The sequence below is a fragment of the Roseovarius sp. 217 genome, from assembly GCF_000152845.1.
Lineage (GTDB): Bacteria > Pseudomonadota > Alphaproteobacteria > Rhodobacterales > Rhodobacteraceae > Roseovarius.
The window spans coordinates 2,369,680-2,425,527 of record NZ_CH902584.1 but is presented as its reverse complement, the minus strand read 5'-3'; the positions used below and the strand labels follow the sequence as shown (position 1 = coordinate 2,425,527).

Below are 55,848 nucleotides of genomic sequence, written 5' to 3'. Positions count from 1 at the left end.
TCCCCGCACCCGGCCCGAAAACCTGATCGAACAGCAAGAGCGCGGCGCGCTGTCGGGCCTCACGCGCTCTGAATTGGCGGCGCTGCGCCCGCGCAATCGTCCGCAATCGGTGATCGAGGCCGCAGCCGCAGCCGCCGCACCACCGCCCGCCCCCGAGGTGCAACCCGCCACCGTCAGTTCTGCCTCGCTCGCGGCTGCGCTGATCGAGGCCAATCGCGGGGCTGTGGCCGGGACCGAGAGCCTGCCGCAGGCCGTTGGCGTTTCGATCAAACCCAAACTGCGGCCGCAGGATCTGGAACGGGCCGCTCGCGCGCCTGCGCAGGGTCAGGCGACGCCGGGCGAGGATGAGGAACCCGAGGTGCAGACCGCCGCCGCCGCGCGGGTGGCACCCAATATTCCCACATCCGCCTCTGTGGCACGCTCTGCCACCGAGACCAACGCCATCAACCTGCGTAACGTCAACCTGATCGGCGTCTACGGGAGCCCGCAGAGCCGCCGCGCGCTGGTGCGACTCTCGAACGGGCGCTACCAAAAGGTTCAGGTCGGCGACCGGCTCGATGGCGGGCAGGTGTCAGCGATCGGGGATACCGAATTGCGCTACAACAAACGCGGGCGCGATGTTGTGCTACGCATGCCCAAGGGGTAACGCCATGTTCCCGCGCCACGCGACTCACCGCTGATGGAAGGGTTCCTCTTCCAAGCGACGATCTATCTCGGGGCGACCGTGATTGCCGTCCCGCTGGCCGCACGTCTGGGGTTCGGCTCGGTGCTGGGCTATCTGGCGGCGGGAATCCTGATTGGGCCGGTTCTTGGTCTGGTCGGGGGCCATGAGACCGCCGAATTGCAGCATGTCGCCGAATTCGGCGTGGTGATGATGCTCTTTCTCATCGGGCTGGAGTTGGAGCCACGCGCGCTCTGGGACATGCGCCACCGGCTCTTGGGTCTGGGCGGGCTGCAAATCACCCTGACGACACTGGCGGTGATGCTGGCCTGCATGCATCTCTTGGGTCTGGGGTGGAGTATTGCGCTGGCGATTGGCCTTGTCTTTGCGCTGTCGTCAACGGCCATCGTACTGCAAACCCTGTCGGAAAAGGGATTGATGCAGACGGGCGGTGGGCGCTCGGCCTTTTCGGTGCTGCTGACGCAGGATATCGCCGTCATCCCGATGCTGGCCTTCTTGCCGCTTCTGGCCTTGCCCAAATCGCCGAATGTGGTGATGGGCGAACTGCTGTCGCGCAGCACCGCGGAGGCTGGTCATGGTGACACGAGCGCACCGCATCAGGCCGCCCAGAGCTTTATCGCCTCGCTGCCGGGTTGGGGGGCGACTTTGGTCACTATTGCGGCAGTGGCAGCGATCATCCTGACGGGCATTTATCTCACTCGGCCTGTGTTTCGCTTTATCCATGCCGCGCGCCTGCGCGAGATGTATACTGCCATCGCCCTGCTGATTGTGGTGGGCATTTCATTCCTGATGATGCTGGTCGGCCTATCGCCCGCGTTGGGGGCGTTCCTCGCAGGGGTCGTTCTGGCCAATAGCGAATTCCGGCATGAGTTGGAAAGCGATTTGGCCCCGTTCAAGGGACTTTTGCTCGGGTTGTTTTTCATCACCGTGGGGGCGGGGATCAATTTTACCGTGCTCTTTGGCGCGCCGCTGGTGATCCCCGGCCTTGCCCTTGCTTTGATCCTGACCAAGGGGGCGATCCTCTACATCCTCGGGCGCGTCTTTGCGCTGCGCGGGCGCGATTTGTGGCTCTTTACCCTGTCTCTGGCGCAGGCGGGCGAGTTTGGCTTTGTCCTCGTGGCATTTTCGGTGCAGCAGCATGTGCTGCCCACTGGGCTGAGCGAGGTGATCTTGCTTGTGATCGCCCTGACCATGCTGATCACACCGCTCTTGTTCATTCTCTACGATGTCTTGTCACGGCGCATGCAGGACAGCACCGAGACCCCGGAGGCCGATACCATTGACACCACAGGGCCGGTGATCATCGCGGGCATCGGGCGGTTCGGACAGGTGGTCAACCGGTTGGTGCGGTCGAGCGGGTTTGAAACCGTCGTTCTGGACCATGACCTGCTTGCGATCCAGCGGATGCGCCGGTTTGGCGTCAAAGGCTTTTTTGGCGACCCGACCCGGCCAGACCTTTTGCATGCGGCGGGGCTGGCACGGGCGCGGGTGCTGGTCGCCGCGTTGGATGATCCGGAGGCCACGGTGCGGCTGGTGAGCTTTGCCCGGCGCGAATGCCCGGACCTGCATATCATCGCCCGCGCCTATGACCGCACGCATGTGTTCCGGCTCTATCAGGCGGGGGCCGATGACATCGTGCGCGAGATGTTCGACAGCTCCTTGCGCGCGGGGCGGTATGTGTTGGAAAACATGGGGCTGACGGAATTCGAGGCGGCGGAGTTGGAAAAGACCTTTTACCACCATGACCGCCAATCCGTGCGCGAATTGGCAACGCTCTGGGACCCGGCGCGCCCGACGGTCGAGAACGACGCCTATATCAGCCGCGCCCGTGAGCTTGAGGCGGAATTGCAGACCATGCTCTTGTCGCAACTGGAAGAAACCGCCGCACCGAAGGAGTGAGGCGGAGCGCGCTCAGGTGCCGCCCTGCTGCTTGAACACGCCGGTCAGACGCGGGCCGCCCCAGCGACGGCGGGCAAGACCCCCCACGCTCTCATGCAGGCGCTCAGAGCGGTCGCGCCCCACCACGCGGGGGCGGCGCAGCACGAGGATCTTGCCCCAGCCCGCCCATGTGCCCACCGAGGGCGCATGGATATCCTGCGGAAAGCGCGCGCGCCAATCGGCGGGCAGCGGCAACGCGCAGCCCTCAAGCCGCTCAAGCATCCAGACCAGTGGGATATTGGCGAGGGGACGCGCGGCATGGATGCCGCAGAGTTGCCCGCCCACATCCGAGTGACAGCCCCGGAACCAGACCTGTTCGACATGGCCGTCGAATTCGGGCGGGCAATCCCAGAGCACAGGCGTATAGGCATTGCGGGTCTCATCGAGGGCCAGCGCATGATAGCCGTGCCGCGTGGTGCGCCCCAGTTGGTGATTGTGAAAACCATGCGCATCGGCGCGAAAGCGCCAGAGAATCGGGACGCGCAGGCCCAGCGCCTTGACCGTATCCCAGACACCGATCATCTCGACATGGGTATTCTCATGGCAATGGGCGCGGGCAAAGGCCTGAGCGGCGCGGCCCGAGGGCGTGCAGCGGTAATGGCGAAAGGCCTGATGCACATTGCGCTCTGTCGCCTCTTCGGCGCGCAAGAGGCCGATGCGGTCGATCACGCCTGCCAGCGAGCGCACCGCATAAGCGCCACGTGAGTAGCCCAAGAGGAAAATCCGGTCACCGGGGCGGTAGCGATTGGCCAGATAGCCATAGGCGCGGCGAATCTGGCGGTTGATGCCACGCCCCATCACGATGTCGCCGGTGGCGCGCCAGTCGCGCCATTGAATCCCCGCCTCGTAATAGAGCGAGAGATTGGCCCCCGACACCTCACGCAGCAATTTGTAGGTGAGGCCGGCGTTGGTTTCAAACCCCGGTGACAGGCTCGACATCGTACCGTCGAGGATGAGCACATGGTTGACCGGCCCGCGCCGGTGGCCAAAGGCCGGGTGCGCCTCACTCGGCCCCGGCCGCAGCCAGTCCAGAACGCTCTTGGTCCAACTCCGCCATGACATGACGCACCGCCTTTGCCGCCCGAGAGCGCGCCCAAGGGGTCAAGGGCGCGACCGGGACTTGTCCTCAGCTTGCGCAGAAATCCGTTGCGATTCCATGAAAATCACTGTGAGCGCCGCGTTACAGTTGCGCAACGGTCACAATCTCGCGCAGGCCATAGCCGTTGAAATCGGTGCTGAGGCAGCGGGTATAGGCCCCCATGCCCGCAATCAGCAAGTAATCGCCCTCGGCCAGATCCGACGGCAGAGGCAGAGGATCAGGCAGCCGGTCGATGCTGTCGCAGGTCGGACCAAAGACCACGCGCGGCAGCGGCGCGCCGGTGCGGGGCGTGCCGTCCGGGGCCAGCACGGTGAGGCGGTCCGGCGCGCCGATATCGCGGATTTCGGTGAGACCGCCGTAGACCCCGTCATTGACAAAGATGGCGCCACTGTCGCGCAGCGCCTTGACGCGCACGGCCATACTAAAGGCCTCGGCCACCATGGCGCGGCCCGGCTCGCACACGAGCGCCGGAGCATTGGGCCCAAAGACCCGCGCCACCTCGGCCCCGATGTGATCAAAAACCGCGGTCAGATCCGGCGTGGTCCCGGTCCGATGCGACGCAAAGCCGCCGCCCACGTTGAGCCGTGCCAGACGCACGCCCGCCGCATGCGCCACCTCGGCGACGACACTGATATAGGCACCCCATGCCGCCGGGTCGGCGCATTGGGTGCCGGGATGAAAGGTCATCGAGGGGGTAAAGCCACGCTCTGCGACGACGCGCAGCAAGTCCGCAGCGCGCTCTGGCCCGACGCCGAACTTGGCCCCGAAATCATAGGCAGCACCGCGCACCGGCAGGGCAAGGCGCACGGTGATTTCGGCATCGGGTGCAATCCGCCCCGTCAGCTTGTCCAATTCGCGCAGGCAGTCGATGGAATAGGACCGCACGCCCATTTGCGACGCAACCTCGATCTCGGGGATGGACCGCACGGGGTTGTTGTAATGCAGCACGGCATCGGGGCAGACGTCGCGCACGGCGCGCATTTCCTCGGGGCTGGCCACGTCAAAGGCAGTGATCCCCGCCGCCACCAGATTGGCCAGCACCTCGGCCCCCGGATTGGCCTTGACCGCATAGGTCACAAGCCCCGGAAACCCGGACTGAAAGGCTCGGGCGGTGGCTTGCAATTGGTCGGGTGAAAAATAGAGCAGCGCCGCATCGGGGGTCTGGCGCATCAGATGGGCGCGCGGATCGGACCAGGGGGCGGCGTTTTTCATCGGACATACCTCAATCTGCTGCGTCTTTTCTTTGAGTGTGCCGCGAATTCTCGTCGATTCATGGTGTCATTTCGTATATATTGGCAGATATAGTCGTCATATTGACGAGGTGATCATGCAAATAGACGAAACTGATCATGCCTTGATCGCACTCTTGCAGGAAAACGCCCGCCTGCCGGTGGCGACACTGGCGCGCAAATTGGGGTTGGCGCGCACCACCGTGCAGGCGCGGCTTGACCGGCTGGAAACCTCTGGGGTCATCACGGGCTATAGCCTGAGGCTGAGCGCCGAGACACGCCCTGCCCTGCGCGCAACGGCGCTGGTCAGCATCGAGCCGCGCTCTGGCCCAACGGTGCTGGCACGGCTGAAATCGCTGCCACAGGTGCGCCGGGTGCATACCACTTCGGGGCGGTTCGACCTGATCGTGATGATTGAGGCGGAGACCACCGAAGCGCTGGATGAGACCCTGGACCGCATCGGCGAGGCCAAGGGCGTGCGCAGTTCCGAGAGCCTGATTCACCTCTCGACCAAACTTGACCGGGGTCACTGAGTGCAGCAGTCTGGCCGCACCAACACAAGCGGAGGCGCAGGCATGGACACGGTCAGTTTCAGACAAATGAAGGACGGCACCAAAGAGGACTACGAATTCCTCACCGCCCATGAGATCGACCATACCCGACACACGGCCAAGCGCCTGTTGAGCGCGCTGGTCGATCTGGATCAGAGCCTGTCAGGCTATCAGATCACCCGGCTTGGGCACTCTGTCCAGTCGGCCACACGGGCGTGGCGCGGGGGCGCGGATACCGATTGGGTGGTCGCCGCACTCTTGCACGACATTGGCGATATCTATGCGCCCTACAATCACGACGAATACGCCGCGACGATCCTCAAGCCGTTTTTGCGCGAACAATGCACCTGGTGCGTGGCGACCCATGGCGATTTCCAGATGCTTTATTATGGCCAGCACCTTGACGGGTTTGATCAGCACAAGCGCGACCGTCACCGGGGCAATGCCTATTTTGACGATTGCGCCGAGTTTTGCGAACGCTGGGATCAGGCCAGCTTTGATCCCGAGTACGACAACCTGCCGCTGGAATTTTTTGCCCCGCTGGTCGAAGAGGTGTTTGCGCGCAAACCCTACGACCCGGCGGTGATCCGCGCGGGCCTGCGCGTACCGCTGACTGATGTATCCCTCGCGTCGGCGCGCCAGAACCGAGGTTAGCGCCGCCCCAAGAGCCCCATGCGCCAGAAAATCGCCATCAACGCCACCCCCAGCACCACCAGCCCGGCGCAGACCAGCCAGAATGCGCGCACGTCATCCGCGCCGGGCATGCCGCCCACATTGATCCCCAAGAGCCCGGTGATCAACCCCAGCGGCAGAAAGATCGCCGCCACCACGGACAAGAGCAGCATCTGGCGGTTCATCGATTCCGCGCGGGCATCCATGATCTGATCATGCACCACCTGTGCGCGGTCGCGGATCGCGTCCAACTCCTCGGCCAGCCGCGTCACCCGCTCTGTGGCTTCGCGCAACCGGCTGCGGTCGTGGCTGCGAATCCACGGCATATCCTCAATCTCAAAGGTGCTGAGCGCATCGCGTTGCGGTGCCATGTGCCGTCGCAGCATGATCGCCACCCGCCGCACATCCGCCAGATCGCGCCGGTCGAGCACCGCCAGAGTGTCGATCACATGATCTTCAAGCAGATCCAGCTTTTCGTTCAACCCGGCGACCACCGGCTCTGCCCGGTCTGCCAGACGCAGCGCCAGGCGCGCCACCAGTTCCGCCGCACCATCCGGCCCCTGATCGCGCGTGATGCCTTCCATGACATCGCTCACCGCCATCAGACGACGCAGTTGCACGCTGACCACCAGCCCCTCGGTGACCCACATCCGCAGGGACACCATATCCTCGACCTCGTCACCGGGGTTGAGATTGACACCGCGCAGGTTGGTGAGCACGCCAGACCCATGCACGGTTGCGCGCGGCCGGGTTTCAGGCGCGAGCAGCGCGCGCAGCACCAGCGGGTCCAGCCCCGAGGCCTCCAGCCACTCACGCGCACCGGGATGGGCGCAATTGACATGCACCCATGTCAGCGATTGCCTGTCCTGCCAGTCCGCCAGCGTCTCGCCTGTCGCATCGACCGGCGTGCCCTTGCCATCCCGGCTCAACCGCCATTGCCGGACCCCGTCCATCTGCCTGTTCTCCCTCATCGTGTTTTGCCGGACACTCTGCGCCACATTGCCCCCGCTTGTCACGCAGGCGGGCCAAGAAAATGCGCGCTTTGGCTTTTCCTCTGAGCCCACATTAGATAGAGCAGGGCGAAACCCGGTTTTTGCAGGATCAAGACGTCATGGCGATGGAAAAGACATTCGACGCGGCCGAGGCCGAGACGCGGCTCTATCAGGCGTGGGAGGACGCAGGCGCGTTCCGGGCCGGGGCAAATGCCGCGCCGGGGGCCGAGACCTTCAGCATCATGATCCCGCCGCCCAATGTGACCGGCAGCCTGCATATGGGGCATGCCTTCAATAATACGCTTCAGGATATTCTGATCCGCTGGCACCGGATGCGCGGGCATGACACGCTCTGGCAGCCGGGGCAGGATCACGCGGGCATCGCCACGCAGATGGTGGTCGAGCGCAAGCTGGCCGCCGAGGGCGCGCCTTCACGCCGCGAGATGGGGCGTGAGGCGTTTCTCGAAAAGGTCTGGGAGTGGAAGACGCAATCCGGCGATACGATCATCAATCAGTTGAAACGCTTGGGCGCCTCCTGCGACTGGTCGCGCAACGCCTTTACCATGTCAGGCGCACCGGGGGCACCGGCGGGCGAAGAGGGCAATTTCCATGATGCCGTCATCAAGGTCTTTGTCGATATGCACGCCAAGGGTCTGATCTATCGCGGCAAGCGATTGGTCAATTGGGATCCGCATTTCGAGACGGCGATTTCCGATCTTGAGGTCGAGAATATCGAGGTCGCGGGCCATATGTGGCATTTCAAATACCCGCTGGCCGGGGGCGAGACCTATGACTATGTCGAGAAAGACGCAGACGGCAACGTGACCCTGCGGGAAACGCGAGATTACATTTCCATCGCCACCACCCGGCCGGAAACCATGTTGGGTGATGGCGCCGTCGCTGTTCATCCATCAGATGAACGTTACGCGCCAATTATCGGAAAACTCTGCGAAATCCCGGTGGGACCAAAGGAGCATCGCCGCCTGATCCCGATCATCACCGATGACTACCCCGATCCCGATTTCGGTTCGGGCGCGGTCAAGATCACCGGCGCGCATGATTTCAACGATTATGGCGTGGCGAGCCGAAATGGCATCCCGATGTACCGCCTGATGGATACCCGCGCGCAGATGCGGGCCGATGGCGCGCCCTACGCCGAATGTGCCACCCGCGCGCAGGAGATCGCCGAAGGGGCGGCGTTCACCATCGAAGAGGTGGACACGTTGAACCTCGTGCCCGACCACCTGCGCGGTCTGGATCGGTTCGAGTCGCGGGAACAGGTCGTGGCCGAGATCACAGAGGAAGGGCTGGCGGTGATGGTGACGACGGAGGACGGAGAGGACGTGCCCTTCGTCGAGGCCAAACCGATCATGCAGCCCTTCGGCGACCGCTCCAAAGTCGTCATCGAGCCGATGCTGACCGATCAATGGTTCGTCGACACCGCCAAGATCGTTGGCCCCGCCCTCGACGCCGTGCGCTCGGGCGAGGTGACGATCCTGCCGGAAAGCGACCGCAAGGTCTATTTCCACTGGCTGGAGAATATCGAGCCATGGTGCATCTCTCGGCAACTCTGGTGGGGGCATCAGATTCCGGTGTGGTACGGCTTTGACCTCAGCGCGCCGGATTTCCACGATGACGAGGGCGATGGCACGCTCGATCTGGTGGAAATGCTGCGCCTCTTGAACGAAGGGCATCTCAGCCCCTTGATGGAATGCGGTGCGGATTTTGGCACCGTCTCGGACGCCTATCACGACAGGCTCGCCAGCCTGCCGGTGCCTCTGGCCGCGATGCGGGTGGTTGAAGTCGCGAGCCGGGATGAGGCGCTGCATCAACTGGCCAGTGCACTGGCAGAGTATACCGCCACGCAAGACCCCACCCATCTGGTCTATCCGGTCTGGCGCGACCCCGACGTGCTCGACACATGGTTCTCGTCGGGTCTCTGGCCCATCGGCACGCTGGGCTGGCCCGAGGACACGGCGGAACTCAAGCGCTATTTCCCGACCTCTGTTCTCATCACCGGCTTTGACATCATCTTTTTCTGGGTCGCACGGATGATGATGATGCAATATGCCGTGGTCGGGCAAAAGCCGTTCAGCCATGTCTATGTCCACGCTCTCGTGCGCGACGAGAAGGGCAAGAAGATGTCCAAGAGCCTAGGCAATGTGCTCGACCCGCTGGATCTGATTGCGGATTATGGCACCGATGCGGTGCGGTTCACATTGACCTCTATGGCCGCCATGGGGCGCGACCTGAAGCTCTCGAAAGAGCGCATCGCGGGCTATCGCAATTTCACCACCAAACTGTGGAATGCCGCCCGCTTTGCCGAGATGAACGGCGCGGTCGGCTCGACCGGCATGGTTCCCACGCCCACCGCCACGGTCAACAAATGGATCATCGGCGAGACCGCCAAGACCCGCGCAACCGTCGATGAAGCGCTAGAAAACTTCCGCTTCAACGATGCGGCGGGCGCGCTCTATGCCTTTGTCTGGGGCACGGTCTGCGACTGGTATGTGGAGTTTTCCAAGCCGCTGCTGCTGGATGGGGATGCAGCCACCAAGGCGGAAACGCAGGCCACCATGGCCTGGGTCATCGACCAGGGCCTGATCCTCTTGCATCCGATCACGCCCTTCATCACCGAGGAACTCTGGGGCACGCTGGGTGCGCGCGCCAAGATGCTCGTGCATGGTGATTGGCCGACCTACGGCAGCGAACTGATCGACCCCGCTGCGGACCGCGAAATGAACTGGGTGATCGCCCTCATCGAGCAAATCCGCTCGGCCCGCGCGCAGATGCATGTGCCGGCCGGTCTCTATGTGCCGCTTCTGGTCACAGAGTTGAACGAGGCCGGGCGTGCAGCCTGGGCGCGCAACGAGGTGATGATCAAGCGGCTGGCCCGCATCGAGAGCCTGACGGATGTGGACCGTTTCCCCAAAGGCTGCGTCACAGTGGCGGTCGAGGGCGGCAGCTTTGGCCTGCCACTGGCCGATATCATCGACGTGGCCGAGGAAAAGGCGCGGTTGGAAAAGACGCTGACCAAGCTGGAAAAGGAATTGGGCGGATTGCGCGGTCGCTTGAACAACCCCAATTTCGTGGCCTCGGCCCCCGAGGAAGTGGTGGTTGAGGCGCGCGAGAACCTCGCCCTGCGCGAGGACGAGGACAGCAAATTGCGCGCGGCCTTGGCGCGGCTGGCAGAACTGGGTTGAACCATGGCCCTGTGCGGGCCTGTATGACCCAAGACGAAGCAGGACCTCTGCTTTTTCTTGGGTCAAATACTCAAAAATCCGCCTGCGATCAGGCGCGCGTCCAGCGGTGCATCACATCACCGCCCAAACTGCGTGTCTCGACCAAACGAAAGCGCGCCGCCTCTTCCAGGCGTGCCAGACCCAGCGCGCCGATCCCCGGCAGCCCTTCTGCCCCAATGGCAAAGCCTGCGGTGAAACCGATCAGCTCATCCACCAGCCCCGCCGACAATAGCGAGGCTGCCAGCGCCCCACCGCCTTCGCAGAACACCCGTGTCAGCCCCTCGGCCCCGAGCGCCTTGAGAACAGACGCCGGATCAACCTGCCCCAGCCTGACCTCGCAGGACACGAGCCGCGCGCCGATGCCGCGCCACGCGGCAACCAGTGCCGGGTCCACATTCGGCCCATGGCAGAGCCAGAGCGGCACATCCTTGGCTGTGCGCGCGAGATTGGACAGGAGCGGCAAGTCGAGTCTGCGCGAGACCACAACACGCACCGGCTGACGCCGCGCGCCCATGTCGCGCACTGTGAGCATGGGATCATCGGCCCGCGCGGTCCCTGCCCCCACCATCACCGCGTCATGGCGCGCGCGCAAGGTATGCACCACGCGCCGCGCCTCTGGCCCGGTGATCCACTGGCTGTGGCCGGTGGCGGTGGCAATACGCCCGTCGAAGCTCGATGCCAGCTTGAGCGTGACCAAAGGTCGTCCGATCTCGTTACGCATGAGGAACCCGGCCAGATCGCGCCCCGCCACATCGGCAAGAACGCCGGTCCGGACCTCGATCCCCGCCGCGCGCAGCCGCGCAAAGCCGCGCCCCGCAACGCGCGGATCATTGTCGTCAAACGGGGCCACCACCCGCGTGATACCCGCCGCAATCAGGGCGTCGGCGCAGGGCGGGGTCTTGCCGTGATGGGCGCAGGGCTCCAACGAGACATAGGCCGTGGCCCCGCGCGCCAGATCTCCCGCCTGCGCCAAAGCCTGCGTTTCGGCATGGGGACGCCCTCCGGGCGCGGTCCAGCCGCGCCCGACGATATGCCTACCCTGCACGATGACACAGCCCACGGCCGGGTTAGGCGCACATTGCCCCATGCCCCGCCGCCCCAGCGACAGGGCCAGCGCCATAAAGCGGGCGTCGGCGCCGCTCACGCGTCCGGTTTGGGATTGAGGGCCGCGTCCTCGGGCCGCAATTCGCTGACAAAGCGGTCGAAATCATCCGCTTCCTGGAAATTCTTGTAGACGCTGGCAAAGCGCACATAGGCGACTGTGTCGATCCGTGCCAAGCTCTCCATCACGATCTCACCCACGGTTTTCGAGGGAATATCGGTCTCGCCCATGCTCTCCAGTCGCCGCACGATACCGGAAATCATCTGTTCAATGCGTTCAGGGTCAATGGGACGTTTCTGAAGCGCGATCCGGATCGAGCGTTCCAGTTTATCACGGTCGAAATCCTCGCGGCGGCCATTGGATTTCACCACCACCAGATCGCGCAGTTGCACGCGTTCATAGGTGGTGAATCGCCCGCCGCAACCGGGGCAGAACCTGCGCCTGCGGATCGAGACATGCTCTTCTGCGGGGCGCGAATCTTTGACCTGTGTATCTATATTTCCGCAAAACGGGCAGCGCATTGGCCGTCCCCCTTTTCTGTCCTTGCCTCTTGGGTCATGGGTCTGATGCCCAGTTATCCACAGCCACTATAGGACAGCCGCAAGGTTTTGGGTAGGGGGGATTTTAGCGTCCCAGATCATGGGGGCAAATCGGATCAAAAGCTATACTCGACGGTGCCCGCACGGCATTTGAGATGGGCAATCTCGCCCTTGCCGTCCTGCAACACGACAACGCCACCAAAGCGGCTGTCGGGTTTGGTATCGTCCACCGCATCGAATTTATCGAAACCTACATAAACCTCGTAGATCACCGCGTTATTGCGCAGGCGCACCGCCTCCCAGATGGTGCGGCCGATGCCGGGCCAAGGCACGATTTCCGCGCCATCACCGATAGGGCGTGTCAGCGCCAGGTCCGGCGCGCCACCCTTGGGGCCAAAACTGTAGCTCACGTCCTTTTCGCTGCTGCAGACGTGCAGCACCTTGCCGCCCCGCTCCATAGCGCAGCTGAGAAACAGCGTCTGGTCCTCAGGACAGGCCGTGGCGGGCAGGGCGATGACGCTCAGGAGTGCCGTGATCCATCCGCGCATCTACCGCCCTCCCACTTTGCGCGCTCAGGTTTCCGAGAGCGCGACTTTCATATCCGTCACCTGATAGATCACCTCGCCATCCGCCTCGACCCGTCCATTGGCCACGCCCATGGTCAGGCGGCGGGTCTGCACCGCCTTGGTGAAATCCACATAATAGGTCAGCATCTTGCGGTCGGGTCGCACCATGCCTGTCAGCTTGACCTCGCCCACGCCCAGCGCATAGCCGCGCCCCTGCCAGCCGCGCCAGCCGAGGTTGAAGCCGGTCAGTTGCCACAGACCATCCAGCCCGAGACAGCCGGGCATGATCGGGTTGCCCGGAAAATGACATTTGAAAAACCACAGGTCCGGTGTGATGTCGAACTCCGCCACCACATGTCCCTTGCCATGCGCGCCGCCATCTCCGGAAATCTCGGTGATCCGATCCATCATCAGCATCGGCGGTTCGGGCAATTGGGCGTTACCCGGGCCGAACAATTCGCCACGGGCGCATTTAAGCAGATCGTCACGATCGAAGCTGCTTGGATAATCGGCCATTCAGGCGGCCCCTTTCATTGCAAATACCGGTCGTCGCCCCCCTCTAGCATCCAGCAAAAGGCGCATGCAAGCCTGCGACATCACCGCACCCCCTTTTGCTGGTAAATGGATTTTATTTGAAACTGCCCCCCCCGAGGCCCTATATTGCTAGAAACATGGGATGAACGAGACAATGACAGCATATGCGACGATGACCACACCGGCAGGATCGGTTGCCGCCAAATGGCTCTCAGATGCAGGGCTGCGCCCCACCCGGCAACGCGTGACCTTGGCCACGCTGCTGATCGGTGACGGCCAGCATCGTCATGTCACCGCCGAGAGCCTCTATGCCGATGCCCAAAACGGCGAGGACGCAGTGTCCTTGGCGACCGTCTACAACACTCTGCGCGCCTTTTGCGACGCCGGATTGCTGCAAGAGGTGACGGTAGACGGCTCCAAGAGCTATTTTGACACCAATACTGTCGATCACCCGCATTTTTACTGGGAAGACGAGAACCGTCTGAGCGATGCCCCGGCAAGCGAGTTGGAAATCACCCGCCTGCCCAAAGCCCCGGACGGGGCAGAGATCACCGCCGTCGATGTTGTGATCCGTCTGCGCCGGACCAAGTGATCCCGCGCAGCATGCGTGCTGTCAGCTACGCGGCCTTTGGTGCGCCGCACGACGTTCTGAGCCTTGGCGATGTGCCGACGCCTGTGCCAAGCGCGGGCGAGGTTCTGGTGCGGCTGCGCCTGTCCGGGGTCAATCCATCGGATGCCAAGGCGCGGGCCGGCACGCGTCCGGGCGTGATCAAACCCGCCTTTCCGCGAATCATACCCCATTCCGACGGGGCTGGCGTGATTGAGGCTGTGGGCCAAGGCGTGAACCCCGGTCGCATCGGTCAACGGGTGTGGATCTGGAATGGCCAGTGGCAGCGCAGCCATGGCACCGCCGCCGAATTCATCGCCCTGCCCGCCGCCCAAGCTGTGCCGCTGCCCGACGGTGTCTCGTTTGAGGTTGGCGCGACCTTGGGGATTCCCGGGCTGACCGCTGCGCAGACCGTGTTTGGCGACGGCGATGTTGCGGGGCAAACGATCCTGATTTCAGGTGGTGCTGGCGCGGTGGGACATACCGCCGTTCAATTGGCGCGGGCCGCCGGAGCACAGGTGATCGCCACCTGTTCCGCCCCCGCGATGGAGCGGGTGCGCGCCGCCGGGGCCGCGCATGTGTTCGACTATGCCAGCCTTGATCTGGCGGCCCAGATTCTCGCAGCCACAGACGGGCGCGGTGTGACCCGCGCCATAGAGGTCGAGTTTGGCCAGAACGCCAGCCTTTTGGCCGAGGTCATGGCCCCCAATGGGACCATCGCCGCCTATGGCTCGGGCAAGGAGATGACCCCGACCCTGCCCTTTGGGCCGTTTCTCTTCAAGGCGCTCAAGATCGACATCACATTGATCTACATTCTACCCGACGCCGCGCGCGAGGCCGCCATCGCACGCCTTCATGCAGCACTGGAGGCCGGCACGTTGCGCCCCGAGATCGCGGCGCATTACCCGCTGTCAGACTGCGCCGCAGCCCATGAGGCGGTGATGACGCCCGGGCGCGCGGGTGCCGTTTTGCTCGATATCGGGTGAGACGGGGCCGGGTTTGGCCTGAAGCGGACTTTGGTCCCAAGCGCTTACGCGCGGAACCAAGCCCGAAGGGCGCCGCGCGATCGCTGGGCCGTCCGTCGCACCGAAGATGCGCCGCTTTTTCTCGGCACGCCTTCGGCGTGACGGCCTAGCGATTTTGAGATGGAGTGCATCTCTTTAAAGTCATACGGACTTTGCTTGCATTAAGTGGCAGTTGCCGCCGTTGCATCGCTAGTCCCCGGCCCAGCGACCGCGCGGCTCATCAATTGGGACCAATGTCAGCAACAGACCAACACCCCCGCACTCTTTCTGAACCGCACGCGCTGGGCACAGCGCATTCGCACTCAGGCGATTTCGACCAGTTCGATGGCAAAGGTCAAATCCTTGCCTGCCAGGGGGTGGTTGGCATCAAGCACGACCTCTTGATCTGTCACGTCGACCACAGTCACCGGCAACACCTGACCCTGCGGTGTCTGCATCTGCAACTGAGTGCCCAAATCGAGCGGGATATCCGCTGGAATCTCGGCGCGCGGCACCGCCTGTTGGGCGCTTGGATCGGGCTGGCCATAGGCCATGTCGGCGGGCACTTCGACGGTTTTCTTGTCGCCCACAGTCATGCCGGTAATCGCGGCATCAAGGCCGGGAATGATCTGGCCAGAGCCTACGGTGAATTCGAGCGGATCACGTCCGGCGCTCGAATCAAACGTTGCGCCATCGGCCAGCGTGCCGGTGTAGTGAATGCGGACAGTATCGCCCGGTTTGACCTGCGTCATTGGATCTCCAATCTGTTTGGAAGGGGGATGAGTTTGCAAGGCCACGCAAGATCTGCGCGGGTGCTTGGTGCGACTGCCCTCTAATTTAGCGACGCCGGTCCCGATTTGCAAACCGACTCCTGAAATTGCGGCCCGGTCCCTCACAGCCTCGTGCGCGCGTGGGGTCTTTTCGCCCCTGCCGTTCCATGACAGTCTGCGCGCGATCACCAAGGGGGATACGAGACCATGCCGATCACCACCTGCATTTTTGATGCCTATGGCACGCTGTTTGATGTGGCAGCCGCCGCGCGCAATGCCGCAACCGAGCCGGGGCGCGAGCGATTTGCCAAACACTGGCCCGCAATTGCCGAAAAATGGCGGCTGAAGCAGTTGCAGTACACTTGGCTGCGTGCGGTCATGGGGCAACACACAGGGTTCTGGCAGGTCACTCAGGACGGGCTCGATTGGGCGCTGGAATCGGAGGGATTGCACGGCGATACCGCGCTGCGCGACCGGCTCTTGCAGCTCTATTGGGAGTTGGAAGCCTATGCAGAAGTGCCCGCCATGCTGGGCGCGCTGAAAGCGGCGGGGATGAACACCGCCATCCTCTCGAACGGCGCGCCGGATATGTTGCAGGGGGCGGTAAAATCCGCCGGGATTGGCGATGTGCTCGACGATGTGCTCTCGGTCGAGAGCGTGGGCATCTTCAAACCCGCGCGCGTGGTCTATGATCTGGTGGGGCAGCGGTTTGGCTGCGCGCCCGACGAGGTGCTCTTCGTGTCTTCGAATGGCTGGGATGCCTGTGCCGCCGCGGGCTATGGGTTCGCGACCGCATGGGTCAACCGCGCGGGCGATCCGGTGGACCGCCTGCCCGCCACGCCGCGCCACCAGTTGCGCGACCTGACCGGCATTCCCGATCTGGCGCGCGGCTGATGGGGCGGTTTACCACCTCTGACGGCGTCTCGCTTTATTATACCGATGAGGGGACCGGCGCGCCGATCCTCTGCCTTGCGGGGCTCACGCGCAACAGCGCCGATTTCAGCTTTGTCGCGCCGCATCTCGCAGGCAATCGTTTGATCTGCATGGATTATCGCGGGCGCGGGCAATCCGAGTATGCGCCCGATTTCATGTCCTACAACATCCTGCGCGAAGGGCAGGACGCTATTGAATTGATGGATCATCTGGGGCTGGAGCGTGTCACGCTGATCGGCACCTCGCGCGGCGGGCTGATTGCCATGGCGCTGGCCTATGGGCATCCCGCACGCCTGCGCGGTGTCGTGCTCAATGACATCGGGCCAGAGGTGGCGCCCATCGGGATCGAGCGGATCATGGATTACGTGGGGCGCGAGCCGGCGCAACCCGATCTGGACAGTTGCGCCGCCGCTCTCGCCCATGTCCATGCCAAAGGTTTTCCCGGCGTGCCACTGGAACGCTGGCGTCAACAGGCGGGCTTCATGTTCTATGAAAAACCGGGGGGCGGTCTTGGCCTGCGCTATGACGCACGGCTCCGTGATGCGCTGGTGGGCCAAGCGGGGGCTGGCGAGGCGGTGGACCTCTGGCAATTGTTCGATGCGCTGCGGGATATTCCCACCGCCGCGATCCGGGGGGCGAATTCCGATCTTTTAAGCCTTGAGACCTTTGCGAAAATGCAAGAGCGTCACCCGGACCTCATCACCGCCACCGTGCCCGACCGAGGCCATGTGCCCTTTCTCGATGAACCGCAATCCCTCGGCGCCATTCGCGCCCTCTTGGACCAGATGAAATGACCGACATTACGATGATCCGCGCCGCCGCCAGCCGCCTTGCTGGCCATGCAAGGCGCACGCCGCTCTTGTCTTCGCCCTTTCTCGACGAGATCGCCGGACGGCGCGTCTTTGTCAAACCCGAGTGCCTGCAACATACCGGCAGCTTCAAGTATCGCGGGGCGCGCTCGGCTGTTTCGGCGCTGGATGCAGCGACCCGCGCACGGGGCGTGATCGCCTTTTCCTCTGGTAACCATGCGCAGGGCGTGGCGCTCGCGGCGCGGCAATTTGGTGTGCCAAGCGTGATCATCATGCCGTCGGACGCGCCGCGCATGAAGATCGACAACACCCGTGCGCTGGGGGCCGAAGTGGTGCTCTATGAGCGCGCAACCGAGGATCGCGATGCCATCGGGGCGGCGCTGAGTGCTGAGCGCGGTCTGACGCTGATCAAGCCCTATGACGAGCCACAGGTGATCGCAGGCCAAGGCACCATCGGGCTTGAGATTGCCGAGGATGCAGCGGCCATGGGCATCACCCGCGCCGATGTGCTGGTCTGTTGCGGCGGGGGCGGTCTGACCTCGGGCATCGCTCTGGCGCTTGAGGCGGACGCGCCGGGCCTGCGCGCACGGCCCTGTGAGCCGGAGGGGTTCGACGACGCCGCCCGATCGCTGGCATCGGGGCAGATCGAACGCAACGCCCGGACCTCGGGCAGTCTCTGCGATGCCATCGTCACACCGCAGCCGGGGAACCTCACCTTTCCGATCATGCGGCGGCTCTGCGGTCCGGGGCTGGTCGTGACCGAAGATGAGGCGCTGCACGCCATGGCGCTGGCCTTTTCCCGGCTCAAGCTGGTGGCGGAACCGGGGGGTGCCGTGGCGCTGGCCGCCGCCCTCTTTCGTGCCGATCAGATCGCGGGCGACGCGGTGTTTCTCACCATTTCGGGCGGCAATGTCGATGCGGATGTGTTCCAAGACGCGCTTGCGCGCTTTGCCTGAGAGGGGATCATGGCCTTTCTCGATCTGGATGATGTGACCCTGCATTACCTCGACGAGGGCGACCCCGAGGGCGCGCCCATCGTCTTTGCCCATGCGCTGGGCACCGGCACGTTTCTCTGGGATGCGGTGGTGCCGCTCTTGCCGCCCGGCCTGCGGATCATCCGCTATGATGCGCGCGGGCATGGGCAATCCTCCTGCCCGCCTGCCCCCTATACGATGGGCGCACTGATCCGCGATGCCGAGCGGCTGATGGATCATCTGGGCATCAATGACGCCATGTTCGTGGGCCTTTCCATCGGCGGGATGGTGGCGCAGGGGCTGGCGGTGAAACGCCCCGACCTGATCCGCGCGATGGTGCTGTCCAATACCGGGGCCAAGATCGGCACGCCCAAGCTCTGGGCCGAGCGCATCGCCACGGCGCGTAATCCGGGCGGTATGGCGGACCTCGCACGCGGATCATGCGAGCGCTGGTTCACGCGCGCCTATCTCAAGGAGAATAAGCATCTGCCTTGGTTCGAGCGCCTATGCCAGCATGACCCCGAAGGCTATGCCGGCTGCGCCGCCGCTATATCGGGCACAGATTTCTACACGCCCACCTCTGGCCTGCGCCTGCCCACGCTGGGCATTGCCGGGGCCGAGGATGGCTCGACCCCGCCCGACCTCGTGCGTGAAACCGTGGACCTGATCCCCGGCTCACGGTTCGAGCTGATGCGCCGCACCGGGCATGTGCCGCCGGTGGACCAACCGGGCGACTATGCGCGTCTGCTGACCACGTTCCTGCAGGCCACCGGGCATATCGACCCCGCCTGACTGAAACCCGCTTGCGGTGGCGCGCGAATCCGGGTCACCTGCACCAAGGATCAACGCCCGCCGCCCTCTCATCGAATGCGACAGTCTGCCAGTCATCTGGCCTCAAATACCGCGGGGACCGAGGGGCTGGCCCCCGGTCCGACCTTGCAAACCCACGCTCTTGACACCTTACAGGATGCACCCATGAAGCTCAGAGACCTTGACATCATCGTGACCGCGCCCCCAGCACCCGGCTGGGGCGGGCGCTACTGGATACTGGTCAAAGTAACCACCGATACCGGCCTCACGGGATGGGGGGAATGCTATGCTGCCAGCGTCGGGCCCGAGGCCATGCGCGCGGTAGTCGAGGATGTGTTCGCCCGCCACATGGCCGGGGAAAACCCTGAGAATATCGAACTCATGTTCCGCCGCGTCTATTCTTCCGGCTTTACGCAGCGTCCGGACCCCACCACCATCGGTGCGTTCTCGGGGCTGGAAATCGCCTGTTGGGACATCCTGGGCAAGGCGCGCGGACGCCCCGTCTGGGCGCTCTTGGGGGGCAAGATGAACCCCCGCATCCGCGCCTACACCTATCTCTACCCCCTGCCCCTTCACCCCGTTGCAGAATTTTGGACCTCGCCCGACATGGCCGCCGAAAGCGCCAAAGACTGCGTCGCGCGTGGGTACACGGCGATCAAGTTTGATCCCGCTGGCCCCTACACCCTGCGCGGTGGCCATATGCCCGCAATGACGGATATTTCGCTCTCGGTGGAATTTTGCCGGGCGATCCGCGCCGCCGTCGGCAACAAGGCGGACCTGCTCTTTGGCACGCATGGGCAGTTCACCACCGCGGGCGCAATCCGTTTGGGTCAGGCGCTCGAGCCCTATTCACCGCTCTGGTACGAAGAGCCGGTGCCGCCAGACAATGTCGCTGCGATGGCACAGGTGGCGCGCGCTGTGCGTATCCCCGTGGCCACTGGCGAGCGGCTGACCACCAAGGCAGAGTTTGCCCCCATCCTGCGCGATGGGGCGGCCGCGATCCTGCAACCGGCGCTGGGCCGCGCGGGCGGCATCTGGGAGATGAAAAAGGTCGCCGCGATGGCCGAGGTCTACAATGCGCAAATGGCACCGCATCTCTATGCCGGGCCGGTGGAATGGGCCGCCAATGTGAGTTTTGCCGCTTCCATCCCCAATCTCTTGATGTGCGAATGCATCGAGACACCGTTTCATGACGCGCTGATCAAGGGGAGCATCCGGGTCGAGGGCGGGTTCATCACCCCGCCGGAAAACCCCGGTTTGGGTATCGAGGTGGATGAGGATCTGGCGCGGGCAAATCCCTATCGTGGCACCGGATTGCATTTGGAGATGCAGGAAGCGCCTTGTGATTACGTCAATGGTAACAGCTTTGTCGGGGGTGCGCCGCCTGAGGATGAGTGAGGGCAGGTTTTGGTCTAGAGATGACGTTGGCCCCAAGCGCTTACGCGCGGAATCAAGCCCGAAGGGCGCCGCGCGATCGCTGGGCCGTCCCGCGGCCTAGCGATTTTGAGACGGAGTGCATCTCTTTGACGTCATACGGACTTTGCTTGCATTAAGTGGCAGTTGCCGCCGTTGCATCGCCAGTCCCCGGCCCAGCGACCGCGCGGCTCATCGCTTGGGGCCAAGGTCAGCAGCAGGCCATTACCTCAGGGCAAAACCTGCAACCAAACCCAGGCCGTGACAATCGTCAGTCCGGTGGACAAGAGCACGCTCGACGCCGCCACCCGCTTGGCATGGCCATAGATATTGGCAAAGATATAGGCGTTGACCCCCGGTGCCATCGCCGCCGTCACCACCGCCGAACGCACGCCCTCAACCGGCAAACCGAGCCCCAGGCCAAGACCAAAGGTGATCGCCGGATGCGCCACCAGCGAAATCAGGCACACGTAGAGGATGACGCGCAGATCGCCCTCGGGTCGATATTGCACCAACACACCGCCCAAGCCGAATAGAGCGGCCGGAAGTGCCGCGCGTGCGATGAGGTCTAGCCCCTGCTGCACCGGCGAAGGCAGCACCAGCCCCGACAGGTTGACCACAAACCCGGCTGCCACGCCCATGATCAGCGTGTTGGAAAACATCGCCTTGAGCACCTTGACCGCCACCTGCGGCCCCGCCGTGCCACGCGCTTTGACGATTTCCATGACGGTGATGCCGAGGCCGTAGCAAAAGGGCGAATGCACCGCGATGATGGCGAAATTCGCGGCCAGAGCATCCGCCCCATAGGCGCGCTCCATGATCGGCAGGCCCAACAAGAGCGAGTTGGAAAAGAGGCAGCAAAAGCCGATGGCAACCGAATCCTCCCAGGTTCGACCAAAGATCAGCCGCGCGCCAAAGAGGCCCAGCGCAAAGCCGGAACTCGCCCCCACGTAGAAACTGAGCAACAGCCGCCAATCGAAACTTTGCGCCAGATCGAGCCGCGATATGGCGGTGAAGAGCAGACAGGGAATGGCGAATTTCTGGGTGAAACTCATCAAACCATCCACACCCGCCTGACTGAACCAGCGCCGCCAGACCGCGAGATAGCCAAAGCCGATCACCAAAAAGACCGGCAGGATGATTTCAAACAGCGCCTGCATCGCGCTCAGACCGTGTAACGCAGGATCATCCCGTCATAGGCGGGGGTCACATGCGCAGGCGTTTCCTCGTCCACGGTCTGATAATCGAGGTCGATATGCATATTGGTCAGCACGGCACGACGCGGGGCTGCGCGCATAATCCAGTCCAGCGAGCGGGCCAGATGCGCATGGGTCGGATGCGGCGTGCGGCGCAGCGCATCCAGAATCCAGCAATCCAGACCACTCAGAACCGGCCAGACATCCTCGGGAATAGCTGCCACATCTGGCAGATAGGCCAGATCAGCCACCCGAAACCCGAGCGCGTCGATCGAGCCATGATTGACCTGAAACGGGTTCAGGCGGATCGCACCGCCCGCGCCCTCGATCTCGAACGGGCCGTCAATCGTGTGCATGTCGAGAATGGGGGGATAGGGGCTGTCCTCGGGCTGAACAAAGGCATAGCCAAACCGCGCATAGAGCGCGTTTTGCGTGTCGCCATCGGCCCAGACCGGCAAACGCCGGCGCATGTTAAAGACGATCATCCGCAAGTCGTCGATGCCATGCACATGATCGGCATGGGAATGGGTATAGACCACCGCATCAAGCGCGCCGATACCCGCATCCAGCAGTTGCGCGCGCAGGTCGGGCGAGCTGTCGATCAGCACGCGGGTGATGCCATCCTCGGTCTCACGCTCGATCAGCATAGAGCAGCGGCGGCGCGTGTTGCGCGGATTGGCGGGATCACACTCGCCCCAATGCCCGCCCAAGCGCGGCACACCGCCGGACGATCCACAGCCCAGAATGGTAAAGCGCAACTCGGCCATCACAGCACCGCCTTGGTAAACAGCCGCTCGAAATTCGCCTCGGTTTGTGCCGCAAACTCTGGCCAGTCCATGCCAAAGACTTCGGCCGCCTTTTGGCCCGTGTGCAGCGTGTAGGCAGGCTCGTTGCGACGACCCCGGTAGGGGGGCGGTGCCAGATAGGGCGCGTCGGTTTCCAAGAGAATACGGTCCACCGGCGCGGTGGCAAAGATATCGCGCAGCCCTTGGCTCTTGGGAAAGGCCGCAATGCCCGACATCGACAGGTAAAACCCGAGATCGAGCGCGGCGCGGGCCAGTGCGGCACTGGAGGAAAAGCAATGCATGACACAGGTATAAGCGCCGTTGCGATATTCCTCGGCCAGAATGCGCGCCATATCGTCATCGGCGCTGCGCGCATGGATGATGAGCGGCAATCCGGTGCATCGCGCCGCCTCGATATGCACGCGCAGGCTGGTTTTCTGCACCTCGGCGGTCTCGGCGGTGTAGTGATAATCAAGGCCGGTTTCACCGATGCCGACGAACTTGGGATGCTCCGCCAATTTCACCAGACCATCGACCGTCACCAGCGGGCTCTCTGCCGCGCGCATCGGGTGGATGCCCGCCGCATAGAAAACCGCCGCATGGGCCTCGGCAATCGCCCGCACGCGCGGCTCCTGATCCAGACGGGTGCAGATTGTCACCATGCGGTGCACGCCCGCCGCAACGGCGCGGGTGATCACCTCATCCCGCTCGTCGTCGAAATCGGGAAAGTCGAGGTGGCAATGGCTGTCGGTGATACGAATGTCGGTGCTCATGCCTGTCCTTGGTGGGGGCTCAGGCCCCGGCGGTTTGCTGAATCCTGAACACCGTATCTAGGACCAGGCTGGCAGGGTCAAGGTTGACCGCCCGCCCATGGCGTGCGCGCGCTCCAATTGCCTCGGCACAGTCGGCCCAGTCGCGCCCCTTGCGGGCATCGGGCGCCAGCCGCGCCAGCAAAGCCGCCTCGCCCGGTGCTGCCTCGGCGCGTGGCGCATGGCCGGTGGCCCCGGCCCGCGCCAACCGCGCCAGCATGAGGTCAGTCAGGGAAAAGAGCAGGTCAAGCCGCTCTTCCGCGCCCCGCGTCGCCGCCGCCTCGGCCAGTCGCAGGGCGCGGGGGCGGTCCAGGCGCGGCAGGCTTTCCATCAGGCCGACGAGGTCCGAATAGAGCTTGAGCCCTCCGAGATTGAGCAGCCGCACCGCAGCCCCGACCGACCCACCCGACAGTTCCGCCAGTGCCGCCGGATCGCCTTCGGGCGCAATTCCCGCCTGGTCCAGCGCCTGCGCAATGTCTTGCGGTCCCAGAGGCGCAAGCCGCAGCGTGCGACAGCGCGAGCGGATCGTGGGCAAAAGACCAGAGGGCTGATGCGATATGAGCAACAGCACCGTGCGCGCGGGCGGCTCTTCCAGCATCTTGAGGATGGCATTGGCCGCTTGGGTATTGAGTTCATCCGCCGCATCGACGATCACCACCCGCCGCCCGCCATCGGCGGCCGAAAGGGCAAAGAAATTACCCAGACGCCGCACTTCGGAGACGCGGATTTCGGCGGCCAGCCGGTCGCCCTTATCGGTGGGGCCGCGTCGGAGCAGGAACAATCCCGGATCAGACAGCGCCAGCAAGCGCCGCGACACCGGATGATCCGGGCCTATATCAAGCGTTGCGGGCGACGGCGGCGCACCAAAGAGCCCCTCTTCCTGCACCAACGGTGTGGCCAGCAAAAACCGCGCGATGCGCCATGCCAGCGTCGCCTTGCCCACGCCGCGCGGCCCGGTGATCAGCCAGCCGTGATGCAGCCGTCCGGTGTTGAACGCATCGAGAAATTCCGCCTCCGCCGCGTCCTGTCCGAAAAGCCGCGCGGTTTCGCGCGGGTGTGGCGCGCCTTCGACACAGTCCGGTTCCGGCAGCAGCCCATCATCGCTCATGGCAGGTGCGCCTGCACCACGCGGGCCACATCCTCTGCCACCGCGTCCAAGTCGCCCGCGCCGTCGATCACCGCGAAACGGGGGGCGAATTCCTGCGCCAAGGCCAGAAACCCGGCACGCATCCGCGCCTGCATCCCCTCGCCAAACGACTCGAACCGCGCCTCGGCCCCGCCACGCGACAGTGCCCGGCCCAGACCCACGCCGGGGTCGATATCAATCAATACCGTCAAATCCGGCTCGCGTCCGATCATCAGCCCGTGCAACTGATCCACAAGCCCGCGCAAATCGCTCCGGCCAAGGCCCTGATACATCCGCGTGCTATCGGCAAAGCGGTCGCAGATCACCACCGCGCCACGGTCCAGCGCGGGGGCAATCACCCGCTCCAGATGGTCGCGGCGCGCGGCGGTAAAGAGCAGGATTTCGGTCTCGGCAGACCAGCGGTCCTTGTCGCCTTCGAGCACCAGACGCCGGATTTCCTCGGCCCCCGGACTGCCCCCCGGTTCACGCGTCAGCACCACATCGCGGCCCACCCCGCGCAGCGCCTCTGCCAGACGTCGCGCTTGTGTGGATTTGCCCGACCCGTCGATCCCTTCAAAGCTGAGGAACAGCCCCTGCCCGCTCAAAGCGCCCCCTCGGGGCCCTGTTGCAACCGAGTCAGAAGCACGCCCGAGACGGTGCGAATCCGGGTCATGAACCCGCCCTGCGGCACATCTTCGGCGGCCACGAGCGGCACCCGTGTCTTGGGCAGCCCTTCTGGCGCAAAGACCAGTTCGGCCAACACATCGCCCTTGGCCACCGGCGCACGCACCGGCCCGGTATAAACCACCTCGCCCTTCAACTCGCCGCCATCAAGCACCGGCAGAAGGGTCGAGACATCCTCGGCCACGGTCAGGCCCACGCTCGTCGTCTCTCCCATCCAGACATCGGCACGCGCCACTTCATCGCCAGCCGTGAGCACGGATTTCTGCGCAAACTGGCGAAACGCCCAATTCACGATCGCCTCGGATTCCCGCGCGCGGTCCTGTGTTGTCGCCAGTCCCGAGATCACGAAAATCACCCGACGGTCGCCCTGAATGGCCGATCCGGTCAGGCCAAAGCCAGCTTGTTCTGTGTGTCCGGTCTTGAGACCATCCGCCCCGATGCCCAATCCCAGCAAGGGATTGCGGTTGTTGATATTGCTGGGGGCGCGCCCGTCAAAGCGAAACTCGGTTTCGGCAAACATTTTGTAGAAATCGGGGAAATCTTCGATGATGTGCCGCGCCAAAAGCGCCAGATCGCGCACGCTCATCACATGTCCCTCAGCCGGCCATCCGCTGGCATTGCGGAACATGGAATTGGTCATCCCCATCTGTTGCGCGCGCTGCGTCATAAAGCGGGCAAACCCCGCCTCGGTGCCGTCCGGACTCAGCGCCTCGGCAATCACCGCGCAGGCGTCATTGCCGGACAGAACGATGATCCCGCGCAACAGATCCTCGACCCTCACCCGGTCGGTGGTATCGAGAAACATGGTCGAGCCACCATAGCTCATGGCGTGCTCCGACACGGGCAGGCGTTCATCGAGCGTCAGTCGCCCGCTGCGCACCGCCTCGAAGGCCACATAGAGCGTCATCAATTTGGACATGGACGCGGGCGGCAGGGCAGTATCAGCGTTCTTGTCCAACAACACGGTGCCGGTGGTCACGTCCATGACAAACGCCGCCTTGGCGCTGGTTTCAAAGGCCTGCACAGGCAGTGCCACCCCGAGGCACAGCAGCGCTGCGGCGATATGGCGACTAAGGATCATTTGCTCCTATTCCTCTCAGTTGGTGACGGCATAGGCATCGTCAAAGCCAATCCCCTTGATCTTGTTGAGCAGTGTGGTCCGCTCCGACGCACTGGTCGCGGGGCCGACGATCACCCGCCAAAAGGCCTTGCCTTGGGTGTTCTGTTCCAGAACCGTTGGAACCATCCCAGCCTGCCGCATCGCGGTCGCGGTATTGCGGGCGTTCTCTTCCACACTGAAAATCCCGATCTGGATGTAGGGTTTGTCAAGACTGGAGGTGCGTGCCGGAACGGGCGCAGCCGCAGGGCGCGCCACCGGCGCGGGAGAGGCCACAGGGGACACCTCGCCAGCCGCAGCCTGTTCCACGTCAGCCGCGTCAATCGCAGCGGCGGCCCCCGCCACCGGATCAAGCGCCGTAGCCTCGATGTCCGCCGGGGCGGCAAGGGTCATGGCCTCATCCGGGACCGCGTCGGCTTCGGGGGCCGCTTCTTGCGCCTCTTCCCGGCGCAGAGCGGTCACGTTGAGCTGAACCGGTGCGCCGGCCAGCATGCCAAGCGCAGCAGCGGCATCCGAGGACACCTGCAACGCTGGTCCGGGGACATCCCGCTCACGCCGGAAAAGCGCCCCGATCACGAATTTCGAATCCGATGTGCTGCGGATGATGACCCGCTCAGGTTCCTTGACATCCGGATGCGCCACCCAGACCCCGCCCAGCGATGGCCGCCCATCCCAGAGCCCCATATCGGTGACTTGAAACACGTCAGGGGCCTCGACATCGCGCTCCACCAGCTTGACCGACGCGCGCGACGCCGTGGCACCCTGCGCAGAGGCCTGCCCGGCGCTGTCGGGCTTCAAAGAAAACTTGCCGCTCTCATCGCATCCTGCCAGCACCGCAATCGCCGCACCGACAAGGACCAGCCGAGACAGCCCTGCCTGCGTGCCCTGTTTCAGAAATGTCATCTCTTGCCCCTTGCCCCTTGCCTTCTCGTGCATCCATCCGGCCTGAGCCGCCGGTTTTCCGGTCGGGCCTGTTCTCGCCCCGGCATGATCCTGCGCGCGTACTCTAACCGCTTGCCCATCGCGTGAAAAGTGCGCAGGCGGCATATGCGCGATTTTCCCCACGAAACACCTCTTTTAGAATCGCCAAGACCTCTGTAGGCACCGGCGAACCACACATATGCCAGAGCGGTCGATTGCACCGGTTTTGGAATTTGGTGTAGGGAGAGTTACGGAAGCTTGGCAGAGTGGTCGATTGCACTGGTCTTGAAAACCAGCGTACCGAGAGGTACCCAGGGTTCGAATCCCTGAGCTTCCGCCATATTTTCCTTTAAGATTATGTTTTTATGGCGATTTAAGTGTGGGTCGCAAATTGTGCCACCATAAATGCCACCAACATTAACGCCATTGCATGCCATTCGGTGCAACCGCCTGCATCTGCTGCTGGTGCTTCGATCAATTAATGCATGACGATTTTCAAGCGAGAGTCGACGTGATTCATGCTCATGCGGACACACCGACATAGGAAAATTCGCGCTCGACGCAGAATCCTACGGCAATCCGCGAAAAACTATGCTAAACGCCTACTTACATCAACCTGCACACGTCCTATCCCCGTCGGAGGCTACAAAACAGCCGACGGGGTAAAAAGTCGTGTGCTCAACTCAAGGAGACGTCGAGTGTCATTAATCTCTACTACCTACTATTTGTCCGTCGAGCAAGTCGCAAAGCGCTTCAGCGTCTCGAAGGACACGATTTGGCGCTGGAAACGGAACGGCGAATTCCCGGCGCCGGTAAAGCTGGGTGGAACAACCACCCGCTGGCGTCTTTCCGATATCGAAGAGTATGAGAGCCAGCTCATCTGCGGCTTGATCACCTACTTCGACATCGAGCCCGCCAGCGTGACCCTGCACTGACGCCTCTCCAGGTATCCCGACATCCGTAAGGTCTGCGTCACGGCGTAGACTCAGCTCCACCCCCTGCGCGTCCTGTGTCGCGCCGGTCTCTCCAGTCCTGTCCAAATCGGAATTTCCCCAATGAGCAACATCCCTACCTCCTCTTCGTCCCCGAACGTTCTGACGTTTCCGGCCGGTGCAACTGCCGCGTCCTCGAAAGCCCAGTTCCGTGATGACACCCTTCCCTCTGTCGGCATGCCGGCGGGCTACGCTGCCGATGAGAACGGCATCTATGAACTGCGTGAGACCAAGGAGGGTGATGCGATTTCTGTGCGCATCTGCTCTCCAGTGGTTATAAAGGGGCGGTGCAAGACTGCTGGGGCTAAAGGATGGGGACGTGTCCTTGAGGTGCAGGACCCCGATGGCGGTTGGCATCAGGTGGTGCTCTCCAACCAGCAGGTTTCCGGGTCGCCCAACGTGGCCCTCCCTCCTCTCTTCGACCTTGGCTTCGAACTGGAACCGGTCGCCAAAGCGGCGGAAAGCGTGATGCGCCTGCTGTCCTCATGGCGGCCCGGCCCGGTGTATCTGCGCTTCGACCGGCTCGGCTGGACCGACACCAAGCATGACGCCTTCGTGCTCGGCGGTGGCCATGTCATTGGCAATGCCCTTGTGGCGACAGACAGCGTCTCCGAGGATCTGATGGCAGGGCTCCACAGCAGGGGCACGTTGGCGGCATGGAAGGAGGAGGTCGCAGCCCCCTGCGTCGGTAATCCGCTGATGATGCTGGCCGTCGCTCATGCCTTAACCGGACCGCTGCTGTCGGTCCTTGGGCTGACCGGCGGTGGCTTTCATTTGCGCGGTCTTTCATCGAAAGGCAAGTCGACGATCCAGTATGCCGCCTCATCCGTCTGGGGGGAGCGGTCACTGCTGCAGAGCTGGGACGGCACGCCGAGCGGTTTTCAGGCAACTGCCGCAGTGTTCAACGACACGTTCTTGAACATTGAGGAGCTGCACAAAGCCGATCCCAGGACTGTCGGAGACACGATTTACACGCTGGCCGATGGTCGGGGCAGACTCAGGGCAAGATCGAATGGGAAGCTTCAGGCACCGCAGCGGTGGCGCATTCCTATCCTGTCGAGCGGCGAGGTCTCGCTCGAAGAGCATATGGCCAGCGCCGGTTGCAAGATGTTCGCAGGACAGGACGTGCGTCTGATCAATCTCGAAGCGGACTCTCGTGCGGAAGGTGCATTCGATGTGCTGCACGGATCGGAGAACAGCAAGGCCTTTGCCGAACGTGTCGACCGCGCATGCCTTGAGAATTACGGGCACGCCGGTCCTATCTTCGTCGAAGAAGTGATGAGGAAGATCGATAAGGTGGAGAACTGGCGTGGGTTGATTGATAACTTCTGCCGCGTCGTCGGAAAGGCGGCGGATGTGTCGCCCAGAGACGGTCAAGTCCAGCGTGTCCTGAAGCGTTTCGCGCTGGCGGCACTTGCTGGAGAACTGGCCACGCAGGTGGGACTGACCGGCTGGTCTGTAAACGCGGCTCGGACGGCGGCAGAGGAGATGTTTCTGACTTGGTTCGAGCACCGGGACGGCACCACGAACGAGGAGATCGCTAAAGCGGTGCAGCGCACGAAGGATTATATCTCGAAGCACCTCGATCGTTTCCAGACCATCGGCACCACCGACCATGATCCGGTTGATGGCTGGCGGGATCAACACTGGTTTTACATTCTGCCCGAGCGCTGGCAGGCGATCCACGCAGGTCATGACCTGAAAGAGATGACGCAGCTGCACGCAAACGGGGGACTGCTGAAGACCCAGAAGGGCGTCGGCTATCAGGTGCGGATGGGCCGCAACATCCCGAGCCGCCCCAGAGCATACGCGGTTCACGCGGCAAAGCTCTTGGGCACGACCGAGGCCTGAGTGACGATCTGGCCGGGTCCTGTGAATGCGAGAGAGGTGGTTTGCCTCTCTCCACCATTGGACCACGTGGACCACTTGGACCGGGAAAGCTGTTTAAATTCAACGCGGTCCAAGTGGTCCCATCGGCCCAATGCGGAAACAACAACATTTGGTATCGTGTAGCAAAACGCATGACTGATCATTTCCACAACACCGGAGCAGTGCCATTGTTCTACCCAAAGGTTTCTGGCAGCCAGAGCGCGATCTGGGGGAAGGCGAGCAACAGGGCAATCATTATCATAAGGGCGGCGAGAAACGGCAAAGAGCCGATGATGACATCGTTGATCGAGCCTTTGCCACGCACACCCTGGATGACGTAGAGATTGACCCCGATCGGTGGTGTGATTAGGGCCGTTTCCAGCATCAGCATCATCAGAATACCAAACCAGACCAGATCAAATCCAAGGCCTGCGACGATCGGGGCCAAGAGCGGAGTGGCGATCAAGAGAAGCGAGAAGGCTTCCATGAAGCAGCCAAGGATCATGAAAGCGATAACAATCACGATCATGGTTTGCATCGGGCTAAGGCCTAAACCATTGATGAACCCGGCCAAGAGGTCCGTCAGGCCGACCACCGCAAGCACGAAGTTCAGGAATACGGCCGCAAATACAATGAGCATCACCATCGCTGTCGTGCGCATCGTGCTTTCGATCGCAAGGCGCAGCATCTCGATCCGCAAGCTGCCATTCCAAGCAGCTAGTGCCAGTGAGGCGATCACGCCAAGGGAGGCGGCTTCAGTCGGGGTCGCAAGCCCGGCATAGATCGAGCCGACAACCACAACAAAAATCCCGATTGGCGGCACAAGGTCCGGCAAAGAATGTAGACGCGTGGCCCAGGTGCTATGCTCAGGTTTTCCTCCCCAAGAGGGGCGGATCAGACAAGCAATCAGCACAGTGAGCATGAAGAGCCCCGCTAGAATGGCTCCGGGCAGAAAGCCAGCGAGATAGAGTTTTGGAACAGAAGTATCCGTCAAGAGCGCGTAGACGATCATGTTGATCGAAGGCGGGATGAGAATGCCAAGGGTGCCACCCGCCGCCAGCGTGCCCATGAAGAGGCTTGGGTTGTAGCCTTTCTTGGCGATCTGCGGCATGGCCACCGTGCCAACTGTAGCGGCCGTGGCAATGGAAGAGCCAGAGGTTGCCGCAAACAGCGTTGAGGCTCCGATGTTAGAATGCATCAAGCCACCCGGCAGCCAAGAAATCCAATGCGAGAGGGCGCCATACATCCGCTCCGCGATACCAGCGCGTAGCAGGATCTCGCCCATCAGGATAAAGAGCGGCACCGCAATTAGGATGAAATCAATGCTGTTGGTCCAGAAGATGTCACCAATCGCTAGGTAAAGTGGCATGGGCGAATACAGCGAGGCAAGCGCCAGTGCGAGGATGCCCACTACAGCGGCGATGGGCACGCTTAGGGAAATCAAGCCAAACAGCAAACTTGTTGCAGATCCCAACATCTCTCATTCTCCTGCGGGCACGGCTTGGGCCGTTGAGTTTGCACCATGAGGGTTTGGCCGCACGCCTTGTAACTCTTCTTCGATTTCCTCATCCATCGAGGGCGCCCCTCCAAGAGCTTGCAACCGGTCGAACTGTCCTCGCATCAGCGCAGTGATCATACCGCCCAGCAGACACAGAAGCGTGAGGCAAAAGAGCACCCAGCCAGTCACCCACAGTCCTTGCGGCAAGATCAATGGCGTGTGCAGAGGCGTGATCGAATGCGCGTCAGTCGACCATGTGAGGGCCACCGTCGCCAGTGCGCGCCATGTGACGATTCCGGCAAAGAGGGCCATCAGGGCCATTCCGAGAATGTCGAGCCAAGCCTGTGCAATGCGCGGGAGCCGCATGTAGAGCACATCAATACGGACATTGGCGCGGTGCAGCGCGGCGTAGGGCAAGGCAAAAGCGGTCGCAATTGCGAAAAGATATCCGGACAGTTCATCCGCGCCACCGATGCTGGCACCGAAGAATTTACGCGCGATGACATCCACAGTGACCATGACGGCCGAGATCAGCATCATGCTGCCTCCGATCCACACGGCGAATTGCGACAGTCGAAAGAGATAAGAGACGAGTGTGGAATACATGGTGGTCCCAATCTGTGAAGGCAGATACCGCAGGGTGCGCATGCGCCCTGCGGTGTAAGTGCGTTCAACTTTCAGGTTGCGGTGCCGCGAGTCCAGCAGCTTTGCCTGCGCTCTCGTTCCAGGCGTCGATGCAGTCACCGCCACAGCGTGCCGCCCAACGCTTGAGCACGAACTCGTCCAAGATTTTCTGTCGTGCGTCTTTGTCTGCCTCGCCGGGCACAGTCAAGGTGGCGCTTCCCGCTTCCCCAAAGGCACAATCCGGACCCGTGCCGGTCAGGCAAGCCACGCCCATGTCTTGTTCCGAGGCTGCGATTTTCCAGCCGGACTCTTCCATAGCGGCGAAATTCTCAGTCAATGCTGTGCGGGTGGTTTCGTCCAACCCCTCCCAAAGCTTTGCGTTTACCGCGGTGAAGGTGATGGAATAACCGACAGGCAGGGCGAAAACATGGTTGATGACCTCATGCCAGCTCGCCTTGTAAGCCGAAACCGGATCAGTGATGGCACAGTCTGCCACGCCCTTTTCCAGTGCTGGCACCACTTCTGCAAAGGGCAGCGTCACGGTCACGGCCCCGGCCCCTTCGACAAAATCGCCGAGCGTCGCAGAATGCACCCGCACTTTGCGACCCTTGAGGTCCGCAATCCCGGCAATCGCATCGCGGCAATAAATCATGGAGGCAGGCCATGGATGAAGCGACACGATCGTTGCGCCATAGGTATCACGGAAAATCTTGTCCATCGTGGGCCGATAGGCTTCAACCACGGCACGCATCGTGTCGAAGTCCGAAGCGATGCTGGACAGGTCCGCGCCTTCGATGGCTGGGTTCTCTGAGGCAACATAACTGCCCAGCCCATGCGCCACCTCGAACACGCCGAGTTTCAAGAGGCGCATGACCTCTGTTCCCTTCAGCCCCGCCTCGGTGATCGGGATGGCATCGCCAGTGATGGCCCCACCGGTAGCGGCCGGAATCTGATCGCTCCAGAATGGCTGCTCGACATTCTGCCACGAAGACAGGTTGCCCCAGGTTCCGACCACCTTGAATTGATGCGGCGTGATCTCTTCCGCGAAAGCGCTGCCACCGGCCAAGGCCACCACTGTGGTTAGCATGATTGTTTTCATTTTCATTTTTATGTCCCTGTTGTGTGAGGTGTTGGGCGCCTCAGGCACGAGGCGCCCGTGGTTTTATTCAGCGGCGGCTTTTACCCCAGCCAGACCATTGATGTAATCGACGCATTCATCCACCGATTTCACGTCGCCAAACTTGGCGTCTATGTCAAATAGGTTCCACGCCACGGCCCCCGGCACTCGGTCGCCAATGCACTCGCGCACCGCGATAGGACGGAAGCCATCTGCAATCCCGTCACAAACGGTCTGACGCACGCAAGCACAGGCGGTGACACCCGTCACGAGGATGGTGTCGACATCATTGGCGCGCAGGATACCCGCCAATTCCGTTCCATGAAAGGATGAGGCGCGCTTCTTGAGCAGCGTGTATTCCCCCTCAACAGGCGCGATACGGCTGTCGATGGCCCAAAGTTCCTTGTCGGCCAGATCCACCACATCCACCGGAATCTTGTTGTGCCAGAGGCCCATATCGGTGAAGGACGCGTTGCGATCAGTGATCTCATATGCGGTCGTCACATGCACAACAGGCAGGTTTTGCGCGCGAAATGCCTTGAGCAGGCGCTGCATGCCGGGGATGATTTCATTGTCCATCTTTTCCTGATCACAGGTAAAGGGATTGCCAGGACGGGTCCAGGCATTGGCCAGATCGACACTGACCAGCGCCGGGCGTTTGCCAAAGCCCACACGCCGCTGAAAGCCGCGCTCTTGATAGAGCTTGGTCGAGGCGTCGAACGCCGCCTGCAACATCTTGTCGAGTTCTCGGTTGTCAATATCGCTCATTCGGTTCTCCTTGGCCCCGAGGGCCGGGTCTTGGTTGTTGGTTCCGAGCCTGATGCGGTCTCCGATCCGGCTGGCAAGACAGAAGGTGCCGAAGGAGGCCATCAAAGAGAATTGACAGTTGGGCAAATGTTGATGCACCTGATGCATCAATCGAACCCTATTTCGGAGGCGCGGATGCAGAACCTGCCCGATATCTCTTTGCTGCAATCATTTGCCGTTGTTGCCGAAGAGCTGAATTTCCGGCGCAGCGCGGAACGTCTAGCGCTCGATCAATCGGCGCTCAGTCGTCGTATTCAGAAGCTGGAGGCGCAATTGGGCTACCCGCTGTTTGAGCGCAGCACGCGAGAGGTGACGCTGACGCCCGCCGGGCAGAGTTTTTTTCGCAGCGTGTCCAACTTGCTCTACGATTGCTCGAATTCAATCCTAGAGGCGCGGCGCATCGCCGAAGGTCAGACCGGACAGGTGCGCGTCGGCTACATGGCCTTTGCCGCAACCGAGTTGCTTCCGCAGACTGTCGCGCGGTTTCGCAAACGGCATCCCGACGTAGCACTGGAGTTGAAATACATCCGAACCCAGGGCCAGAAAGTGGCGCTTGCGAATGACGAGATTGACGTGGGGTTTCTGATCGGCCCGTTCGACAACAGCGAATATCACAGCGTGCTTCTCGCGTCGGACTTGCTCTATCTCGTGATGCCCAAAGGACATCCTTTGCTGAAAAAGGCGGAAATTGCACCCGATGACATCCTTGAACAGGATCTGATTATTGGGGACATGGCGCAATGGGGAGAGTATCGCTATCGCCTCGACGACCTGTTCAACCCCTTGGGAATTACCCTGACACCCAGCCTAGAGGCTGCGAATACGCTGGCTCTGATTGGTCTGGTCGCAGCCGGCCTTGGCGTCACGATCTACCCCGAGAGCCTGATCGGATTTCTGGGTCAAAATGTCGATGTTCGCCCCATCGTGCATAAGAACTTCCGAATTCGCACCCTACTGGTCTGGAAACGCACCAACCGGGCACGCAATACATTGAACTTTGTCGAGACCGCTAAAGACAGATTTTGAGGTGGTTTTCTGGCGTCCTTGCTATCGCACCGAGGGCAAGGTGGTTGGTGTTCTTTGAGTCTTGGAAGGCGAGGGCCGCAAATAAGGTTTGCGCACTATTCTAGCCCACACGTTCAAGAATAAATCTGCGGAGCACAACAAAATCCTCATCCTGCCGAACAGCCCCATAGCAGAATTTCTATAATGAATTCAGCAGCATGTGCTGTGCATCAGATTGAGAGAGACCCAGAGATGACCAAGAAACCGCATCAAGCCACCCAGCTGGCGCAGTTTGTCGAGCGCCGCATTTTAGAACTGAAGCCGAAGAAAACACAGGGCGAGATCGCCGCGCAGGCGGGCTTCAACAACGCCAATATGATCACGATGATAAAGCAGGGAAAGTCCAAGGCGGCGCTCGATCGTATCCCGGCGTTGGCACGCGCCCTTGAGGTGGACCCGGCCTACCTCATGCGGCTTGCCCTGGAGCAAGCGATCGGCCGGACCGCCGCTGCTGCGGTCATCGAGATTTTTGGCGAACCGATCACCGAAAACGAGACATCTTGGGTCAAGGCGATCCGCACAGCCTCTGACAACAGCGATCCGCGCCTGACCAGCCGGTCGCAGGCGGCGATCAATGCGGTTTTCGGAAAGTGAGCGAGATGCTGCAGATGGAAGATCTCACTGAGAATGAACGCAGTTGGCTCGAATTCCTGCGGATGATCAGTCTGGACTGCGACCCGGCACCGACCTTGCGGCGCTTGCAGCTTCTGCGGCGGGTCTGTGAGGCTAGGAGAGGGTAGGCAGGAGTGGGTGTGAATCCGCTGCGAGGAATGGCTGGACTGCCGCTCCTCGCCGGATCCCGTTTGATGGCGTCCACGAGGTTGCCGAAGGTTTACCTGATGGAAATAGTGGGAAACCTTTGGGTCGCGAATTGAGGGCAAAATGCACCTGAAATTGCCCAGAATGGGCATGAAAGGTTGTCGTTAAGTTTACCTTAAGTTGACAAAATTAATCGGAAATGACGTTTTTCTGGAAGTTGATGAAAACATTGTCGATCTGAAATGCCTACAAAATAAAGAGAAACGTCAAAACGGAACCACGAGAGCAGGCCGGGAGAAACGGTCGCACCGTAACGCAATGTCAGGCGCATCGTCACTTCGTGTTGAGATGCGGAACGCAGTCATGGACCACCCCAGAGCGCCGGGCAGTCGTCCTTCACACTGATGATGCGTCGAACGTGCAGAGGGGCCGTAATAGGAAGACGTGGTGAGGCGCTTTGTCAGCATGGATGAGGCATGGGGGAGAGGAGCTTGGCGGCGATATTGGTCGGAGCGAGGATCATCTATGGGAGCGTGGCAACGCCAGAGCGCACCATGTGCTGCAGTCAGCTGACCGTGACGGAACTCCTGATGCAAAAGGCGCGAGTGGCGCATAGCAGACGGTCAAGAAAACCGTGAGCTTATCGTGCGTCTTCTCCGAAGTTGACACTCTCGCGACACTCGCAACTTTACCGTAGGCAGAACTTTGGCAGTGATCGCTGTTTTTCGGGAATGATCGCATTGCCGCGACCAGTGGAAAATCCGCCATCCGCTGCAACAGCGAATGGCGGCGTTCACATCAATAGGTTTCGACGATATCGCTGTATTCACCGCGCAGCTGTATCGTCATGGTGATGGGCGTGCTATCGCGGTTGCGCCAGAACCAGCCGTGATCACCGGCGAATGGCGCTTCGATGGTGCCCTCGCCTTCGGTCTGACCAGCACCACGCTCATAGTCGACAGACTCGCCGCCGCTGTGGGCGTGCAGGTCAAAATTGACCCGTCCCCCTGCTGCGGTCCATGCATAGGTGACCGTGCTGCCAGCCTCCATCGTCATCTTGATTTCGGCCGTATCACCAGGTTCCAGAACGAAGGTCACTTCGTCTTGCCAGACTTCCTGCGCATGGGCAGCGCCGACGAACAGGTTGAACACGCTGTCCAGAACGCTTGAGGATTGATCAAGGGCGCGCTGTTCATCCAGCAGACGGTCCGCTTCGGCCTCTGCGGCCAGCTGAACCTTGATCTCGCCCATTTCGGTCAGGCCCAGAACGCGGCCAACGCCTGTGGGGTCGATCGCATATTCCGCAGGCAGATATACCGTGACCATGATTGCAACTGCGCCGATGCCCGCCATGATGGAGGAGCGGAACAACTGCGCCTTGGTCGGCAGTTCATCAAGTTTTGGTTTGGGTGCATTATGCATGTGACTATCCTTTCTTTTTTTTTAGGTTGAAGCGATGTAACCGGCGACCTGATTGGCCGTCAGCCAGATGCCAAGGCCCATCATCAGCACGTTGGCGATGGTGGCTTGGCGCATGAAGTTGGGGCTGCGCCGCCAGTAGCCCATGACGATCAGAATAACGGCAAGGGCGAGCAATTGGCCCACCTCGACTCCGACGTTGAAGGCTAGAAGGTTGGGCAGCAGACCGTCCTGCGGGATCTGATATTCAAGGATTTTTGTAGCCAGACCCGTGCCGTGAATCAGCCCGAAGATCAGTGTGGCCGCCTTGGTGTTGGGCTGAAAGCCAAACCATTTCTGATAATAGCCAAGGTTGTCGAGCGCCTTGTAAACCACCGACAGCCCGATGATCGCATCGATGATATAGGCATTGATGCCCCAGCCATACCAGACGCCGAGCAGCATGGTGACAGAATGGCCGATGGCAAAAAGGCTGACATAGATGCCGACATCCTTCATCCGGTAAAGGAAGAAGACGACACCCAACAGGAACAGGATGTGGTCATAACCTGTGACCATGTGTTTGGCCCCAAGGTAGATGAAGGGGATGATCTTTACCCCCCAGATTTCCTGAATGTAGCCCGCGTCACCTGCAGTGACGTTATGGGCAAGCGCTTGGGCAGCCGTCAGCATGAACGCTGCAAGCAGCATAAAGGTCAGCGCAAGCGGCCGGCTTGGTGCCACGGCGCGCAAGACCCGCGAAGTCGAGGTCATGGATTTTTCTCCAGCATGCAATTGATGGGTAGCTTGTGCCGCAATGCGGCCCGCATCATGCACGTGGAGGTCGGTCGATCATGTAACTGCGATGTGGTCCTGCCGAGGAAGCATGGAGATGCCAGACATCACGGCTTTGCCATACTTCGTTCGTTGTCGCGGCAAGCGCTAGCACAGCCGGACTATGGTCATGATCAGCCACATCGTGACTATGACCATGTAAAGCCCATGCCAAGTCTTCGTGGAAGCCGTGGGTATGCCCATGTTCCGCGATCACCGCGCGATGATCTGCAATGACATCGAACACCGTTGGCGCATGGTCCGTCGCAGGTGCGATGGACCACACGACGAGCGCCAGACACAAAAGTGCCGACCACGCGGTTCGTCCAAGAGTTTTCAGCCGTTGCACGGGATTTCCTGACTGCTCGATCCTGTCCGCAGCATGTTGTTCATGCCATCTTGTTCTATCCCCTCGGGGGGGATAATTCTGTTCTATGATAAAGCCCCATCCCCATGCAACCCACCCTGCTTTGATCGCTCGGCTCAAACGCGCCGATGGGCACCTGCGTGCAGTGATCGAGATGATCGAGGCAGGCAAACCCTGCGTCGAGATCGCGCAACAGATGCAGGCGGTCGAAAATGCAGTAGCCAATGCAAAGCGCGCCCTGATCCATGACCATATCGACCATTGCCTCGATGCAGACCAATCCCCTGCGGATCGTGAAGAACTGAAAGCGATCTCGCGCTACCTTTAGGACCGCCCCCATGCTGCAAGTCCTTGCCGACCGGACCTACCGTCACCTCTTCGCGGCACAGGTCGTCGCATTGCTGGGCACGGGTTTGGCAACCGTCGCACTTGGCCTGCTGGCCTATGATCTGGCGGGCGACAATGCCGCGATGGTGTTGGGCACGGTCTTTGCGATCAAGATGGTGGCCTATGTGGGCGTTGCACCTGTCGCCGCTGCTTTTGCCGACAAGGTGAACCGGCGCGTGTTTCTGGTGGTGCTTGATCTGGTGCGGGCGGGTGTGGCGCTATGCCTGCCCTTCGTGACGGAGATCTGGCAAGTTTATCTGCTGATATTCGTGCTGCAATCCGCCTCAGCCGCCTTCACGCCAACTTTTCAGGCGACGATCCCCGACATCCTGCCGGACGAGGCGCAATATACCCGCGCGCTGTCGCTGTCGCGGCTGGCCTATGATCTTGAAAATATCGCAAGCCCGATGCTGGCGGGGCTGTTGCTGGTAATGGTCAGCAATAACGCGCTGTTCCTGGGCACGGTGGCAGGCTTTACCGCCTCGGCCGTGTTGATTGTCTCGGTTATTTTACCAAGCCCGCAACCATCCGCACCGCGCGGCATCTATGATCGCACGACGCGCGGCATCCGCATTTACCTTGCCACGCCACGTTTGCGTGGTCTGCTGGCGCTGAACATGGCGGCAGCGGCGGCGGGCGCGATGGTGCTGGTCAATTCTATCGTGCTGGTGCGTGGGACGTTGGGTTTGGACGCGTCCGCCCTTGCGTGGACGTTGTTCGCTTTCGGAGCGGGGTCGATGGCAGCGGCACTATTCTTGCCTCGCCTGCTCGACAGGATTACGGACCGGGCGGTGATGATCGGCGGTGCAGCCCTTATGGTGCTGACGCTGGCCACACTGGCCGGTGAAGTCGCAATGGGAGGACTGATCTGGCCGGTGCTGCTCGGGGCGTGGCTGATTGTGGGCCTCGGGTATTCTGCCGTCTTGACGCCATCGGGGCGGCTGTTGCGCCGCTCTGCCCATCCAGAAGATCGCCCCGCGCTGTTCGCGGCACAATTCGCGCTAAGCCATGCCTGCTGGTTGCTGACCTATCCGCTGTCAGGATGGCTGATGACGCAGTTCGGTCTGGTTCCGGCGATCGGCGTGATGACGACGCTGGCAGGTGCAGGTATCTTTGCCGCCGCGCGCTTTTGGCCAAGCGAAGATCCGGAAACACTTGAGCATACGCATGATAACCTTCCTCCCAACCACCCGCATCTTCAGGAGGGACGGAGTCATACGCATACGTTCATCGTAGATGAGAACCATCCCCGCTGGGGCTCCAAATTGTAGGGTGTTGCAAAGCCTTATGACGGCTGCCCGTTAAACTGGAAACAGGTCTGCCTTTAACCCAACCCAAAATTCATGACGCCAGGCAGCGAACGCCCGCTCCCCGGCCGAAAGGTCGCAGCCGGATTGCACATTGCCACTCCATTCGAGACCTGAACCTTGGGCCCAGCTCAATGCGGGAGATGAACTGTGACGATTCAAACTCTGGCGGTGCTGGCAATAACTTGATGACCGGGGGTGCAGGTGCGGATCAGTTCGTGTTCTCTGCCTTTTTCGATGGCGAGAGTGATGTGATCACCGATTTCGAGTATGGGATCGACCGCTTCTTCATCCGCCGCTTCGATCCCGATACCGGCGTTGAGAATATCAGCAACGGTGGTAATGGTCTGGCAGGGTTCGTCGCGGCGATGAATATCGTCGATACCGATGCAGGCGCGCAAATGACGGTGAATGGCAACACGATCCTCGTTGAGGGTATCACTGCCGCGCAACTCACAGTGGATGATTTTACGTTCTTGTGAAGCGCAAGGCATTCCGCCCGTGTCTACTTGTGAATCTGATAGAACTGTAAATCCATTTAGACCGACGGTAGACATTGCACGCGTCCTTCTTGGCGCTGGTTAAGCGGCATCAGTTGATAGTCGCTGACAAGATGCTCGAATTGCAGTGCGGCCCGAACGAGATTGATCCAGAGCAATGCGGTATCGGCGTTAGTATGCTATGCATTTGCAGTGTCATACTCGGAGTCAGCGCCTGACGGCTCTAAGCCGTATTCAGGATGGCCTTAGGGGTGTCAAAGGAGGAGCGTGTTTATGGGTGACGACCCATACGAGGTGCTGGGCATCAAGCCGACAGCAACGCAGGATGAGATCAAGAAGGCGTATCGCAAGCTTGCAATGAAGCTCCACCCGGATCTAAATCCTGACGATGCTCGCAAGAAAGCTGAGTTTCAAGCCGTCTCAGCGGCCAATGATCTGTTGAAAGATCCAGACAAGCGCAAACGCTTCGATGCGGGTGAGATTGACTCCAGCGGGCACGAGCGGCAGGAACGACAGTATTACCACCAATATGCCGATCAGGATGCTGGTCGCCGCTACGACCCCGGTGTTGCCGGAACCGAATTTCGGGACGCGTCGGATTTGTTCTCTGAACTGTTCGGGCGTCGCCGGCCAAGTGCTGGTGGACAATCTCAGCACGAGTTCCATGCACGCGGTCTCGATGCCCGTTACCATCTAGAGGTCGATTTCTTGGACGCCGCACGCGGAGCCCGGCGCAGTGTGACGATGCCGGATGGAAAGACTATTGAGATCACGATCCCACCAGGTTTGAGAGATGGTCAAACACTCCGTTTGCGCGGCAAGGGGGGGCTGGGTATCGGACAGGGGCCAGCCGGTGATGCGCTGGTGACGTTTGGTGTGCGCCCTCATCCTGTTTTTTTGCGGGAGGGCGATGACATCGAGGTTGTTTTGCCGATTACCTTTGATGAGGCAGTGCTGGGTGGCAAGGTCGACGTGCCGACAATCTCTGGGCCTGTGTCCATGACCATTCCGAAAGGGGTTTCGTCTGGCCATCGCCTCCGGCTCAAGGGTAAGGGGATCAAAACAGGGGAAGGGCAAGTCGGAAATCAGTATGTCCGCCTCGCTATCGTTCTGCCCGACAAGATTGATGTTGAGATGGAGGATATTGCCCGGCGCTGGCGAGATCAGGCCGGTTTTGATCCGCGTAAAGACCTGCGGAGGAACACATGAGCTTAGATGAACACACGGTTGTTGCACAGGTTGCGCGCCTGAACCTCAAGGAACTGCGCTTTTGGGTGCGGCAAGGCTGGCTTCGTCCAGCCCAGAGTGATGCAGGACCAGTATTTGACGAGCTGGACATCGCCCGAATCCGATTGTTGTGCGATCTCAGAAAGGAGATGTTCATCCCCAACGACGCTCTGCCGGTCGTTCTCGATCTTGTTGACCGCCTGCACCAGACCCGTCGTGAGTTTCGCGCCCTGGCCAAGGCGTTGGACGAGCAGCCCGAAGACGTGCGGCATTCGGTGGTTTGCAGGTTTCAGGATATTCATGGAACCAAATACACAGCGGAAGACGACCGCTAAGGATCAAACAGGTCTCAAGCCCTAAATCAGGATCGAAAAGGAGTGACATATGCATGCTGATCTTTTGACAAGACGCCGTGTTCTGATGTTGACCTATCGACGTTACTTGGAAGCGGACCGGGCGTGGAGCATGGCGCTGGAGGAGTTGAAGGGCTGGTTCCCGTTGACCAATCGACCGGGTCCATCGGTAATCGGAAACCCAGGCTCGCCCATAAGGCGTTTGTATGAACGGCGCGAACAGGCCTTGCTTCAGATGCAGGTTGCGCGCCGAAAACTGGAGGTTGCAAAACAACGATTGGTCACAAAGCACGAAAACACGCGTGGTCGCCAGATCCTGCTCGTCTCTTATCAAGCCTTTTAGAACGAGCCTATATGCACCCTCGGAGGTTCAAGTTCTTCGGCGTGACCAAAAACATGCCGACGCCCAGAAGGGAATGAGAAAAGCCGCGAACCACACTTAAATGCGGGACCAACTTTACCACTTGGACCGGATAAACCAGAAAAATCTATTGAATTCAATGTGGTCCAACGGTCCAACCGGTCCAACCGAAATCACATATCGATGCCTAAAGATAAATTGCCCATGATGCGTGCGGTCTCTGGCATGTGCCAAGACGAGGGCACCTTTTGAATTGTCAAGATAGGTCCAAGCTCGCGCCGCCGAGGAATGGCCCGCTCGAACGGTATAGACCTCTGCCCAATTGCACGGGAGCGATCGCGAAGTCCTAGAAACTCCTATTGAACGCGATGGGGATGCATTCTGGCTCCAGCACCGCCCCGTGGCCTATCCTCCCATTGCAGGACGCGACCAGGGCAATCTAGGAGGAGCCGTGGAGAGGGTCCATGGCGGGTATGCTCTTGTTGGCGCGCCGTGTCCCGACTCCGCCAGCTGGCAGGCAGTTGTATGGTCTGACCGAGGAGGCGACCGAACGCATTATGGCTGCACGTGGGGTCGGGGCGACCAGGCGAACGGCTTTTGCGGCTCCCGATCGTTGATTCGGACGCCCTGGTTCATTGATGCAATTTGCTGTCGCGAAAACAGCCCATTGCCGATCGCAATCGCCAGCACGATCAGCGCAGCCCCCGGTATCAGGCCCGGCCCCGCAGTCTCGCCCAAGAGCACCATCGCAATCAGGATCGCAGCGAGCGGCGAGAAGGCTGTAGCGAGCGAAAGCTCAGAGGCGCGAGCGTGTTTCAGTGCCATGTTCCAGGCCAACTGGCTCAGCACGATGACCACACCCGCATACAACCAGATCCACTGCCACAGCAGCGGTGAAAGAATATCACGAAACACCTGGGGGCCGTAGAGCGCCGAGACGAGCACGAAATAGATCGCCGCGCCAACGACGGTGCGATAGATCGAGAAGATCCCGAGCGGGATATCCCGCAGGCTTACGCGGGTCACCAGCGTCGAAGCGACGTAGGACAGTGTTGCCGCGACGGTGGCCCATTCGCCGGTGCCAAGCGCGCCAAACCCGCCACCGTCGCGCGATCCGATCATCACAACGGCACCGGTCATAGCGATAAACCCGGCCGTCATGGTGCGACGGCAGACCCGCTCATTCAGCATCAGCCAGGCGGCCAGCAGAAACAGCGGTGGCTCGATACGAGAGACCAGAACCACGTTGGTCACGCTGGTATGGGCCAGCGCGTAGAAGAACAGCCCCGGCGTTAGCGCCGACGACAGAAAGGCCGAGAGCGTCAGCATACGCCAGTCGCGGCGGGTCAGTCGCGCAATATTGGCACGGGTCCAGTCGCGCCGGAACAGAAAAACCATCGGAACGACCGAGAGAAGCGAACCGAGCAACAGCAGATTCATGTAGGTTATGGCATTGCGCCCTTGGTCAACGGGATTGGCCTCGCCGATATCGACCAGCAGTGCCACGATAGAATTCGAAGCCGCATAGATTAGCACTGCAATCCAGGCACAGATCAAACCCCATCTCGCAATCGGCAGGTGGCGGATGGCCAGACAGATGTCTGTTGTTATGGGCCGTCTAAGGGTTATTGTGTTCTGCATCGTTGCTCCTCGGGCCCGGGATTTCGGGCAGGGTCACAACGAAACACGCAGGACGGACGTTGAAAGTTTCAGACTGGCCCCTGAATGCCGCCATCAAACCGCGTCTGGATGGTATAAATCTGGAACCTGATCTCTGAGGAATTCGCGCTTGTTGACATTAATAAAACCGGCTCTTTTCACATAAGCTCCGAGACATGTTATCGAAGTTGCAGTTCGTTAACGCATGGTGCCCATCATGTTAACGGCGACCTACACAATACCCGTGGTTCCGCCGCCCGTGGAGTTGGAAACGGTTGCCCTTTAGAAGGCGCTGGTGCGCGCGAACCGTGCTTCAGCTGAGCTAAAGGGTCGTGCGGTGCGGCAACTATACCAAATCAAGGCATCCTCATCGACACTCTTGCGCTGCAAGAGGCCAATTCGTCGTCTGAGATCGAGAATATCGTCACGACGCAGGACGAGCTTTTTCAGGCTGGCCTGTTTCCGGAGGGACCGCAATCCGGTGCCGCCAAGGAGGTGTCGCTCTACCGCGACGCCGTAAAGCTCGGGTTTCGACACCTCGTCGAGAGTGATAGCCTCATCACCAACCGCACGCTGATCGAGATGTTCCGACTATTGAAGGGGCGCTCAGAAGGATTGCGATCCACCCCCGGCACAGCGCTTCTGAACGAGATGATGCAGGACATGATCTATGTGCCGCAACAGGACCTCCGTGAAATTGAAATCCAGATGTCGGCGCTGGAGCGGTTCGTGAACGATGACGCGCTTCGCGATCTCGACCCTCTCATCAAGATGGCGCTCATCGAGTGCCTTCTTCTTGAGGCTTTCTCCGTAGCGCCACCCACAGAAGCGGTGCTCCCGTCACCAACCCAAGGCCAGCCACGGCCCAGGTTGCCTCGCCCATGTCCCCACTGACCGCCTCACCACCGAAATGCGCAAGCAAGAAGCTGGCCGGAATGATGCCAGCCAATGTGGCGCATGCAAATCGCCAGGCGTGGAGCCGGCTGAGGCCTGCGGCATAGCTGATCATGTCAAAGGACACGAAGGGCATCAGGCGACTTGCAAAGACCGTGGTCGTCAAGGCGGTCTGCGAACCCAGAAGGCCGGCATCGAGCTTGTCGCCGAATACCCGTCGCAAGACGTCGTGCCCCAGAACCCGCGCCAATCCGAATGCGATCAGCGCCCCCAGTTCAGCTCCAGTCACGATCAAGACTGTGCCCCAGATATGACCGTAGGCCGCGCCCGCCGCCAATGCGATCGGCGCGCTTGGTATCGGGCTGGCCACGACTGCGACTGTCATCAATGTTACGATTATAAATGGCCCCCAGAGACCCGCTTGCGCCACCAGTCTGTCGATACGGTCACTGTCCACTAACCGGCCAGCTTCGGTGAGTATCGAAGGGACGACCAGCCAGAGACCGACAAGACCGACCACGAGGATCGCAAGTCCTACGACTGTGGCAGCGCGTGGGGTCATGTCAGATTGCCGCGATAGCCTTGGCAAGCATGTCGCGCACATCATCTGCAACTGCGATCAGCTCGACGTTGTCTATGGCTTGCGTGTAGGCTACTTTATCCATCGTGCTGACCTCGACACCTTCTTCGACGGCGCGCAGGACGATGTTCCAGGGGAGCATCGCGCCGACCCGACATTCAACCCCGATCGCCTGATAGCTCATATTTGGACTGCGGGCCTCCAGATTGCGGCAGGCTGTTGATTGTCACTGAGAACTGACCCGGCATTTTCATCGAGATCTGACCCACCCAGTCGTTATGATCTGCTGATTATGATGGCGTCAATGCTGTTGCCTCCTTTCGCTTTTTCTTTGCCGTTTCGGAGCTGGCCTTGAAGCGGTAGCTGTCATTGCCGGTCTCGAGGATGTGGCAGCGATGAGTGAGACGATCGAGTAGCGCTGTGGTCATTTTGGCATCGCCAAAGACGCTGGCCCATTCACTGAAGCTCAGGTTGGTGGTGATGATGACGCTGGTGCGTTCATAGAGTTTGCTCAGAAGATGGAAGAGCAGCGCGCCACCAGAGGCGCTGAACGGCAGATATCCCAGCTCGTCCAGGATCACCAAGTCGGTCTTGACCAGCGCCTCGGCGATCTTCCCGGCCTTGCCGTGAGCCTTTTCCTGCTCCAGCGCGTTGACCAGTTCGACGGTTGAGAAGAAGCGCACGCGTTTACGATGATGCTCGATGGCCTGAATGCCGAGAGCCGTTGCAACGTGTGATTTCCCTGTCCCCGGACCTCCGATCAGCACCACATTCTCAGCCGCGTCCATAAACTCACAACGATGAAGTTGACGGACCAAGGCTTCACGGATCTCGCTGGCGGCAAAGTCGAAGCCAGAGAGGTCTTTATAGGCCGGAAAGCGCGCCGCCTTCATGTGATAGGCGATAGAGCGCACCTCGCGTTCGGCCATTTCCGCTTTGAGCAGTTGCGACAGGATCGGCATGGCGGCTTCAAATGCGGGCGATCCTTGCTCATGCAAATCCTGCACAGCCTGCGCCATGCCTGGCATCTTCAGGCTGCGCAACATGATGACGATGGCAGCACCTGCGGGATCATGACGCATCGCGCACTCCTTTCTGGGCGCGCAACCCATCATAGCGCGCGACGTTGGCCTCGGGCTCCTGGCTCAGCGACAAGGCGGCTGGAGGGTTCACGTCTGGCTGGTCAGTCAGCTTGCCATCCAGCAGCCTGTGGAGCAGATCAGCACATGGGTTTTGGTCGGCACGCCGGCCTCTAACGCCAATTCCACTGCGCAGAGCACCGCCTGTTCATCGTGATGCAAGACCAGTGACAAGATATCGACCATCTCTCGATCTCCGCCGGGCTGTCGTAGCATCTTCGCCTGCAGCAAGCGGAAGGGTTCGGGCATTTCGACGAAGGGCGCGCCATTGCGCAGCGCCCCGGGTTTGCGCTGAACGACCGCCAGATAATGGCGCCAGTCATAGATGACGCGCCTTGGCTGACGATGGGATCGTTCAATGATCCGCTCATGCGTGCAGATCACATGCCCCTCGGCGACAACGACCAGACGTTCGGGGTAGATGCGCAGGCTCACCGGCCGGTTCGCAAAGCTGGCGGGCACGGAATAGCGGTTGCGATCGAAAGTGATCAGGCAGGTGGGCGATACGCGCTTTCTCTCTTCGACAAAGCCATCAAACATCGTGGGCAGGGGCATCAGGGCAGACTTCTCGACCCCCCAAACATCAGCAATGCTGCCAGGCAGTGCGCCATGTGCCGTCTCCGCCCACAGCAGCTTGCAACGGTCTTCCAGCCATTCATTCAGTGCAGCAAGGTCTGGGAAGACAGGAGCGACCTGCCAGAGGCGATGTCGGGCATCACGCACGCTCTTCTCAACCTGACCCTTCTCCCAACCAGCCGCCGGATTGCAGAACTCGGGATCGAAGACGTAGTGGCTGGTCATGGCCAGGAACCGCGCATTCACATCGCGCTGTTTGCCGACGCCAACCCGGTCGACGGCTGTCTTCATGTTATCATAGATGCCGCGCCCAGGGACGCCTTCGAAGACGCGGAATGCATGCCAGTGGGCATCAAACAGCATCTCATGTGTTTGCAGCAGATAGGCCCGCACCAGAAACGCGCGGCTATGTGACAGCTTGATGTGGGCAACCTGCAGCTTGATGCGCTCACCGCCGATATAGGCCCAGTCCTCGCTCCAATCGAACTGGAAAGCCTCACCCGGCGCGAACACCAGTGGCACGAAAGTCCCGCGATCCGTCGTGTGATGCGCACGCTGCCGTTCACCCTTCCAGTCCCGCACGAAGGCCGCAACACGCTCGTAAGAACCGTCATATCCAAGCTTCACAAGATCGGCGTGCATCAGCTTCGCCGTTCGGCGTTCCTTGCGTGATTTGCGCTGATCAGTCGTCAGCCATGCTGTCAGATGCTTGGCAAAAGGGTCCAACTTGCTGGGGCGATCTGGCACCTGAAACGCAGGTTCAACAATCCCCTCCCGCAAATACTTCTTGATCGTGTTGCGAGACACGCCAGTCCGCCGCGCGATCTCGCGAATGGGCATCTTCTCTCGCAGCGCCCATCGCCGAATAACTTTCAAAAATCCCATGTCTATCACTCCATGCGCCCCCAGCTGATTCAAGCCGGGGCAAGGTTGCACATGGGTCAATTCTCAATGACAATTTCTGCTGTTGCCGGGTCAGTTCTCAGTGACAATCAACAAGGGGTGCATAGATCCCTTCCGTCAGCTTCAATTTGGACAGCGAGAGTGGAGAGCGATCTTGAGGTCGTTGAACGCCAACTCGGTGCAGCACAGGTTGCAATCGATGAAACTTCGCACAGATCGTGCGCACCGGTCTCGGCTGGTGGACACGTTGGGCTGCAAACTCAAATGTGCTCGTTTGCTTCCCAATGCGCTGGCACGAGCGAGGTAATTCGCCTCTCTCACCTGCAAGAACCGCTAGACCAGTTGGACCACTGGGACTGGATGGGCCTTAAAAACACGTTTGTTTCAATGCGGTCCAAGTGGTCTTATCGGTCCAAGCCATGATCAATAATTCGCAAAATTATCAGATCCTCAGAGAGCGAGCCCGTTTCAAGAATCCGCACGAGCAAGGCCATGATCGTCAGTAACGAAGTTCAATTTGGGGATCTTCGCCGAGGAATGGCTCGACATCCTAGTATAGACCCCTGCCAGAATGCATGGGATCGATCGCGAAGTCCTAGAAAATTCCGTCTATGACGATGGGGATGCATTCCGGTGCCGAAGGTGCCCAGTGGCCAAAGCTCCCATATCCCTATGGAACAACGTGATCTCGCCAGATTTGCGGGCAGAGCGGCTCATACAGCTTGGCATGGCTTATGGGTAAGGCAAGCCGCACATTTGTCTTGTGACGTCTACTCCGATTGCCTGACACATAGATCGTGGCTTGATCTGAGGGGAGATTACCGAATTACGAGCAAGTTGCGTTAACAAACGCAGTTAAACGCAGGCAGTTGAATTCGCAGAGCGACGTCCGGATCATGACAGCGGACTTTGTGCTGAGGACGCCGAGCAGTAAATTCGAGATTGGCAAGGCGGTGCAGATCGAACAGACGAATGTCGAGTTGTTAGGCGCTGAGCCGTAGAGCTTGCGCCTCGAACTTTCTGAGCGTGTAGCGCGACAGATGGTAGCCGTTATCATCACGCTCCAGTTCCGGGAACAGCGCTACAATCTCGTCGCGCTCAGTCGGGGTGACTGCGGAGAGCGATTGCTGACCGGGGTAAAGGCTCTCAACAGGGCTTGCTTCGGCAAAAATGATCTGGTGCCCATCGAACAACAAATGCCAATATTCTATAGTTTTGCACGGGACGATGCAGATTGTGTCGCCATCGACCAAGTGTTTGGCGGCAACCAGCACCTGAGGTTCGCCAAAGAGCAATTCAGCATGTGCCCCCGAAACTAATAGACGGTGATTTTGTGAAACCCAGAGATCTCGCACATTGCCAATTGCCCCGCGCTTTATGCGCACGGGGGCGTTCGCGCAGCCCCCCGCAACGGAGGCGCCGCCAATCCAACGAATTGGCTTTGCGCCCTCATCCATTGTGTTGACCAGATCTCCCACTTGCAGCGTTTCAATAGATTGCGGACCTGTGGGCGTCTCGATCAGGGTGCCGGAAACAAAGCATACGATGCTGTTCTCGGCCAGAATATTGAGTTCACTGGAAAAACTTCCGTCGGATAGTTCGCCTCCGGCTATGACGCCATCCCCATTCAGGTCGATATCCTCGTTGGTGGGCACCTTGAGAGGGCCATTTGTCGAGGCCAGAGTGCCTAGGATATCGACGCCGGCCACAACAGCCATCTCTCCAAGGATGGGCGCAGATGGGTCGATCGAGGTTAGTGATGATGCGTCGAATTCCAGATAGCGGTCGCCCATCGTATTGCGCCCGAAATCGATATCCGCTCCGCCGCCAGCCGGGGCAGTGTATTCGTATTTTGCGATATCGTAGAAATAATCCGAGGCATTGTCATAAACCGTTATGCCCACAATCATCGAACCGTCATTTAGCACGCCACCCTCATCTACGCCCGTGACATTGTAAACGACGATGTCATCGCCCTCAAAGACAGCTGTGCCATTATGGATCATCAACTCGCCACCACCCCTGGCGTTCGAGTTTGTTTGCGGATCGCCAATGATGCTGAATCCGTTCAACAATAGCCTTGTATCGGCCATGACTTTTCTCTTTCGCCTCAATTGTCCGCGTCTTCTGCGCGGTTTTATTCGTATTTCTACGCTCAGCTTCGAGTATTACGGCAAAATCATGGCGCAAATAAGGCGGCATCCATTTTTGCTTCAGCGCAGCAGGTTGATGAGACCAGATGTTAGGTGTTGGTTGCGCGACCAAAAAATTCTGACGCGTCGGGCGCGGACTTGATCGAGGTATGCTGCGGCATTTCCGGTGGGCTTTCGATCGGGACGGATTTAGGTCAGGGAAAGGAGGAGGACTTGCTATGACCGGGGCAAAGGTATTGTGTGACCTTATGCAGACCCTGTTTTGAAGAGTCCTATGCGCGAGCCCCGCAGAACGCAGATTGATGACCGGATCAAAACAATTATCAACGTGGTGATTGGGGTATTGGTTGTATTGGTAGCCGACGGCGCGGCGCGGCTGGGCACAACTGAATTGTGGCCACTTGCAGTGGTTATGCCTCTCCTAGTCGCGGGGCTAGTCCTGTTCGAGAAGGTTTTCAACAGATTGATTGATTGGGAATTTCCAAGCGAGGTTCAGCCTGCGCGTAAGTCTAAAGCGCAAGGTTTTGCACGATTTGCGCGGCTTCTAAGCCTTCCAGTCGGCATTGCGATCGGTTTAATCTTGGCACTGTTCGGTTTGACTGACGCGACCCTTGCGATGGTTTGATATTATGCATGGATCTGGGCTCGCTCACCGTTGTCGCAATTGGAACTACTGTCTGACGTCAACACCCGTGGGACAGATTTTAGGATTTGAACCAAGGATGAATTTTGCCCAAGCATCCATCATCTCGCGCCGCCGCTCCAACATGTCACTGCGTCTGTAGGCGCGCTCAACCTCGCTACCGACCGTGTGCGCCAGTGCGATCTCCGCCATGTCGCGAGGATAAGCGGTGCGCTCTGCGGCCCAATCGCGAAAGCTGGAGCGCAACCCATGCGGCACAGCAGGCCGCCGAGATCGGATATCCAGAAAACCAGGGCGCCCCGCCTTCTCCTCGCTCTCCTGGATGCGACGCATGACCGCTGATAATGTCATGTCCGACATCACCCCATTTTTTGGTGATGGAAAAACGACGTCGCAGTTCAGCATACGAGGCATCGCTTCCAGAAGGTCCACGGTTGCCGTCGAAAGAGGCACACGGTGCTCACGGCCTGCCTTCATGCGCTCGGCCGGAACCGTCCAGACCCCTATCTGTAGATCAATCTCGTCCCATTGCGCCCCTCGGATCTCACCCGAACGTGCAGCGGTCAGTGTCAGAAACTCAAGCGCCCGCGCCGCAATGCCCTCTCGGGCGCGCAACAACCGGAACCAAAGCGCGAGTTCGTCAAGTGCAATTGCTGGATGCCGATTATCCTTTTGCACCTTGTTAGGCGACGACAGCAGTTGCTGTAGATTGCCTTTCCAACGGGCTGGGTTCTCGCCATTCCGAAGTCCCATCGCCTTTGACCAGTCGAGCACCGCCTCAATGCGCTGACGCACACGGGACGCCGTTTCATTCTTGATCATCCAGATCGGTCGAAGAACTTCGAGCACATCCTCCACAGAAATATCGGCAACGGCCTTCTCGCCCAGCACCGGATAGGCATATGTCTTGAGGGTCGACTGCCACTGATTGCGGTGCTTGGCGTTCCGTAACTCTCCTTCGACTTTTTCTTCGAAGAAGCGCGTGAAAGCCTGCTCAAAGGTAGTCCGCTGCTTGGTTGTAACAACGAGGGCCTGGCGTTGTTCGCGACGTTCGACAACAGGATCGACCCCGGCGCTAATCTTCCGCCGCATCTCTAGGGCGAGTTCACGAGCCTCTGCAAGAGACACCTCGGGATAGCCACCGAGGCCGATATGACGCCGCTTAAGTCCTACGGTGACACGCAGTATCCATGATCTCGCGCCGGTCTCTGTGATATTCAGGCAAAGGCCATTGACGCCACCAACGGCATGCCGGCCGGGAGCGGAGAGATTTTTGACTTGAAGTGCCTTCAACTCTTTCGCGGGCTTGGGCATTTGTTGCCACCATCCTTGCCACCAATAACAGCTCTATCAGATGCATAAGAATACATCTGCCTGCAACACTAAGTTCTCGCAAACCTCATTAAATATACATCTTTACATATACTTACGCAGCACCCTACATGCGCCTGCAATTCACATTTAGCGGACTGAGCTTCCGCCAATAAAATCAATCTCTTGACGCAGGTCATTGCAGCGCTTCGCGCGGGGCGATGAGGCCCTCCGCTTTGCTGATGACCACCGTATCGCGTCGCTTTGGAGGGACCGTGTCATGGCCCTGTGACGCAAACCCGACAGGGTTCAATTCATAAACCCGACGGGGTTCAATTCATCGGCAGGCTCACAGAGGCCTCAAACCCCGATGCGCCCTCCGAACGGGGTGATTTGAGGACAAGCCCCCCCCCGATACGATCCGCAATCGCCGCGACAATCGCAAGCCCAAGGCCGCTGCCATCCTGCCCGGCCCCCGCGCGCTCGAACCGCGCGGTCAGGCGACCCAGCGTTTCCGCAGGCACCACAGGGCCGTCATTGGCAACGATCAACCGCCCCTCTTGTGTCAAGCTCACGGCAACCGGCGCATCCCCGGAGCCGTGACGCAGCGCATTCTCCACGAGATTTCGGCACAGGATCGCAAAGGCGTCCGGATCAAGGTCCGACAGGAGTGGCGCATCCGGCAGGCTCAGCACGAGACGGCCCGGAGCGAGAGGTCGCGCCAGATCCTCAACCACGATGCGCGCTACAGGACGCAGGTCTGCGGACCGCTCCAACCGCAGCCGCCCACCTTCGGCGCGCGCCAATTGCAAGAGCCGTTCAGACAGGCGCGTCAGGCGTTTGAGCGTCACCTCGATCTCTGCGGCGCGACGCTTTGCCTGCGGGTCCGAGATTTCCGACCGCAGTCGCTGCGCCTGCGCGATCGCCCCGGCAAGCGGCGTTCTCAACTCATGCGCGGCATTTGCTGCAAAGCTGCGCTCGGCCTCAAAGGCGGCATTCAGACGTTCGAGCAACACATTAAGGGTGGCTGCTATAGGGCGGATTTCTAATGGCATATCCTGCGCCGGAACAGGCGACATGTCTCTGGCACTCCGAGCTTCGAGACGTTCCCGGAACAGGCGCAACGACGTGAGGCTCGCCCGGACCGCAACAATGATGGCCAGCAATGCAACCGGAACCACGATCAGCAATGGCAACCCAAGGCCCATCTGGATGTCACGCGCCACAGAGGCACGATACTTCAGAGGTTCCGCGACGGTGATCCGCACAGTGCCCTGAACCGCGTCTTCGCTATAGAGTCTATGGGTCGCGGTCTCGCGAAACCCGGATCCGTCCCAGACCGGAAACACGGCGGCGTCCGCAGCATGAGATTGCAACAGGATGCGCCCCTCGGCATCGCGCACGATATAGGTAAAGAATTCATCATGGACGCGGATCGCCCCAAGGCGCTGGGTGACCCCGTCATCTTCGCGCCCGACAATATCAACCACCGCCAACGGCAAGAGGCGCTGCGCGGTCTCTTGCAGGGCCGCGTCAAACATTGCGTCCATTTCGCTGCGCAGGATCACCGCTGTGACCGAGGCCGCCGCGCTCCAGAGCAGCGTCAGCAATAGGCCCAGCGACAGCGCCAGCCGAGTCTCGAGGCTGCGCAGCCGCCTCATGCCTTGCCCAGTCGGTAGCCTAGGCCGCGTTCGGTCTCGACGATACCCGCGCCCAGCTTCTTGCGCAGGCGGCTGACATGGACCTCGATGGTATTGCTCTCCACCTCTGCGTCATAGGCATAGAGCTTGTCCTCCAATTGCGCCTTGGACAAAAGCTGACCGGGGCGGGCCAGAAATGCTTCGAACAGCGCCCATTCGCGTGCCGTCAGTTGGACAGGTTTTCCGCCGCGATGAACGCTACGGGCGGCCAGATCAATATCCAGCGGGCCATGCGTCACGATCGGATTGGGATTGCCGCTGTACCGCCGCGCAACAGAGCCAATCCGCGCCGACAACTCGGCAAGATCAAACGGCTTGACCAGATAGTCGTCAGCCCCCGCGTTCAGCCCCTCGATCCGGTCCGACACCTGATCGAGGGCGGTCAGGATAATGACCGGCGTCACCTCACCACGCGCGCGCAGCGCTTTCAAAAATCCGATGCCGCGACCATCCGGCAACATCAGATCCAACAGGATCAAGTCAAACGCCGCGCCGCGCACCGCCGCGCCCGCCGCATCCAGCCGGGTGACCCAATCCACTGTCTGCCCGTCGCTGGCGATCTGGTCGCGCACGGCGGCCCCCAGAACCGTATCATCCTCAATCAGCAGAATGCGCATCTTCGCCCCTAATATCCGTGCCTGTGCCCCTCACTCGCCCGTCTGGCTTACATGATACTGACGCCCAAGGGTCTGCTGCTTCAGGTTCACGTCAGTTTCGTCGCGCATGACCTGTTTCAAGATGGCCGCAACGAGGAGTTTGGCCCATGAAGATGACATTGACAATTCTCAGCTTTCTCGCGCTTATTCCCGCCGGGACGGCGCTGGCCAGCGACGATTGCTTTGTGCCCATGGCCGACTGGCAACCGCGCGATGCCGTGGCCCGCCTCGCCGCCGAAAACGGCTGGGCCGTGCGCCGGATCAAGATCGACGACGGCTGTTACGAAATTGACGGGCGCGACCCCGATGGTCGCCAGATCGAAGTGACGGTTCATCCCGCCACGCTTGCGGTGATCGAGTTCGAATATGAGGATGACGACGACGGTCGCTTGCACCGCAGCGGCAAGGATCGCAAAAATGACTGATCTCGCATCCCATACGACCAAGGGTCCGACAGTCCGGGTCTGGGACCCGCTGGTGCGGGTCTTTCATTGGACCCTTGTTGTGGCCTTTGCCATCGCATGGCTCAGCGCCGAGGAGCTTTCGACGGTCCATGAGATCGCAGGCTATGGGATCGCGGCGCTTGTCGCGTTTCGCCTTGTCTGGGGGCTCATCGGCAGCCGCTACGCTCGCTTTGCCGGTTTCATAAAGCGCCCCGGCACGACACTGGCCTATCTGGGTGACATGGTGCGCGGCAAAGAGCGGCGCTATCTGGGTCACAATCCCGCGGGCGCGGCGATGATCGTGGCGCTGCTCGTCACGCTGTCGGGCACAGCGTTCAGCGGTTGGCTTCTCGAAGAGCCGGATCGCATGGCGATGCTGCCAGAGGTGCCGCAGATCGTGGCCCCCGCCTTTGCCGATGGGGACAACGAATACGGCAACGGCGGCGAGGACATGCTCGAAGAAACGCACGAGGTTCTGGCCAATCTGATGCTGCTCTTGGTGGCGCTGCACATCGGCGGCGTTGTCCTTGCCTCGATCCGGCATCACGAAAACCTCGCGCGCGCCATGATCACAGGGGACAAACGCAGCCCTGCGCCCGGCGACATCGGCTGATCCCATAAC

Annotated in this window: 54 protein-coding genes, 1 tRNA gene and 2 pseudogenes (1 of these 57 only partly in view); 27 read left to right on the top strand and 30 right to left on the bottom strand. The window is 60.7% G+C overall.

Translation table 11 applies throughout. The annotated features are described in order from the left end of the window. Positions 1-646: the 3' end of a hypothetical protein gene (locus tag ROS217_RS11570; RefSeq protein ID WP_009817936.1), read on the top strand. 1,850 nt of this gene lie to the left of the window's left edge; the window shows 646 of its 2,496 coding nt (coding positions 1,851-2,496); its start codon lies off the left edge, out of view; its stop codon occupies positions 644-646. 33 nt (positions 647-679) lie between these two features. Continuing rightward, complete coding sequence (locus tag ROS217_RS11565) at positions 680-2,581, top strand: cation:proton antiporter domain-containing protein (RefSeq protein WP_009817935.1); 1,902 nt, start codon at positions 680-682, stop codon at positions 2,579-2,581. Between the two features lie 12 nt (positions 2,582-2,593). Here ROS217_RS11565 and ROS217_RS11560 read toward each other — a convergent pair whose 3' ends face one another. Next, positions 2,594-3,682, bottom strand: a complete 1,089-nt coding sequence (locus ROS217_RS11560; protein ID WP_009817934.1) for a DUF2235 domain-containing protein — start codon at positions 3,680-3,682, stop codon at positions 2,594-2,596. A 118-nt stretch (positions 3,683-3,800) separates the two neighbouring features. Further along, positions 3,801-4,931: a type III PLP-dependent enzyme gene (locus ROS217_RS11555; protein ID WP_009817933.1), complete on the bottom strand. Its 1,131-nt coding sequence runs from the start codon at positions 4,929-4,931 to the stop codon at positions 3,801-3,803. A 115-nt stretch (positions 4,932-5,046) separates the two neighbouring features. On the opposite strand from ROS217_RS11555, the gene ROS217_RS11550 reads away from it, so the two are divergent. Next, positions 5,047-5,481, top strand: coding sequence for an Lrp/AsnC family transcriptional regulator (locus ROS217_RS11550; protein WP_009817932.1), 435 nt, complete (start codon positions 5,047-5,049; stop codon positions 5,479-5,481). A 42-nt stretch (positions 5,482-5,523) separates the two neighbouring features. Continuing rightward, on the top strand, positions 5,524-6,153 hold the full coding sequence (locus ROS217_RS11545) for an HD domain-containing protein (RefSeq protein WP_040651378.1): 630 nt from the start codon (positions 5,524-5,526) through the stop codon (positions 6,151-6,153). On the opposite strand, the gene ROS217_RS11540 is transcribed toward ROS217_RS11545, so the two are convergent. Next, complete coding sequence (locus ROS217_RS11540) at positions 6,150-7,124, bottom strand: zinc transporter ZntB (protein WP_009817930.1); 975 nt, start codon at positions 7,122-7,124, stop codon at positions 6,150-6,152. The two genes, ROS217_RS11545 and ROS217_RS11540, sit on opposite strands and share 4 nt — an antisense overlap. Before the next feature lie 158 nt (positions 7,125-7,282). Here ROS217_RS11540 and ROS217_RS11535 point away from each other — a divergent pair, with 158 nt between their 5' ends. Then, on the top strand, positions 7,283-10,366 hold the full coding sequence (locus ROS217_RS11535; RefSeq protein ID WP_040650551.1) for a valine--tRNA ligase: 3,084 nt from the start codon (positions 7,283-7,285) through the stop codon (positions 10,364-10,366). Between the two features lie 88 nt (positions 10,367-10,454). On the opposite strand, the gene ribD is transcribed toward ROS217_RS11535, so the two are convergent. From ribD to fabA, 4 genes are all read right to left on the bottom strand, one after another. After that, a complete protein-coding gene (ribD, locus tag ROS217_RS11530) occupies positions 10,455-11,549 on the bottom strand; it encodes a bifunctional diaminohydroxyphosphoribosylaminopyrimidine deaminase/5-amino-6-(5-phosphoribosylamino)uracil reductase RibD (RefSeq protein ID WP_009817928.1) in 1,095 nt (364 codons plus the stop codon). Continuing rightward, positions 11,546-12,028 carry a transcriptional regulator NrdR gene (gene nrdR / locus ROS217_RS11525; RefSeq protein WP_009817927.1) on the bottom strand — a complete coding sequence of 161 codons (483 nt, stop codon included), beginning with the start codon at positions 12,026-12,028 and terminating at the stop codon, positions 11,546-11,548. The genes ribD and nrdR overlap by 4 nt, the downstream gene beginning before the upstream one ends. A 134-nt stretch (positions 12,029-12,162) precedes the next feature. Beyond that, complete coding sequence (locus ROS217_RS11520) at positions 12,163-12,594, bottom strand: hypothetical protein (RefSeq protein ID WP_009817926.1); 432 nt, start codon at positions 12,592-12,594, stop codon at positions 12,163-12,165. A gap of 24 nt (positions 12,595-12,618) precedes the next feature. Then, on the bottom strand, positions 12,619-13,128 hold the full coding sequence (fabA, locus tag ROS217_RS11515) for a bifunctional 3-hydroxydecanoyl-ACP dehydratase/trans-2-decenoyl-ACP isomerase (protein WP_009817925.1): 510 nt from the start codon (positions 13,126-13,128) through the stop codon (positions 12,619-12,621). Between the two features lie 190 nt (positions 13,129-13,318). Between fabA and irrA the strand changes: the two genes are divergently transcribed. Beyond that, positions 13,319-13,738, top strand: a complete 420-nt coding sequence (irrA, locus tag ROS217_RS11510) for an iron response transcriptional regulator IrrA (protein WP_040651373.1) — start codon at positions 13,319-13,321, stop codon at positions 13,736-13,738. 11 nt (positions 13,739-13,749) lie between these two features. Beyond that, positions 13,750-14,739, top strand: a complete 990-nt coding sequence (locus ROS217_RS11505) for an NADPH:quinone reductase (RefSeq protein WP_009817923.1) — start codon at positions 13,750-13,752, stop codon at positions 14,737-14,739. A 341-nt stretch (positions 14,740-15,080) separates the two neighbouring features. Here the strand turns inward: ROS217_RS11505 and ROS217_RS11500 are convergent, their stop codons facing one another. Then, positions 15,081-15,509 (bottom strand): FKBP-type peptidyl-prolyl cis-trans isomerase, encoded by a 429-nt coding sequence (locus ROS217_RS11500; RefSeq protein WP_009817922.1) that lies wholly within the window; start codon positions 15,507-15,509, stop codon positions 15,081-15,083. 225 nt (positions 15,510-15,734) lie between these two features. On the opposite strand from ROS217_RS11500, the gene ROS217_RS11495 reads away from it, so the two are divergent. The 5 genes from ROS217_RS11495 to ROS217_RS11475 all read left to right on the top strand — a co-directional run bounded on the left by ROS217_RS11495 (position 15,735) and on the right by ROS217_RS11475 (position 20,451). Beyond that, positions 15,735-16,421 (top strand): haloacid dehalogenase type II, encoded by a 687-nt coding sequence (locus tag ROS217_RS11495; RefSeq protein WP_009817921.1) that lies wholly within the window; start codon positions 15,735-15,737, stop codon positions 16,419-16,421. Beyond that, the gene (locus tag ROS217_RS11490) at positions 16,421-17,254 is read left to right on the top strand and encodes an alpha/beta fold hydrolase (protein WP_009817920.1); all 834 of its coding nucleotides are present in this window, start codon (positions 16,421-16,423) and stop codon (positions 17,252-17,254) included. Before ROS217_RS11495 ends, ROS217_RS11490 begins: the two co-directional genes overlap by 1 nt. Further along, positions 17,251-18,225 (top strand): threonine ammonia-lyase, encoded by a 975-nt coding sequence (locus tag ROS217_RS11485; RefSeq protein ID WP_009817919.1) that lies wholly within the window; start codon positions 17,251-17,253, stop codon positions 18,223-18,225. The genes ROS217_RS11490 and ROS217_RS11485 overlap by 4 nt, the downstream gene beginning before the upstream one ends. Before the next feature lie 9 nt (positions 18,226-18,234). Continuing rightward, entirely contained in the window at positions 18,235-19,035 is an 801-nt protein-coding gene (gene pcaD / locus ROS217_RS11480; RefSeq protein WP_009817918.1) for a 3-oxoadipate enol-lactonase, read from the top strand. Positions 19,036-19,218: 183 nt separating this feature from the next. Next, positions 19,219-20,451 (top strand): mandelate racemase/muconate lactonizing enzyme family protein, encoded by a 1,233-nt coding sequence (locus tag ROS217_RS11475; RefSeq protein WP_009817917.1) that lies wholly within the window; start codon positions 19,219-19,221, stop codon positions 20,449-20,451. Between the two features lie 245 nt (positions 20,452-20,696). Here the strand turns inward: ROS217_RS11475 and ROS217_RS11470 are convergent, their stop codons facing one another. The 7 genes from ROS217_RS11470 to ROS217_RS11440 are packed head-to-tail and all read right to left on the bottom strand — an operon-like array spanning position 20,697 to position 27,086. After that, positions 20,697-21,626: an AEC family transporter gene (locus ROS217_RS11470; RefSeq protein ID WP_009817916.1), complete on the bottom strand. Its 930-nt coding sequence runs from the start codon at positions 21,624-21,626 to the stop codon at positions 20,697-20,699. 5 nt (positions 21,627-21,631) lie between these two features. Further along, on the bottom strand, positions 21,632-22,429 hold the full coding sequence (locus ROS217_RS11465; protein ID WP_009817915.1) for an MBL fold metallo-hydrolase: 798 nt from the start codon (positions 22,427-22,429) through the stop codon (positions 21,632-21,634). After that, entirely contained in the window at positions 22,429-23,220 is a 792-nt protein-coding gene (locus tag ROS217_RS11460) for a TatD family hydrolase (RefSeq protein ID WP_009817914.1), read from the bottom strand. Before ROS217_RS11460 ends, ROS217_RS11465 begins: the two co-directional genes overlap by 1 nt. A 19-nt stretch (positions 23,221-23,239) precedes the next feature. Beyond that, positions 23,240-24,364 carry a DNA polymerase III subunit delta' gene (locus ROS217_RS11455; RefSeq protein ID WP_009817913.1) on the bottom strand — a complete coding sequence of 375 codons (1,125 nt, stop codon included), beginning with the start codon at positions 24,362-24,364 and terminating at the stop codon, positions 23,240-23,242. After that, positions 24,361-24,987, bottom strand: a complete 627-nt coding sequence (gene tmk / locus ROS217_RS11450; protein ID WP_009817912.1) for a dTMP kinase — start codon at positions 24,985-24,987, stop codon at positions 24,361-24,363. The genes ROS217_RS11455 and tmk overlap by 4 nt, the downstream gene beginning before the upstream one ends. Further along, positions 24,984-26,147, bottom strand: coding sequence for a D-alanyl-D-alanine carboxypeptidase family protein (locus tag ROS217_RS11445; protein WP_009817911.1), 1,164 nt, complete (start codon positions 26,145-26,147; stop codon positions 24,984-24,986). Before ROS217_RS11445 ends, tmk begins: the two co-directional genes overlap by 4 nt. A 15-nt stretch (positions 26,148-26,162) precedes the next feature. Beyond that, positions 26,163-27,086 (bottom strand): SPOR domain-containing protein, encoded by a 924-nt coding sequence (locus tag ROS217_RS11440; RefSeq protein ID WP_040651371.1) that lies wholly within the window; start codon positions 27,084-27,086, stop codon positions 26,163-26,165. 270 nt (positions 27,087-27,356) lie between these two features. Between ROS217_RS11440 and ROS217_RS11435 the strand changes: the two genes are divergently transcribed. The 3 genes from ROS217_RS11435 to ROS217_RS23195 all read left to right on the top strand — a co-directional run bounded on the left by ROS217_RS11435 (position 27,357) and on the right by ROS217_RS23195 (position 29,947). Further along, positions 27,357-27,444, top strand: a tRNA-Ser gene (locus ROS217_RS11435). Positions 27,445-27,802: 358 nt separating this feature from the next. Continuing rightward, positions 27,803-28,039, top strand: a complete 237-nt coding sequence (locus tag ROS217_RS24700) for a helix-turn-helix transcriptional regulator (protein WP_254656416.1) — start codon at positions 27,803-27,805, stop codon at positions 28,037-28,039. Between the two features lie 120 nt (positions 28,040-28,159). Beyond that, positions 28,160-29,947 carry a DUF927 domain-containing protein gene (locus ROS217_RS23195; protein WP_083781541.1) on the top strand — a complete coding sequence of 596 codons (1,788 nt, stop codon included), beginning with the start codon at positions 28,160-28,162 and terminating at the stop codon, positions 29,945-29,947. A 211-nt stretch (positions 29,948-30,158) separates the two neighbouring features. Here ROS217_RS23195 and ROS217_RS11420 read toward each other — a convergent pair whose 3' ends face one another. The 4 genes from ROS217_RS11420 to ROS217_RS11405 all read right to left on the bottom strand — a co-directional run bounded on the left by ROS217_RS11420 (position 30,159) and on the right by ROS217_RS11405 (position 33,972). Next, on the bottom strand, positions 30,159-31,442 hold the full coding sequence (locus tag ROS217_RS11420; protein WP_198134886.1) for a TRAP transporter large permease: 1,284 nt from the start codon (positions 31,440-31,442) through the stop codon (positions 30,159-30,161). 3 nt (positions 31,443-31,445) lie between these two features. Beyond that, complete coding sequence (locus ROS217_RS11415; RefSeq protein WP_254656415.1) at positions 31,446-32,069, bottom strand: TRAP transporter small permease subunit; 624 nt, start codon at positions 32,067-32,069, stop codon at positions 31,446-31,448. 64 nt (positions 32,070-32,133) lie between these two features. After that, positions 32,134-33,192 (bottom strand): TRAP transporter substrate-binding protein, encoded by a 1,059-nt coding sequence (locus ROS217_RS11410; protein WP_009817905.1) that lies wholly within the window; start codon positions 33,190-33,192, stop codon positions 32,134-32,136. Positions 33,193-33,249: 57 nt separating this feature from the next. Then, complete coding sequence (locus ROS217_RS11405) at positions 33,250-33,972, bottom strand: isochorismatase family protein (RefSeq protein WP_037298602.1); 723 nt, start codon at positions 33,970-33,972, stop codon at positions 33,250-33,252. 126 nt (positions 33,973-34,098) lie between these two features. Between ROS217_RS11405 and ROS217_RS11400 the strand changes: the two genes are divergently transcribed. Continuing rightward, on the top strand, positions 34,099-35,037 hold the full coding sequence (locus tag ROS217_RS11400) for a LysR family transcriptional regulator (protein WP_254656414.1): 939 nt from the start codon (positions 34,099-34,101) through the stop codon (positions 35,035-35,037). 231 nt (positions 35,038-35,268) lie between these two features. Next, positions 35,269-35,670 (top strand): helix-turn-helix domain-containing protein, encoded by a 402-nt coding sequence (locus ROS217_RS11395; RefSeq protein ID WP_009817902.1) that lies wholly within the window; start codon positions 35,269-35,271, stop codon positions 35,668-35,670. A gap of 963 nt (positions 35,671-36,633) precedes the next feature. Here ROS217_RS11395 and ROS217_RS11390 read toward each other — a convergent pair. Beyond that, a complete protein-coding gene (locus tag ROS217_RS11390; protein WP_009817900.1) occupies positions 36,634-37,257 on the bottom strand; it encodes a hypothetical protein in 624 nt (207 codons plus the stop codon). Between the two features lie 21 nt (positions 37,258-37,278). Next, positions 37,279-38,007: a HupE/UreJ family protein gene (locus tag ROS217_RS11385; protein WP_009817899.1), complete on the bottom strand. Its 729-nt coding sequence runs from the start codon at positions 38,005-38,007 to the stop codon at positions 37,279-37,281. Positions 38,008-38,501: 494 nt separating this feature from the next. On the opposite strand from ROS217_RS11385, the gene ROS217_RS11380 reads away from it, so the two are divergent. The 6 genes and pseudogenes from ROS217_RS11380 (at position 38,502) to ROS217_RS11355 (ending at position 42,551) form a co-directional block, all read left to right on the top strand. Then, positions 38,502-38,762: a metal-sensing transcriptional repressor gene (locus ROS217_RS11380; protein WP_009817898.1), complete on the top strand. Its 261-nt coding sequence runs from the start codon at positions 38,502-38,504 to the stop codon at positions 38,760-38,762. Between the two features lie 10 nt (positions 38,763-38,772). Next, complete coding sequence (locus tag ROS217_RS11375; RefSeq protein ID WP_009817897.1) at positions 38,773-40,092, top strand: MFS transporter; 1,320 nt, start codon at positions 38,773-38,775, stop codon at positions 40,090-40,092. A 200-nt stretch (positions 40,093-40,292) separates the two neighbouring features. Continuing rightward, positions 40,293-40,610, top strand: a pseudogene (locus ROS217_RS11370) (hypothetical protein); the annotation flags it as partial. Between the two features lie 291 nt (positions 40,611-40,901). Continuing rightward, positions 40,902-41,837 (top strand): DnaJ C-terminal domain-containing protein, encoded by a 936-nt coding sequence (locus ROS217_RS11365; protein WP_009817895.1) that lies wholly within the window; start codon positions 40,902-40,904, stop codon positions 41,835-41,837. After that, entirely contained in the window at positions 41,834-42,190 is a 357-nt protein-coding gene (locus ROS217_RS25010) for a MerR family transcriptional regulator (protein ID WP_009817893.1), read from the top strand. Before ROS217_RS11365 ends, ROS217_RS25010 begins: the two co-directional genes overlap by 4 nt. 49 nt (positions 42,191-42,239) lie before the next feature. Beyond that, positions 42,240-42,551: a hypothetical protein gene (locus ROS217_RS11355; protein ID WP_050766386.1), complete on the top strand. Its 312-nt coding sequence runs from the start codon at positions 42,240-42,242 to the stop codon at positions 42,549-42,551. Between the two features lie 573 nt (positions 42,552-43,124). On the opposite strand, the gene ROS217_RS11350 is transcribed toward ROS217_RS11355, so the two are convergent. Beyond that, positions 43,125-44,210, bottom strand: coding sequence for a DMT family transporter (locus ROS217_RS11350; RefSeq protein WP_157046590.1), 1,086 nt, complete (start codon positions 44,208-44,210; stop codon positions 43,125-43,127). A 366-nt stretch (positions 44,211-44,576) separates the two neighbouring features. Between ROS217_RS11350 and ROS217_RS25005 the strand changes: the two genes are divergently transcribed. Next, positions 44,577-45,122 carry a Fic/DOC family N-terminal domain-containing protein gene (locus ROS217_RS25005; RefSeq protein ID WP_198134920.1) on the top strand — a complete coding sequence of 182 codons (546 nt, stop codon included), beginning with the start codon at positions 44,577-44,579 and terminating at the stop codon, positions 45,120-45,122. Here the strand turns inward: ROS217_RS25005 and ROS217_RS11345 are convergent. The 5 genes and pseudogenes from ROS217_RS11345 to ROS217_RS23190 form a co-directional block, all read right to left on the bottom strand. Next, entirely contained in the window at positions 45,007-45,684 is a 678-nt protein-coding gene (locus ROS217_RS11345; RefSeq protein ID WP_040650549.1) for a TVP38/TMEM64 family protein, read from the bottom strand. The two genes, ROS217_RS25005 and ROS217_RS11345, sit on opposite strands and share 116 nt — an antisense overlap. Position 45,685: 1 nt before the next feature. Further along, a complete protein-coding gene (locus ROS217_RS11340) occupies positions 45,686-45,907 on the bottom strand; it encodes a DUF302 domain-containing protein (RefSeq protein WP_302621686.1) in 222 nt (73 codons plus the stop codon). A gap of 85 nt (positions 45,908-45,992) precedes the next feature. Beyond that, complete coding sequence (istB, locus tag ROS217_RS11335) at positions 45,993-46,784, bottom strand: IS21-like element helper ATPase IstB (RefSeq protein ID WP_009816053.1); 792 nt, start codon at positions 46,782-46,784, stop codon at positions 45,993-45,995. Beyond that, positions 46,774-48,302: pseudogene (gene istA / locus ROS217_RS11330) on the bottom strand (IS21 family transposase). Before istA ends, istB begins: the two are co-directional and overlap by 11 nt. A gap of 1,001 nt (positions 48,303-49,303) precedes the next feature. Then, positions 49,304-50,413: a Hint domain-containing protein gene (locus ROS217_RS23190; protein WP_009817886.1), complete on the bottom strand. Its 1,110-nt coding sequence runs from the start codon at positions 50,411-50,413 to the stop codon at positions 49,304-49,306. 334 nt (positions 50,414-50,747) lie between these two features. Between ROS217_RS23190 and ROS217_RS11320 the strand changes: the two genes are divergently transcribed. Next, the gene (locus tag ROS217_RS11320) at positions 50,748-51,098 is read left to right on the top strand and encodes a hypothetical protein (RefSeq protein ID WP_009817884.1); all 351 of its coding nucleotides are present in this window, start codon (positions 50,748-50,750) and stop codon (positions 51,096-51,098) included. Between the two features lie 45 nt (positions 51,099-51,143). On the opposite strand, the gene ROS217_RS11315 is transcribed toward ROS217_RS11320, so the two are convergent. The 3 genes from ROS217_RS11315 to ROS217_RS11305 form a co-directional block, all read right to left on the bottom strand. Then, entirely contained in the window at positions 51,144-52,430 is a 1,287-nt protein-coding gene (locus ROS217_RS11315) for a tyrosine-type recombinase/integrase (protein ID WP_009817883.1), read from the bottom strand. A gap of 329 nt (positions 52,431-52,759) precedes the next feature. Beyond that, a complete protein-coding gene (locus ROS217_RS11310; protein ID WP_009817882.1) occupies positions 52,760-54,088 on the bottom strand; it encodes an ATP-binding protein in 1,329 nt (442 codons plus the stop codon). After that, entirely contained in the window at positions 54,085-54,744 is a 660-nt protein-coding gene (locus tag ROS217_RS11305) for a response regulator transcription factor (protein ID WP_009817881.1), read from the bottom strand. Before ROS217_RS11305 ends, ROS217_RS11310 begins: the two co-directional genes overlap by 4 nt. A 146-nt stretch (positions 54,745-54,890) precedes the next feature. On the opposite strand from ROS217_RS11305, the gene ROS217_RS11300 reads away from it, so the two are divergent. Continuing rightward, positions 54,891-55,208, top strand: coding sequence for a PepSY domain-containing protein (locus ROS217_RS11300; RefSeq protein WP_009817879.1), 318 nt, complete (start codon positions 54,891-54,893; stop codon positions 55,206-55,208). Next, positions 55,201-55,839 carry a cytochrome b/b6 domain-containing protein gene (locus ROS217_RS11295; RefSeq protein WP_009817878.1) on the top strand — a complete coding sequence of 213 codons (639 nt, stop codon included), beginning with the start codon at positions 55,201-55,203 and terminating at the stop codon, positions 55,837-55,839. The genes ROS217_RS11300 and ROS217_RS11295 overlap by 8 nt, the downstream gene beginning before the upstream one ends. Positions 55,840-55,848: the final 9 nt, after the last annotated feature.

Excerpts from the sequence above, each read along its gene's own strand:
- ROS217_RS11390 (WP_009817900.1), bottom strand. The coding sequence starts at position 37,257 with ATGCATAATGCACCCAAACCAAAACTTGATGAACTGCCGACCAAGGCG.
- pcaD (WP_009817918.1), top strand. The coding sequence starts at position 18,235 with ATGGCCTTTCTCGATCTGGATGATGTGACCCTGCATTACCTCGACGAG.
- ROS217_RS11300 (WP_009817879.1), top strand. The coding sequence starts at position 54,891 with ATGAAGATGACATTGACAATTCTCAGCTTTCTCGCGCTTATTCCCGCC.
- ROS217_RS11560 (WP_009817934.1), bottom strand. The coding sequence starts at position 3,682 with ATGTCATGGCGGAGTTGGACCAAGAGCGTTCTGGACTGGCTGCGGCCG.
- ROS217_RS11385 (WP_009817899.1), bottom strand. The coding sequence starts at position 38,007 with ATGACCTCGACTTCGCGGGTCTTGCGCGCCGTGGCACCAAGCCGGCCG.
- ROS217_RS11550 (WP_009817932.1), top strand. The coding sequence starts at position 5,047 with ATGCAAATAGACGAAACTGATCATGCCTTGATCGCACTCTTGCAGGAA.
- ROS217_RS23190 (WP_009817886.1), bottom strand. The coding sequence starts at position 50,413 with ATGGCCGATACAAGGCTATTGTTGAACGGATTCAGCATCATTGGCGAT.
- ROS217_RS25010 (WP_009817893.1), top strand. The coding sequence starts at position 41,834 with ATGAGCTTAGATGAACACACGGTTGTTGCACAGGTTGCGCGCCTGAAC.
- ROS217_RS11310 (WP_009817882.1), bottom strand. The coding sequence starts at position 54,088 with ATGAGGCGGCTGCGCAGCCTCGAGACTCGGCTGGCGCTGTCGCTGGGC.
- ROS217_RS11455 (WP_009817913.1), bottom strand. The coding sequence starts at position 24,364 with ATGAGCGATGATGGGCTGCTGCCGGAACCGGACTGTGTCGAAGGCGCG.
- ROS217_RS11305 (WP_009817881.1), bottom strand. The coding sequence starts at position 54,744 with ATGCGCATTCTGCTGATTGAGGATGATACGGTTCTGGGGGCCGCCGTG.
- ROS217_RS11465 (WP_009817915.1), bottom strand. The coding sequence starts at position 22,429 with ATGGCCGAGTTGCGCTTTACCATTCTGGGCTGTGGATCGTCCGGCGGT.
- ROS217_RS11470 (WP_009817916.1), bottom strand. The coding sequence starts at position 21,626 with ATGCAGGCGCTGTTTGAAATCATCCTGCCGGTCTTTTTGGTGATCGGC.
- ROS217_RS11405 (WP_037298602.1), bottom strand. The coding sequence starts at position 33,972 with ATGAGCGATATTGACAACCGAGAACTCGACAAGATGTTGCAGGCGGCG.
- ROS217_RS11475 (WP_009817917.1), top strand. The coding sequence starts at position 19,219 with ATGAAGCTCAGAGACCTTGACATCATCGTGACCGCGCCCCCAGCACCC.
- ROS217_RS11520 (WP_009817926.1), bottom strand. The coding sequence starts at position 12,594 with ATGCGCGGATGGATCACGGCACTCCTGAGCGTCATCGCCCTGCCCGCC.
- ROS217_RS11295 (WP_009817878.1), top strand. The coding sequence starts at position 55,201 with ATGACTGATCTCGCATCCCATACGACCAAGGGTCCGACAGTCCGGGTC.
- ROS217_RS11355 (WP_050766386.1), top strand. The coding sequence starts at position 42,240 with ATGCATGCTGATCTTTTGACAAGACGCCGTGTTCTGATGTTGACCTAT.
- fabA (WP_009817925.1), bottom strand. The coding sequence starts at position 13,128 with ATGGCCGATTATCCAAGCAGCTTCGATCGTGACGATCTGCTTAAATGC.
- ROS217_RS11395 (WP_009817902.1), top strand. The coding sequence starts at position 35,269 with ATGACCAAGAAACCGCATCAAGCCACCCAGCTGGCGCAGTTTGTCGAG.
- ROS217_RS11380 (WP_009817898.1), top strand. The coding sequence starts at position 38,502 with ATGATAAAGCCCCATCCCCATGCAACCCACCCTGCTTTGATCGCTCGG.
- istB (WP_009816053.1), bottom strand. The coding sequence starts at position 46,784 with ATGCGTCATGATCCCGCAGGTGCTGCCATCGTCATCATGTTGCGCAGC.
- ROS217_RS11545 (WP_040651378.1), top strand. The coding sequence starts at position 5,524 with ATGGACACGGTCAGTTTCAGACAAATGAAGGACGGCACCAAAGAGGAC.
- ROS217_RS11460 (WP_009817914.1), bottom strand. The coding sequence starts at position 23,220 with ATGAGCACCGACATTCGTATCACCGACAGCCATTGCCACCTCGACTTT.
- ROS217_RS11540 (WP_009817930.1), bottom strand. The coding sequence starts at position 7,124 with ATGGACGGGGTCCGGCAATGGCGGTTGAGCCGGGATGGCAAGGGCACG.
- ROS217_RS23195 (WP_083781541.1), top strand. The coding sequence starts at position 28,160 with ATGAGCAACATCCCTACCTCCTCTTCGTCCCCGAACGTTCTGACGTTT.
- ROS217_RS11415 (WP_254656415.1), bottom strand. The coding sequence starts at position 32,069 with ATGTATTCCACACTCGTCTCTTATCTCTTTCGACTGTCGCAATTCGCC.
- ROS217_RS11535 (WP_040650551.1), top strand. The coding sequence starts at position 7,283 with ATGGCGATGGAAAAGACATTCGACGCGGCCGAGGCCGAGACGCGGCTC.
- ROS217_RS11490 (WP_009817920.1), top strand. The coding sequence starts at position 16,421 with ATGGGGCGGTTTACCACCTCTGACGGCGTCTCGCTTTATTATACCGAT.
- ROS217_RS11375 (WP_009817897.1), top strand. The coding sequence starts at position 38,773 with ATGCTGCAAGTCCTTGCCGACCGGACCTACCGTCACCTCTTCGCGGCA.
- ROS217_RS11410 (WP_009817905.1), bottom strand. The coding sequence starts at position 33,192 with ATGAAAATGAAAACAATCATGCTAACCACAGTGGTGGCCTTGGCCGGT.
- ROS217_RS11315 (WP_009817883.1), bottom strand. The coding sequence starts at position 52,430 with ATGCCCAAGCCCGCGAAAGAGTTGAAGGCACTTCAAGTCAAAAATCTC.
- nrdR (WP_009817927.1), bottom strand. The coding sequence starts at position 12,028 with ATGCGCTGCCCGTTTTGCGGAAATATAGATACACAGGTCAAAGATTCG.
- ROS217_RS11555 (WP_009817933.1), bottom strand. The coding sequence starts at position 4,931 with ATGAAAAACGCCGCCCCCTGGTCCGATCCGCGCGCCCATCTGATGCGC.
- ROS217_RS11400 (WP_254656414.1), top strand. The coding sequence starts at position 34,099 with ATGTTGATGCACCTGATGCATCAATCGAACCCTATTTCGGAGGCGCGG.
- ROS217_RS11565 (WP_009817935.1), top strand. The coding sequence starts at position 680 with ATGGAAGGGTTCCTCTTCCAAGCGACGATCTATCTCGGGGCGACCGTG.
- ROS217_RS11495 (WP_009817921.1), top strand. The coding sequence starts at position 15,735 with ATGCCGATCACCACCTGCATTTTTGATGCCTATGGCACGCTGTTTGAT.
- ROS217_RS11320 (WP_009817884.1), top strand. The coding sequence starts at position 50,748 with ATGCGCGAGCCCCGCAGAACGCAGATTGATGACCGGATCAAAACAATT.
- ROS217_RS11440 (WP_040651371.1), bottom strand. The coding sequence starts at position 27,086 with ATGACATTTCTGAAACAGGGCACGCAGGCAGGGCTGTCTCGGCTGGTC.
- ROS217_RS11365 (WP_009817895.1), top strand. The coding sequence starts at position 40,902 with ATGGGTGACGACCCATACGAGGTGCTGGGCATCAAGCCGACAGCAACG.
- ROS217_RS11505 (WP_009817923.1), top strand. The coding sequence starts at position 13,750 with ATGCGTGCTGTCAGCTACGCGGCCTTTGGTGCGCCGCACGACGTTCTG.
- ROS217_RS11500 (WP_009817922.1), bottom strand. The coding sequence starts at position 15,509 with ATGACGCAGGTCAAACCGGGCGATACTGTCCGCATTCACTACACCGGC.
- ROS217_RS11345 (WP_040650549.1), bottom strand. The coding sequence starts at position 45,684 with ATGACCCCACGCGCTGCCACAGTCGTAGGACTTGCGATCCTCGTGGTC.
- irrA (WP_040651373.1), top strand. The coding sequence starts at position 13,319 with ATGACCACACCGGCAGGATCGGTTGCCGCCAAATGGCTCTCAGATGCA.
- ROS217_RS11445 (WP_009817911.1), bottom strand. The coding sequence starts at position 26,147 with ATGATCCTTAGTCGCCATATCGCCGCAGCGCTGCTGTGCCTCGGGGTG.
- ROS217_RS11350 (WP_157046590.1), bottom strand. The coding sequence starts at position 44,210 with ATGCAGAACACAATAACCCTTAGACGGCCCATAACAACAGACATCTGT.
- ROS217_RS11420 (WP_198134886.1), bottom strand. The coding sequence starts at position 31,442 with ATGTTGGGATCTGCAACAAGTTTGCTGTTTGGCTTGATTTCCCTAAGC.
- ROS217_RS11485 (WP_009817919.1), top strand. The coding sequence starts at position 17,251 with ATGACCGACATTACGATGATCCGCGCCGCCGCCAGCCGCCTTGCTGGC.